Source organism: Roseburia inulinivorans DSM 16841, from assembly GCF_000174195.1.
Lineage (GTDB): Bacteria > Bacillota > Clostridia > Lachnospirales > Lachnospiraceae > Roseburia > Roseburia inulinivorans.
The window spans coordinates 1-57,312 of record NZ_ACFY01000144.1 but is presented as its reverse complement, the minus strand read 5'-3'; the positions used below and the strand labels follow the sequence as shown (position 1 = coordinate 57,312).

At 41.7% G+C, this 57,312-nt stretch carries 45 protein-coding genes and 2 pseudogenes; 42 read left to right on the top strand and 5 right to left on the bottom strand.

Features of this window, described 5'->3' with window-relative positions:
* Positions 1 to 213 precede the first annotated feature (213 nt).
* The 14 genes from ROSEINA2194_RS15040 to ROSEINA2194_RS14980 all read left to right on the top strand — a co-directional run bounded on the left by ROSEINA2194_RS15040 (position 214) and on the right by ROSEINA2194_RS14980 (position 20,999).
* Positions 214 to 1,956, top strand: a complete 1,743-nt coding sequence (locus tag ROSEINA2194_RS15040) for a phosphoadenosine phosphosulfate reductase domain-containing protein (RefSeq protein WP_007889339.1) — start codon at positions 214 to 216, stop codon at positions 1,954 to 1,956.
* A 14-nt stretch (positions 1,957 to 1,970) separates the two neighbouring features.
* Entirely contained in the window at positions 1,971 to 2,876 is a 906-nt protein-coding gene (locus ROSEINA2194_RS15035) for a DUF4007 family protein (protein WP_007889337.1), read from the top strand.
* A complete protein-coding gene (locus ROSEINA2194_RS15030) occupies positions 2,845 to 6,384 on the top strand; it encodes a DUF6079 family protein (RefSeq protein ID WP_172727138.1) in 3,540 nt (1,179 codons plus the stop codon). The genes ROSEINA2194_RS15035 and ROSEINA2194_RS15030 overlap by 32 nt, the downstream gene beginning before the upstream one ends.
* A 52-nt stretch (positions 6,385 to 6,436) precedes the next feature.
* Positions 6,437 to 7,609, top strand: coding sequence for an aminotransferase class V-fold PLP-dependent enzyme (locus ROSEINA2194_RS15025; RefSeq protein ID WP_044928373.1), 1,173 nt, complete (start codon positions 6,437 to 6,439; stop codon positions 7,607 to 7,609).
* A 14-nt stretch (positions 7,610 to 7,623) separates the two neighbouring features.
* Entirely contained in the window at positions 7,624 to 9,804 is a 2,181-nt protein-coding gene (locus tag ROSEINA2194_RS15020) for a DUF262 domain-containing protein (protein WP_007889327.1), read from the top strand.
* Positions 9,805 to 9,816: 12 nt separating this feature from the next.
* On the top strand, positions 9,817 to 9,966 hold the full coding sequence (locus ROSEINA2194_RS21310) for a hypothetical protein (protein WP_007889325.1): 150 nt from the start codon (positions 9,817 to 9,819) through the stop codon (positions 9,964 to 9,966).
* Between the two features lie 19 nt (positions 9,967 to 9,985).
* A complete protein-coding gene (locus tag ROSEINA2194_RS15015; protein ID WP_007889322.1) occupies positions 9,986 to 12,004 on the top strand; it encodes an AAA family ATPase in 2,019 nt (672 codons plus the stop codon).
* The gene (locus ROSEINA2194_RS15010) at positions 12,005 to 12,556 is read left to right on the top strand and encodes a hypothetical protein (RefSeq protein WP_007889317.1); all 552 of its coding nucleotides are present in this window, start codon (positions 12,005 to 12,007) and stop codon (positions 12,554 to 12,556) included.
* Positions 12,557 to 12,861: 305 nt separating this feature from the next.
* On the top strand, positions 12,862 to 16,284 hold the full coding sequence (cas9, locus tag ROSEINA2194_RS15005) for a type II CRISPR RNA-guided endonuclease Cas9 (protein WP_172727137.1): 3,423 nt from the start codon (positions 12,862 to 12,864) through the stop codon (positions 16,282 to 16,284).
* Positions 16,285 to 16,302: 18 nt separating this feature from the next.
* On the top strand, positions 16,303 to 17,208 hold the full coding sequence (gene cas1, locus ROSEINA2194_RS15000) for a type II CRISPR-associated endonuclease Cas1 (protein ID WP_007889304.1): 906 nt from the start codon (positions 16,303 to 16,305) through the stop codon (positions 17,206 to 17,208).
* Positions 17,201 to 17,521: a CRISPR-associated endonuclease Cas2 gene (gene cas2, locus ROSEINA2194_RS14995; RefSeq protein ID WP_007889302.1), complete on the top strand. Its 321-nt coding sequence runs from the start codon at positions 17,201 to 17,203 to the stop codon at positions 17,519 to 17,521. The genes cas1 and cas2 overlap by 8 nt, the downstream gene beginning before the upstream one ends.
* 183 nt (positions 17,522 to 17,704) lie before the next feature.
* The gene (locus tag ROSEINA2194_RS14990; RefSeq protein WP_007889298.1) at positions 17,705 to 18,703 is read left to right on the top strand and encodes a PDDEXK nuclease domain-containing protein; all 999 of its coding nucleotides are present in this window, start codon (positions 17,705 to 17,707) and stop codon (positions 18,701 to 18,703) included.
* A gap of 327 nt (positions 18,704 to 19,030) precedes the next feature.
* Positions 19,031 to 20,398 (top strand): MATE family efflux transporter, encoded by a 1,368-nt coding sequence (locus ROSEINA2194_RS14985; RefSeq protein WP_044928388.1) that lies wholly within the window; start codon positions 19,031 to 19,033, stop codon positions 20,396 to 20,398.
* 13 nt (positions 20,399 to 20,411) lie between these two features.
* A complete protein-coding gene (locus ROSEINA2194_RS14980; RefSeq protein ID WP_007889275.1) occupies positions 20,412 to 20,999 on the top strand; it encodes a cytidylate kinase-like family protein in 588 nt (195 codons plus the stop codon).
* Between the two features lie 90 nt (positions 21,000 to 21,089).
* On the opposite strand, the gene ROSEINA2194_RS14975 is transcribed toward ROSEINA2194_RS14980, so the two are convergent.
* A complete protein-coding gene (locus tag ROSEINA2194_RS14975; RefSeq protein WP_007889273.1) occupies positions 21,090 to 21,608 on the bottom strand; it encodes a peptidylprolyl isomerase in 519 nt (172 codons plus the stop codon).
* A gap of 100 nt (positions 21,609 to 21,708) precedes the next feature.
* Positions 21,709 to 22,932 carry an HD-GYP domain-containing protein gene (locus ROSEINA2194_RS14970; RefSeq protein WP_007889271.1) on the bottom strand — a complete coding sequence of 408 codons (1,224 nt, stop codon included), beginning with the start codon at positions 22,930 to 22,932 and terminating at the stop codon, positions 21,709 to 21,711.
* A 432-nt stretch (positions 22,933 to 23,364) separates the two neighbouring features.
* On the opposite strand from ROSEINA2194_RS14970, the gene ROSEINA2194_RS14965 reads away from it, so the two are divergent.
* The 19 genes and pseudogenes from ROSEINA2194_RS14965 to ROSEINA2194_RS19870 all read left to right on the top strand — a co-directional run bounded on the left by ROSEINA2194_RS14965 (position 23,365) and on the right by ROSEINA2194_RS19870 (position 43,215).
* Positions 23,365 to 24,849: an AAA family ATPase gene (locus tag ROSEINA2194_RS14965; RefSeq protein WP_007889269.1), complete on the top strand. Its 1,485-nt coding sequence runs from the start codon at positions 23,365 to 23,367 to the stop codon at positions 24,847 to 24,849.
* Between the two features lie 144 nt (positions 24,850 to 24,993).
* Complete coding sequence (locus ROSEINA2194_RS14960; protein WP_007889267.1) at positions 24,994 to 25,341, top strand: HAD family hydrolase; 348 nt, start codon at positions 24,994 to 24,996, stop codon at positions 25,339 to 25,341.
* Positions 25,322 to 25,510: a hypothetical protein gene (locus tag ROSEINA2194_RS14955; RefSeq protein ID WP_007889265.1), complete on the top strand. Its 189-nt coding sequence runs from the start codon at positions 25,322 to 25,324 to the stop codon at positions 25,508 to 25,510. The genes ROSEINA2194_RS14960 and ROSEINA2194_RS14955 overlap by 20 nt, the downstream gene beginning before the upstream one ends.
* 83 nt (positions 25,511 to 25,593) lie before the next feature.
* Entirely contained in the window at positions 25,594 to 25,989 is a 396-nt protein-coding gene (gene tnpA / locus ROSEINA2194_RS14950) for an IS200/IS605 family transposase (protein ID WP_007889263.1), read from the top strand.
* A 17-nt stretch (positions 25,990 to 26,006) separates the two neighbouring features.
* Positions 26,007 to 27,110 (top strand): annotated as a pseudogene (gene tnpB / locus ROSEINA2194_RS14945) (IS200/IS605 family element RNA-guided endonuclease TnpB).
* Between the two features lie 292 nt (positions 27,111 to 27,402).
* A pseudogene (locus ROSEINA2194_RS14935) lies at positions 27,403 to 29,193 on the top strand (N-acetylglucosaminidase); the annotation flags it as partial.
* Between the two features lie 325 nt (positions 29,194 to 29,518).
* The gene (locus ROSEINA2194_RS23650) at positions 29,519 to 29,728 is read left to right on the top strand and encodes a dockerin type I repeat-containing protein (protein ID WP_334292517.1); all 210 of its coding nucleotides are present in this window, start codon (positions 29,519 to 29,521) and stop codon (positions 29,726 to 29,728) included.
* Positions 29,729 to 29,800: 72 nt separating this feature from the next.
* Positions 29,801 to 31,696: a cadherin-like beta sandwich domain-containing protein gene (locus ROSEINA2194_RS14930; protein WP_044928370.1), complete on the top strand. Its 1,896-nt coding sequence runs from the start codon at positions 29,801 to 29,803 to the stop codon at positions 31,694 to 31,696.
* Positions 31,693 to 31,818, top strand: a complete 126-nt coding sequence (locus ROSEINA2194_RS22555) for a hypothetical protein (RefSeq protein ID WP_007889252.1) — start codon at positions 31,693 to 31,695, stop codon at positions 31,816 to 31,818. Before ROSEINA2194_RS14930 ends, ROSEINA2194_RS22555 begins: the two co-directional genes overlap by 4 nt.
* Positions 31,819 to 32,077: 259 nt before the next feature.
* A complete protein-coding gene (locus ROSEINA2194_RS14925; protein WP_007889251.1) occupies positions 32,078 to 34,534 on the top strand; it encodes an ATP-dependent Clp protease ATP-binding subunit in 2,457 nt (818 codons plus the stop codon).
* 127 nt (positions 34,535 to 34,661) lie between these two features.
* Positions 34,662 to 35,072, top strand: coding sequence for a hypothetical protein (locus ROSEINA2194_RS14920; protein WP_007889250.1), 411 nt, complete (start codon positions 34,662 to 34,664; stop codon positions 35,070 to 35,072).
* A 158-nt stretch (positions 35,073 to 35,230) separates the two neighbouring features.
* The gene (gene radA / locus ROSEINA2194_RS14915) at positions 35,231 to 36,538 is read left to right on the top strand and encodes a DNA repair protein RadA (protein WP_007889246.1); all 1,308 of its coding nucleotides are present in this window, start codon (positions 35,231 to 35,233) and stop codon (positions 36,536 to 36,538) included.
* Between the two features lie 137 nt (positions 36,539 to 36,675).
* The gene (locus tag ROSEINA2194_RS14910; protein WP_044928382.1) at positions 36,676 to 37,689 is read left to right on the top strand and encodes a deoxyguanosinetriphosphate triphosphohydrolase; all 1,014 of its coding nucleotides are present in this window, start codon (positions 36,676 to 36,678) and stop codon (positions 37,687 to 37,689) included.
* Between the two features lie 297 nt (positions 37,690 to 37,986).
* Complete coding sequence (gene dnaG, locus ROSEINA2194_RS14905; RefSeq protein ID WP_007889244.1) at positions 37,987 to 39,789, top strand: DNA primase; 1,803 nt, start codon at positions 37,987 to 37,989, stop codon at positions 39,787 to 39,789.
* 37 nt (positions 39,790 to 39,826) lie between these two features.
* Positions 39,827 to 41,107, top strand: a complete 1,281-nt coding sequence (rpoD, locus tag ROSEINA2194_RS14900; protein ID WP_007889243.1) for an RNA polymerase sigma factor RpoD — start codon at positions 39,827 to 39,829, stop codon at positions 41,105 to 41,107.
* Between the two features lies 1 nt (position 41,108).
* Complete coding sequence (locus ROSEINA2194_RS14895) at positions 41,109 to 41,822, top strand: tRNA (adenine(22)-N(1))-methyltransferase (RefSeq protein WP_007889242.1); 714 nt, start codon at positions 41,109 to 41,111, stop codon at positions 41,820 to 41,822.
* Between the two features lie 182 nt (positions 41,823 to 42,004).
* Positions 42,005 to 42,367, top strand: a complete 363-nt coding sequence (locus ROSEINA2194_RS14890; RefSeq protein ID WP_007889241.1) for a helix-turn-helix domain-containing protein — start codon at positions 42,005 to 42,007, stop codon at positions 42,365 to 42,367.
* Positions 42,368 to 42,596: 229 nt separating this feature from the next.
* On the top strand, positions 42,597 to 42,827 hold the full coding sequence (locus ROSEINA2194_RS22240) for a hypothetical protein (protein WP_007889240.1): 231 nt from the start codon (positions 42,597 to 42,599) through the stop codon (positions 42,825 to 42,827).
* On the top strand, positions 42,796 to 43,215 hold the full coding sequence (locus ROSEINA2194_RS19870) for a hypothetical protein (protein WP_007889237.1): 420 nt from the start codon (positions 42,796 to 42,798) through the stop codon (positions 43,213 to 43,215). Before ROSEINA2194_RS22240 ends, ROSEINA2194_RS19870 begins: the two co-directional genes overlap by 32 nt.
* Positions 43,216 to 43,233: 18 nt before the next feature.
* Here the strand turns inward: ROSEINA2194_RS19870 and ROSEINA2194_RS14880 are convergent, their stop codons facing one another.
* Positions 43,234 to 44,613: an aldehyde dehydrogenase gene (locus ROSEINA2194_RS14880; protein WP_007889235.1), complete on the bottom strand. Its 1,380-nt coding sequence runs from the start codon at positions 44,611 to 44,613 to the stop codon at positions 43,234 to 43,236.
* Between the two features lie 146 nt (positions 44,614 to 44,759).
* Here ROSEINA2194_RS14880 and ROSEINA2194_RS22550 point away from each other — a divergent pair, with 146 nt between their 5' ends.
* The 3 genes from ROSEINA2194_RS22550 to ROSEINA2194_RS14870 are packed head-to-tail and all read left to right on the top strand — an operon-like array spanning position 44,760 to position 46,687.
* Positions 44,760 to 44,891, top strand: coding sequence for a hypothetical protein (locus ROSEINA2194_RS22550; protein WP_007889231.1), 132 nt, complete (start codon positions 44,760 to 44,762; stop codon positions 44,889 to 44,891).
* Between the two features lies 1 nt (position 44,892).
* Positions 44,893 to 46,182: an O-acetylhomoserine aminocarboxypropyltransferase/cysteine synthase family protein gene (locus ROSEINA2194_RS14875; protein ID WP_044928379.1), complete on the top strand. Its 1,290-nt coding sequence runs from the start codon at positions 44,893 to 44,895 to the stop codon at positions 46,180 to 46,182.
* Between the two features lies 1 nt (position 46,183).
* The gene (locus tag ROSEINA2194_RS14870; RefSeq protein ID WP_007889226.1) at positions 46,184 to 46,687 is read left to right on the top strand and encodes a DUF3887 domain-containing protein; all 504 of its coding nucleotides are present in this window, start codon (positions 46,184 to 46,186) and stop codon (positions 46,685 to 46,687) included.
* A 4-nt stretch (positions 46,688 to 46,691) separates the two neighbouring features.
* Here the strand turns inward: ROSEINA2194_RS14870 and ROSEINA2194_RS14865 are convergent, their stop codons facing one another.
* Both ROSEINA2194_RS14865 and ROSEINA2194_RS14860 read right to left on the bottom strand, forming a co-directional pair.
* A complete protein-coding gene (locus ROSEINA2194_RS14865; protein ID WP_007889225.1) occupies positions 46,692 to 47,408 on the bottom strand; it encodes a LytR/AlgR family response regulator transcription factor in 717 nt (238 codons plus the stop codon).
* 15 nt (positions 47,409 to 47,423) lie between these two features.
* Positions 47,424 to 48,692 (bottom strand): sensor histidine kinase, encoded by a 1,269-nt coding sequence (locus tag ROSEINA2194_RS14860; protein ID WP_044928366.1) that lies wholly within the window; start codon positions 48,690 to 48,692, stop codon positions 47,424 to 47,426.
* A 203-nt stretch (positions 48,693 to 48,895) separates the two neighbouring features.
* On the opposite strand from ROSEINA2194_RS14860, the gene ROSEINA2194_RS14855 reads away from it, so the two are divergent.
* The 6 genes from ROSEINA2194_RS14855 to ROSEINA2194_RS14830 all read left to right on the top strand — a co-directional run bounded on the left by ROSEINA2194_RS14855 (position 48,896) and on the right by ROSEINA2194_RS14830 (position 57,199).
* On the top strand, positions 48,896 to 49,795 hold the full coding sequence (locus tag ROSEINA2194_RS14855; protein ID WP_007889220.1) for a hypothetical protein: 900 nt from the start codon (positions 48,896 to 48,898) through the stop codon (positions 49,793 to 49,795).
* Between the two features lie 22 nt (positions 49,796 to 49,817).
* Entirely contained in the window at positions 49,818 to 50,552 is a 735-nt protein-coding gene (locus ROSEINA2194_RS21540; protein WP_007889212.1) for a hypothetical protein, read from the top strand.
* 74 nt (positions 50,553 to 50,626) lie between these two features.
* Complete coding sequence (locus ROSEINA2194_RS14845) at positions 50,627 to 52,795, top strand: DUF8696 domain-containing protein (RefSeq protein WP_007889210.1); 2,169 nt, start codon at positions 50,627 to 50,629, stop codon at positions 52,793 to 52,795.
* Between the two features lie 77 nt (positions 52,796 to 52,872).
* Positions 52,873 to 54,594 (top strand): DUF6273 domain-containing protein, encoded by a 1,722-nt coding sequence (locus tag ROSEINA2194_RS21535; RefSeq protein WP_217284423.1) that lies wholly within the window; start codon positions 52,873 to 52,875, stop codon positions 54,592 to 54,594.
* Positions 54,595 to 54,717: 123 nt separating this feature from the next.
* A complete protein-coding gene (locus ROSEINA2194_RS14835) occupies positions 54,718 to 55,329 on the top strand; it encodes a hypothetical protein (RefSeq protein ID WP_007889208.1) in 612 nt (203 codons plus the stop codon).
* Between the two features lie 193 nt (positions 55,330 to 55,522).
* A complete protein-coding gene (locus ROSEINA2194_RS14830) occupies positions 55,523 to 57,199 on the top strand; it encodes an AAA family ATPase (protein WP_007889204.1) in 1,677 nt (558 codons plus the stop codon).
* Positions 57,200 to 57,312: the final 113 nt, after the last annotated feature.

Sequence of the window (57,312 nt, the reverse complement as noted above, 5' to 3'; positions counted from 1 at the left end):
CAGTTCTATTTTTTTATGTTTATAAATACTTTAGGCATGCAATACAACATAACCTGCAAAAAACCCGTAACACCACCCGAAGCGGCAGTTCATAATCCAAAAAGTCTTTGAAACAAAGAATAACGTATTGAATTTCTTTGAAGCTAAGACTATAATGAACATATATTCTTATTTTATAAGAATAAGTCTTGAAAGTTAGGAAAAAGTGCAATTATGATCACATATATTTGCCACAATAAAAATGACAAAACAGGTGAGAATCTGCCATGTACAAATAATCGATGTGAGACAAGTATATGTCCTAGTTGTGGCGGACGGGCAGATGCCATTTCAGAGATTTTCTGGTGTCCAGAATGTCAGGTGCCAATTTATGAGAAGACTTGTCCGGTTTGTGGACAGGAAGGAAAAAAGCTGACCAGTGATGTAAGACCGGTGTTTCCAGAAGAACGTCTGCTGTTAGAAATCATTTTGGAAAAGCCGTTTGCATTTGAAAAAGATTCTGTCTGGAACGGCAACGGAAATAATTATTTTGTAAATGGAAAAAAAATTAAATTTTCTGTCAAAGACCTGAAAAATAAGGATACAGATGCGATTCGGAAGCAATACGAAGAATTAAAAGCGCAGAATACTTATCAGTACTTTGAAGAACAGATGGAACGTTTTATTTTGTGCAATAAAGAACGATATAACCGGATTGTGGAAGAGGCGAAGGGATATATCAGAAGCGTGACAGAGAATTTTAATATTACAGATATGTTTGTTTCCTTCAGTGGGGGAAAGGATTCGACTGTCACAGCAGATCTGGTGACACGTGCTTTAAGCAATCCGCAGATCATGCATATTTTTGGAGATACGACGCTGGAATTTCCGTATACCTATGAATATGTTCAGAGATTCAAGATGAATCATCCGAAGACACCTCTTATTTCTGCAAGAAATAAAGAAAAAGATTTTGAAGAATTATGTAAATTGGTTGGACCGCCAAGCCGTGTGATGCGGTGGTGCTGTACCATTTTTAAAACGGGAACGATTCAAAAAAGAATCAAATCTTTATATAGGGATAAAAATCAGATTTTAACTTTTTATGGAATCCGGCGCAGTGAATCGTTGAGCCGGAGCAAATACGAGCGGGAGTCTGACAGCCCTAAAATCACGAAACAGCGCATTGTTTCCCCGATCATTGACTGGATGGATTTTGATATCTGGCTGTACATCCTGACATCCGGGATTGATTTTAATGACGCATACCGTCTGGGTTATGCAAGGGTTGGATGCTGGTGCTGCCCGAACAACAGCGGCTGGTCGGAATTTTTGTCAAAAATCCATATGCATGAGCAGTCAGAGCGGTTTCGTACACTGCTGATCGATTTTGCCAGAAGTATCGGAAAAGAAGATGCAGAAGTATATGTGGATGACGGATTCTGGAAGGCAAGGCAGGGCGGTAACGGGGTAGCGTATGCACAGAAATCGGTGATCTCTTTTAAACCATGTGCCACAGAAGAGAATGCCTTCAATTACGAACTTCAGAAACCTGTCACAGAAGAATTATACGAACTTTTCCGTCCATTTGGATATCTGAATTTTGACATGGGCAATGCAAGACTTGGAGAAGTTTTTATTTTGAATAGAGCCGGAAAGATTCTGTTGAAATTGCAGGGAAGAGTTGGAAGCAGGAATCTGAAAGTGACGATCCTGGATCATAAGATCGCCGGTGCATCCGACATGAAAACGGCGGAGGAACGTGTCAAATGTCAGCTTACAAAGTATCAGATGTGCATGGGATGCCTGGCATGCGAAAGTGTATGCCGTTTCAATGCACTTTCTGTGAAAGAAGAGAAAGATGGAAAAATCGACTACCGCATTTCAGATGAAAAATGCATGCGCTGTGGAGAGTGTGTGAACCACTTTATCGCAGGCTGTTATATGCGGAAAGTATTATCAATAAAAAGAGAGTAGGAAGGTGACGATCCTTGACAGAGAAAAATAAATACCGTTTTAAGGGGCATGAAAGCTTTATTCTCCGTGAGGGATGGCTGAACAAAGGATTATTTGAAATAGAGAAAAATGCAAAAGTTTTTTCTGAAAATTATGGAGCGGATGAACTGGGAGTTGGACCTAATATGGCAAAATCGATCCGCTACTGGCTTAAGACGATGAACCTGACGGAGGATAAGCCGAAGGAGGGAACAAAGCTCACAGAGCTTGGAAGAATCATTTTGACAGGAGATCCTTATCTTGAGGATATTTTTACGATATGGCTTTTACACTGTCAGATCGTAAAAAATTATGCACTGGCAACTGCGTGGGGACTGTTTTTTGATTCTTTTTCTTATGAGGAGTTTTCACGAAAACAGATGAACGATGAGATGACAGAACTTGCAGCGGATTATACAGATGGAGAAAAGTTTTCAGAAAAATCCGTGGAAGACGATTGTGATGCCATTCTCCGAATGTATGTAAAGAGAAAAGAGAAGCAGATGAATCCGGAGGAAAAGAACAAGAGCCCCTTCTGGAAATTAAATCTGCTCAAAGTTTCAGGTGACCTGTTTGAAAAATGCCAGCCGGATCTGAATAAAGTACCTGAGGATATTATTTATTATCTGCTGAACGATCTTTTACAGGAGCATGATTCGGTCCAGATCGACGAACTTCTGACCATGAAGGGCGGACCGGGAAAGATCATGAACTTAAAGAGAACCATGCTCATCGAATTGTTGGAGCGTCTGGAAAATCAGGACAAAATCATTATCAACCACACCGCAGGACTGAATATGGTGTATTTAAATGAGAAAACAGATGGCAATTCTGTTGTAAGAAACTACTACGAAAAACATGGAGTACATTATGAACCGTTTGATGAAACTGATACAAATTAATCATTCCTTTCAGAAGTCTGTAAATTTACAGCTTGATCTGGATAATTATGAACGCATTGGAAGTTATATTCCAACGCGTTCTTCTATTGCAATTTTAAAACGTTATTGGAATATCGTATCAGGAAAATCAGGGGAGAGTGCCTCTGTTTTAATAGGACCTTATGGAAAAGGAAAATCACATCTGTTATTGGTGCTTTTAGCATTACTTCACGGAAGTATGAATCAAAATCAGGTGATTTTAGAAAAAATAGAAAAAATTGATCCACAGTTAACAGATGAAATCAGACAGTGGATCAAACAGGAAAATAAATATCTGCCGGTATTAGTGAATTCTGTTCCGGGCACAGATTTAAATCAGAGTTTTATTTATGCACTTCAGGAAGCATTAAACCGCGAAGAATTACGGGATCTCGCACCTGCGGATTATTATTCAGAGGCAGTTAAGGTTATTGAAAAATGGAAGAAAGAATATCCGGAAACATATGTGGCGTTTGAAAAGATGGCAGAGCAGGCAGGATATGTGATGGATGATTTCTGTATGCAGCTTGAAAAGCAGGAACAGGGAAGTCTGGACTTTTTTACGGAAACCTATCCAAAACTGACGGCAGGAAGTCAATTCCAGCCGATGATGCAACTGGATACTGTCCGCATTTATCAGCAGATCAACAGAATTTTGGTGGAAGAAAAAGGTTATGCCGGCATGTTCCTGGTTTTTGATGAATTCAGTAAATATTTAGAGGGACATGGGGCAGAGCATTTTTCAAATGATATGAAAACGTTACAGGATATGTGCGAACTGGTGAATGCTTCGAAAGGTCAGATGATTTTTACACTGGTTGCACATAAAAGTATTCATGATTATAGAAAAACGATTGATAAATCGGTCAAAAATTCTTTCCGCGGTGTGGAGGGAAGAATTAAGGAAATTGATTTTATTGTATCAGCACAAAATAATTATGAATTGATCGCAGATACCATTGAGAAAAAAGAACCGGACTTTTCAGAAGCATACAAAGAGTGGAAAAATCAGTCCGTTTATGGAGATATTGTGGAGAAAACATATTATCTGCCATGTTTCCAAAAGCTGTTTGAACAGAGCGAATATCAGGAAATCCTTGGAAAAGGATGTTATCCGTTATTGCCGTTGACGGCTTATGCACTGCTTTGCATTTCGGAAAAAGTGGCGCAGAACGAGCGGACAATTTTTACATTTCTGGCGGAAGAGGAACAGGGCAGTTTAAGTTGGCTCTTGCAAAAAGGAAAAGAGGACTTTATCGGGATCAATAAAATTTATGATTATTTTAAAAATCTGTTTCGGGACAATACGGATCTTCCGCAGATCCATAATGAATGGATGAAAGCAGAATATGCGATTTCACAAGTGTCAGAGGATCTGGAAATCCGGATACTAAAGACGATTGCGATTATCCGGATGATCCATAAAGAGGAAGAACTGCCTGCAAAAGAGGAGATATTCAGACTTTCACTGGGATGTGAAGAAAAAGAATTTCAACATGCAATGCAGCAGTTAGTGGAGAAAGATCTGATTATATATAGAAAAAGCCTTGGGGTGTATGCGTTCCGTTCTAACGTTGGGGTTGACATAGAAAAAGCAATCGAAAGCCGCATGGGAGAACTGGAAAGCAGATTTGATCTGTGCAGAAGCCTTATGGATAGCGCAGAGATGGACTACGAACTGCCGAAGCGGTATAACCAGAAATTTGCAATCACCAGATATTTTCAGTATGAGATCATGCTGCTTTCGGATTTCCTAAAACTGGAAAACAGTGCATATTTATTTGAAGAAAAATTTGCAGATGGAAAAATCTTACTCCTCATTTATGAAGATGAGACAGATGTGATTGAGGTACAAAAACATCTGCAGAAATTAGCGGATGACAGACTGATCGCACTGGTATCAGACCATAAACTGTCAGTCAGAAATCTTGCTTTAAAATATGAGGCAGTCAGAAGCCTGAAAAAAGATGAAAAATTTATTGAAGATAATGTGGTACTGCTTCAGGAATTAAATTTATATGAGGATGATATTGTTTTTGAGATAAATACAGTGTTAGAACAGGATTTTTCACCGGAAAGCCGGAACACAGCTGTATTTGGAGGAAATGGAGAAACAGTGGTCTGCACAAATCCAGCGGACTGGAACGATTATTTAAGCAGTGTATGTGAAAAATATTATGGGCATTCTCCTAAGGTAAATCATGAGCTTTTGAATATCGAGTGTGTTGGTGCCCAATATAAAAAGGCAAGAAATCAGGTGATTAAAAATCTTTTGAATGAAAATGACTGCGCAGGATATAGGAAAGGTACCAGTCCGGAAGCGATGGTATATCGTGCAGCATTTGTCCACACAAAAAATGATGAAGGATGCAATCGTGTCTGCAATGAGATCGAGAGATTTTTTGAACAATGTGCAGGAGAAAAACATTCTTTTGAAACATTATATAAATGTCTGCAGGGAAAAGATTATGGTGCAAGAAAAGGGATCATACCTTTATTTCTGGCAAAAAAGCTGGCGGATACAGAAGGAACGGCCGTTATATATCTGAAAAATAAAGAATTAGAAGTTTCTTTTGATACGTTAAATAACGTGAATGAGTTCCCGGATAAATATGAATTGTACATTGAACCGGAGACAGCTGCAAAAGACTGGTATTTAAGAGAATTAGAGCAGATTTTCTGCGAGAGGGGAGACTTTACACTCTCAAAACAAAGCCGGATCAATGGAATCGCGGCATGTATGCAGAAATGGTATCGTTCATTGCCGCAATATACGGTAGTTACAGATCATTATTCAAGTGAGAACATTTTAATTGTAAAAGTACTCAGAAGTTTATTAAAGCGTGCAGAGATAAATCCGAGGGAATTGATTTTTGACAGAATTCCAGATGGGATGGAAACAGATGATTATGAACAGGCAATTGTGGGGGTAAAAAATGCTGTCTCGGAGATGAATGGAAAGCTGGATGAACTTTTAACACAGATCAATATCCAGATAAAAAAAGAATTTCATGTGGAAAAAGATACGAATCTGAAGGCATGCCTCATCGAATGGTACGAGAGACAGAGTCAGGCTTCAAAACAGTATATATTAAGTACTGGAATCAGTAAATTCATGTCTTATTTAGATCAATTAGCGACAAATGATGAAGAAGAAATTGTGCGGAAACTGAGCCGGATCGTTACAGATATGTATGTGGAAGACTGGAACGATACTTCTATTGTGCAATTTCAGGAAGAACTGCATCAGATACGTATTGAAATTGAGAATATCCAGGATGCCTCTGCTGCCACTGACAGTAAGAGCAGGTTTATTCTGCAGGATGCAGAGGGAAATGAGGTTATGAAGTATTTTGATGCAGAAATTACAGATTCTACCAGCATTTATCTGCAAAATATGATCGAGGAAGCACTGGATGATTTTGGTGATACGCTGGAGATGAACCAGAAAGTAGCAGTTCTGGTTCAGGCGATCAGGAAGTTATTGTAGAAGGTGGGCAGAAAGAGACCGGATCATTACGAAAAAGATGTGGAGTACAGATATGGAAAAAGTATATTACTTTGATAATGCGGCAACGACATTTCCAAAACATGAAAATGTATATAAGGCAATGGATGAGGCAAACCGGGATTACGCTGTCAATGCCGGAAGGGGCGCCTATGCGCTTGCTAGGAAAGCTTCTGAAGTTATTAGTGAAACAAGACAGCAGATCATGGAATTGACGGAGACAGAGAATGTAGCAGAGGTTGTATTTACAGCCTCTGCTACGCTTGCATGTAACGAGATTTTTGGTGGAATAGACTGGAAAAAAAAACGGACTGTGTATGTTTCGCCATTTGAACATAACGCAACTATGCGGAGTTTATTTTTATACCAGAAGAGGTATGGTTTTTTGATCACAGAACTTGCTCTCGATGAAAAAGGAATGGAACTGGATCAGGAGAAAATCAGATTTCAGTTCATGAGAGAAAAACCGGATCTGGTAGTGATGTCTCATGTGAGTAATGTTACAGGTTATATTCTTCCGGTGGAAGAAATAGCAGCGTCAGCCAAAGAATATGAAGCAATTGTAGTTGTGGATGGTGCACAGGCATTAGGATTGGTTCCTATTTCGCTTAAAAATAGTCCGATTGATTTTTATGTGTTTGCAGGGCATAAAACTTTGTATGGTCCATTTGGAATCGGAGGTTTTATCTATCATTCCAAATATAGATTAAAACATATGATTGCCGGGGGAACCGGAAGTGATTCACTGAATCTGGAAATGCCGGAGGAAGGAACGGTTGGCTATGAACCCGGAAGTCCGAATATTGTGGCAATTGCAGGATTGCATGCATCCCTGGAAGAGAGAATGACATATTTGAAAGAAAATGCAGATTACTTTTTGGACAGAGAAAAAGAAATGACGGAGTATCTGATACGACAGTTGAAGAAGATTTTCGGAGTGACTCTGTATTTACCAGAACATCTGGAAAATCACGCCGGAATCGTGTCTTTCAATGTGGAAGGCTATCAGGCAGGGGAAGTGGGAATGATCCTGGATCAGGACTATCATGTGGCAGTCCGGACTGGTTACCAGTGTGCACCGCTCATTCATAAATATCTTGGAAGTGTGAGTTATCTTGGAGTGGTGAGAGCGAGTGTGGGACGGTTTACGACGAAAGAAGAGATTGATGTGCTTGTGGATGCAGTCAGGGAAATTGCGGAAGGATAAGGAGAGGGAAAGTTATGAAAAATGATACAAAAACAAATTTGAAAGAAATGATTGAATTAATACAAAAACAGGAGTTGTTATTACCGGATTTTCAGAGAGGTTTTGTATGGGATATAGAAATGCAGCAAAGACTGGTTGCATCTGTATTAACTAAAATGCCAATAGGAAGCATTCTTGTTTTGGAAGCAGATACAGAGGATTTTGGATGTAGGATTTTAGGCAGAAAAGATGAAGTGGATACATCTGGTGGAAACAGAAATGTAAATGTGCTATTAGATGGACAACAGAGAATGACAGCATTAGCGAATGTATTTTCGAACCAGCTCTTCTATGATTATTCCGGTAGTGGAAAGCTAATGACCGATTATAGGAGACTAATTTCGGTTGATCTGCAAAATCGTTTCTTTCTGCGGATACCATCGGTAGAGAACCTGGATGAAAAAGAAGACTGGTTTCATTTGAAAGAATTACAGTTTGCGATGACCAGTCCGGAAAGTGATGTTCCAGAGTTTTTGACAGGGGATATCAGAGAAGATATTGTATATTTTTCTTATGATGAAAAAACACAGGAAGTCTATGCGCCACATGCTGAAAAACCACAGAATATAGGAAATTTTTGTTTAAAAGAAGATTATTATTATATTCCTTTGTTTTTATTGATTAATAACAGAAAAGGGGATTCAAGTAATGAAACCCGTTTGAAAAATATTTTAAAGGACATCGTAACAAGAGTGGTGCGTTACCGTATAGAGAAAGAATTTGATATTTTAACAACGGAAAGTCAGAAGCAGGAATTTGTAAATAAATATATTGAAGATGACTATAAGGGAGAAATTATCAAGGCAGAGAAAGTGGATCGAAGTGAACTTGAAGAAAGCTGGATCAGTATGGGAGAAACCCATTGGGCTGATAAGATGAAGCAATATCTGACATGTTGTATATCGAATTTGGATCTTCACCAAATTGTAGTGTCAAAATCAGATAGAAACAGAGCTATTGATATTTATGAAAACTTAAATATAGGTGGCATATCGTTAAGCACATTTGAATTAGTTTTAGCTAAAGCTGCAAAAAAGAAGCTTGCAAGTAATAAGAATCTTTTTGATTTAATCGTTGATGATATACAGCGGACGAAAAAATACGATGAAAAAATTGTCCCAGACAGGATGAAGAAATATTACAAATGTTTTATAGATACAATTGGAATGTACTCGGCATCGGATAGACTCGGATGTTTTGATGAAAAAAAGAATCAATTGAATAAAAAATATACAGATATTTTTTTGAATGTATTGTCTCTGATTTGTTATGTTCCTGATTATCAGAAAAATAGAGTGGAGTTATCTTATATTAAGAGAGACAAAATATTGTCGTTAACATCGGATGAAATCTGTAACAATTATGGGAAAGCATGTAAAGGAATAGATAGAGCATGTTTCTTTTTGCAAGTGAGATGTGGAATTAGAAAAATACAGGAAATAAACTATAATCTCATGCTTGTTTTATTAGGATACATATTATCAAATGACAGTTTCTATGAGAACGAAAATATAATAAATATATTAGAAGCGTGGTATTGGTGTTCCATATTTTCAGGAAGATACGATAAAGACCAAAGCGAAAATATTATCGAAGACATCAATCATGTCTTAAGTATAATTAAGAATCCGGAAGATAAGAACTGGATTCAGGATATGAAAAAAAATGTGTTTCATATGCAGGGCTTTTCTGATAAAGAGACATTGCTAATGAAAACAAGTGTAATTCCAAAAGCAGTTGTAAGAAAGACATTATGTCAGTTTTATCTGGCAGAAACATACACGGATTTAATGACGGATGCAGAGATACAGGTGTTTTCAGATGTGTGTGACAAATTAGAGGAGCATCATATTGTTCCTGTAGGTACATTAGACAGTACATATAAGGGAATGGAAAAGAAACGCAGGGATGATAAAAAGAATGTCTTTAATTCTCCATTAAATTTTATTTATATTACAAAAGATTCAAATCAAAAAATTTCAAATCATCAAGTAGAGTATTACGTTAAGTATTGTAATGATAATTCAGTTTATGATTTGCACATCGACATTAATGGAAAAAAGGAAATTAATGAACCCAATTTAGCTGAGATACTTGAAAAAAGATTTGGAAGCGTAAAAGCGGATGTGGAAAAACGTGTGAATATGTATTTATAGGAGACAGTCAAGATGAAAGAAATAGATGAAAGATTATTGAATACATTAACCTTCGAAGTCCTTAGCGCAGAACGCAGAAACCTCAGAAGCAAAGCATTGACAGACCAGAAAATGTCGGAGGAGATACAAAAAATAATTATTGATAACTTAAGAACAAGGTAGAGACAAAGGAGAGAGCAGCATGAAGTTTAAAAGCATCACAATGGAAAATTTTATGCGTTACAAAGGGGTAAACACGATTGAATTCAGCTGTGATCCGGGCAAAAACGTGACAGTAGTATTGGGGGATAATACTGTTGGAAAAACAACGATTGCACAGGCTTTCCGCTTCGGGTTATACGGAGCTGTAAATATGGAGAAATGGAAAAATGCAGATGACTACCAGCTTTTAAATAATGATGTTCTGGCGTTCATGGATGCAGACAGTAAGGCAGCGGTATCCGTTACGATTGTGGCTGCCGATGAGGAAAAGCAGTATACGATCTGCCGGAAAACAATTTACAGCAGAAATTATCCACAGATGACATGCAGGGAATTTCAGAAAAAAGTATCCATGAAGATAGCAGATCTTCAAGCACCGGATGTGGTGACAGAAGTAGATGAGAGGCAGGTGGAATATGTTATAAATGAACTATTTCCAAGAAATTTATCTCATTACTTTCTGTTTGATGGTGAGCGTTGGAGTGATGTCACGGTCAACGGTGTCAGAGAAAATATCAAAGAATCCGTACATAGTCTCACTGGATTATCCTCCTATCAGGCAGCACTTTTACATCTGAAAGATATGGGATCTAACTCTGTCACCCGAAAATTCAAAAGTAAAATCACCGGTGATGGAATGATGTATGATTCGTTGGAAAATGACCGGATGCGGATAGAGCACATGATTGAAAAAGAACAGGAGCATGTTAAGAATATTGATATTAATATAAAAAATTATCAAAAGAAATGTGATGAGATCGAACAATATCTGGAAGAAAATAAGAGTACAGAAATGCTGCAGGGCAAGTTAAAAAATCTGCAGATTGTGAGGGAAGAACAAAGGAAAAGGGCAAATAATCATTATAAAACTTTAGTGTCACAGATCAGTGACAAAGCCTATATGATGTTCTCACAGCCGCTCATTGAAGCGTGTGTGAAAATGGTGAAAGCTGTTGCCGGGGAGAGACGGGATATTCCGCATATGCGGCAGGGAACGATCGATTACATTATTAAGACAGGCAGATGTATCTGTGGCACGCCACTTACGGAAGGCTCCCATGAGCTGGAATGTCTTTTAGAACAGAGAAATTATCTTCCGCCTGCCGATATCGGATCGCTGTTAGGAGAATTTGAGAGAACCGGAAATCGCTGGAAAAACCGTACCGATGGAAGTTATGAAGAATTAATTGAAATGGCGCAGAATGTGGATGACAGTGTCCACGATTACGAAGAAACCTGTAATCAGCTTGAAATTTTGAACCGGCGGATGGATGCGTCATTTGATTTCGCAGAAAAAAGAAGATTGTTAAGACATTACCGCTCCGAAATGGAAAAAACGAGTGTGGAAAAAGGGGAGTGTACAGGAAAAATTTCGAACTACAAAAAAGAGATTGAAAATATTGAAAACAACATGCGCAGGAGGGAAGCTGCAAACGAAGAGAACCGCAAGTGGAGGGCACGTCTGGAAGTTGCAGAAGCGCTTTATGCCAAGATGAAAAAAGAATTTGAACAGAAAGAGCGGAAAACATTTCTGGAACTCAATAAAAATGTGCAGCTTAATTTTGAAAAGATGTTCAATGCGAAAGATAAAAAGATCCAGCTGACCGAACAGTATGAAATACAAATGCTTTATCAGACGGAGCGTGGCTACCGGGAAGAAAAAAATCTTTCCGAGGGAGAGAAGATCGCCCGTAATTTTGCATTTATTGTGACTGTTATGGAGTACAGCAGACAGAAAAAGGCGGAAAAGCTTGGAGTCAGTGAACTTGAAGGAGATACGCTGCCTATCGTGTTGGATGGTCCTTTTTCAAAACTGGGAGATGAAAATATCAAACTGATCGCAGGTGTATTACCGGAAGTCTCGGAGCAGGTGATCCTTTTTATGCTGAAAAAAGACTGGAAATATACAGGTTTAGATTCTTATGTAGGTGCGGCTTACTGTATTGATAAAAAAGCTGAGGAAGCTTTCGCATTGATCAGAAAAATGGAGGAACTTTAAATGGCTGATTTTGAGTTTTTTAAGAAAGAGTTTGAATTTAAAGGAAAGCATGCAAAGATGGCACAGGAATTGTGGGTGAGAGATGACACAGAACGTACTTATTTTAAGCGACTGATCGATCTGTATGTGGCGGCAGCTATTGTTGGGTTTCGTGTAGACAGAAAGGCAGAGGAAGATTATTCGCCATTTGAGACAAGCAGTATTTTCCCGGAACAGATGTTGAAAGAAAAGGAAAATCTGGATTTTATATTACAGATGATGATCATGCTGAATTACAGAGGAACACTGACAGATGAAGAGTGTGTGAAAAAAGCTTTTCAGGGGGCACAGACGAAGGAAGAATTTGAGCAGTATAAAAAGATGTTCAATGATTATGTCCGCGGCGGGGTGGAAGAGCTATACGAACAGCTTATCATACGAAAGGCAGATCCGGATGACAAGTTTCGTGATAACAGAACAGCAAATCTGATGGCACTGATGGAAAGATATGGTGCAGGGAAAATGAACGTTATTCCGGAAAATGAAGATGAAACCGTGAGAATTCAGATTTAAAATGAAAAATATTGTCAAAAAACAGAAAAAAGTATTTACAAATGTCGGAAAAAGGATTAGTATAAAAGGGAATTACAACATACCAAATAATAACCGGTTACTACAATAAGGTAGTAAACCTAAAAGCTCTAATCCCATTCTTCGGAATGGGATTATCTTTTACCCGTATTTATTCAAGCGTATGAAATAAATGGCATTGTCCCGAAAGAGGTTCAATGTAGAACGGAAGTGCAAAAACATTTTTACATGTAACGTTATGTCTGTAGTTGATGAATGCAGAACATGGAAAGGAAGGGTTACTTATTATGGAGGAAAATTTTCAGTACAGAATCGGATTAGACATCGGAATCACATCGGTGGGATGGGCAGTTTTACAGAATAACAGTCAGGATGAACCGGTACGGATCACAGATCTCGGGGTAAGAATTTTTGATGTGGCAGAGAATCCGAAAAATGGTGATGCGTTAGCAGCTCCCAGACGGGATGCAAGGACAACCCGCAGAAGATTGAGACGGAGAAGACACAGATTAGAGCGGATTAAGTTTTTATTACAGGAAAATGGATTGATCGAGATGGATTCCTTTATGGAGCGTTATTATAAAGGAAATCTTCCGGATGTCTATCAGTTGCGATATGAGGGATTAGATCGTAAGTTGAAAGACGAAGAACTGGCACAGGTGCTGATCCATATTGCAAAGCACCGCGGTTTCCGCTCGACCAGAAAGGCTGAGACGAAGGAAAAAGAGGGCGGAGCAGTATTAAAGGCAACGACAGAGAATCAGAAGATTATGCAGGAAAAAGGCTATCGCACGGTTGGGGAGATGCTGTATCTGGATGAAGCTTTTCATACGGAGTGCCTCTGGAATGAAAAAGGATATGTGCTGACACCAAGGAATCGTCCGGATGATTACAAGCACACCATTTTGCGGTCAATGCTGGTAGAGGAAGTGCATGCTATTTTTGCTGCACAGCGGGCTCACGGAAATCAGAAAGCAACCGAAGGATTAGAAGAAGCTTATGTGGAGATTATGACGAGCCAGCGTTCCTTTGATATGGGACCGGGACTACAGCCTGACGGAAAGCCAAGCCCATATGCAATGGAAGGATTTGGCGACCGTGTTGGAAAATGTACGTTTGAAAAAGACGAATATCGGGCACCGAAGGCGACTTATACAGCGGAATTGTTTGTCGCTTTGCAGAAAATAAATCATACGAAGCTGATCGATGAGTTTGGAACTGGCAGATTTTTTTCAGAAGAGGAAAGAAAGACTATAATTGGTCTTTTGCTTTCAAGCAAAGAGTTGAAATATGGAACGATAAGAAAAAAATTAAACATAGATCCATCTTTAAAATTCAACAGCTTAAATTACAGTGCAAAGAAAGAGGGAGAGACGGAAGAAGAGAGAGTCCTTGATACCGAGAAAGCAAAATTTGCAAGTATGTTTTGGACTTATGAGTATTCTAAATGCCTGAAAGACAGGACTGAGGAAATGCCTGTTGGAGAGAAGGCAGACTTATTTGACCGGATCGGTGAGATACTGACTGCTTATAAGAATGATGACAGCAGAAGCAGCCGCCTGAAAGAATTGGGCTTATCAGGAGAAGAAATCGATGGATTGCTGGATCTTTCCCCTGCAAAGTATCAGAGAGTATCGCTCAAGGCAATGAGAAAGATGCAGCCATATTTAGAAGATGGTTTGATTTATGATAAAGCCTGTGAAGCAGCAGGTTATGATTTCCGTGCGTTGAATGATGGCAACAAAAAGCACTTATTAAAAGGGGAAGAAATCAATGCTATCGTAAATGACATCACAAACCCGGTTGTAAAACGTTCTGTATCGCAGACGATCAAAGTCATCAATGCGATCATCCAGAAATATGGAAGTCCGCAGGCGGTCAACATTGAGCTGGCAAGAGAGATGTCAAAGAACTTTCAGGATCGCACGAATCTGGAAAAAGAGATGAAAAAGCGGCAGCAGGAGAATGAGCGTGCAAAGCAGCAGATCATCGAATTAGGAAAACAGAACCCGACCGGACAGGATATTTTAAAATATCGTTTGTGGAATGATCAGGGAGGTTACTGTCTGTATTCCGGCAAGAAAATCCCATTGGAGGAATTATTTGATGGAGGGTATGATATTGACCATATTCTTCCGTACAGTATCACATTTGACGACAGTTACCGGAATAAGGTGCTTGTGACTGCACAGGAAAACCGGCAGAAAGGAAATCGTACCCCATATGAATACTTCGGAGCGGATGAAAAACGCTGGGAAGATTACGAAGCGAGCGTCCGGTTACTTGTCCGGGATTATAAGAAACAGCAGAAATTACTGAAGAAGAATTTTACAGAGGAAGAACGCAAAGAGTTTAAGGAGAGAAACTTAAACGATACCAAGTATATTACAAGAGTAGTTTATAATATGATCCGCCAGAATCTGGAATTGGAACCATTCAATCATCCGGAAAAGAAAAAGCAGGTGTGGGCAGTCAATGGAGCAGTGACATCTTACCTCAGAAAACGCTGGGGACTGATGCAGAAAGACCGTTCGACTGACAGACATCATGCAATGGATGCGGTTGTGATCGCATGCTGCACAGATGGGATGATTCATAAAATCTCAAGATATATGCAGGGCAGGGAACTTGCCTATAGCAGAAATTTCAAATTTCCAGATGAGGAAACAGGAGAAATCCTGAATCGGGACAATTTTACAAGAGAGCAGTGGGATGAAAAGTTTGGCGTGAAAGTACCACTTCCATGGAATTCTTTCCGGGATGAATTAGATATTCGGTTGCTGAATGAAGATCCAAAAAATTTCCTGCTGACACATGCGGATGTTCAGAGAGAGCTTGATTATCCGGGCTGGATGTACGGAGAAGAGGAAAGCCCAATCGAAGAAGGCAGGTATATCAATTATATACGACCACTTTTTGTATCCAGAATGCCAAACCATAAGGTGACAGGTTCGGCACATGATGCAACCATAAGAAGTGCGAGAGATTATGAAACGCGTGGTGTGGTGATAACAAAAGTTCCGTTGACGGATCTGAAACTGAATAAAGACAATGAGATTGAAGGATATTATGATAAAGACAGCGACAGGCTTCTTTATCAGGCATTGGTAAGGCAACTGTTATTGCATGGAAATGATGGAAAGAAAGCATTCGCGGAAGATTTTCATAAGCCGAAAGCTGACGGTACAGAAGGTCCGGTTGTACGCAAGGTGAAGATTGAGAAGAAACAGACTTCCGGTGTTATGGTTCGTGGTGGGACAGGAATTGCTGCGAATGGTGAGATGGTGCGGATTGATGTGTTCCGGGAAAATGGAAAATACTATTTCGTGCCTGTGTATACAGCGGATGTGGTACGGAAGGTGCTGCCGAACAGGGCGGCAACACACACAAAACCATATTCAGAGTGGAGAGTCATGGATGATGCCAATTTTGTTTTTAGTCTGTATTCCAGGGATTTAATCCATGTGAAGAGCAAAAAGGATATAAAAACAAATCTGGTAAATGGTGGATTATTGCTGCAGAAAGAAATATTTGCGTATTACACCGGGGCAGATATTGCAACGGCAAGTATTGCCGGTTTTGCGAATGACAGTAATTTTAAATTTAGAGGACTTGGAATTCAGAGTCTGGAAATTTTTGAAAAATGCCAGGTAGACATCCTCGGAAATATTTCCGTTGTCCGCCACGAGAACCGCCAGGAATTTCATTAGAAAAATTGAGGGAAACATATGGGATTTCGAAATATTATGATCAGCAGTAATATGAAACTCCGCATTCAGGATCAGCAGTTAGTTGTGACTGCCGGGGATGAGGTGCATATTCCACTGGAAGATATTAACTGTATTTTAATTGAAAATCAGTCGGTCACATTATCTGCCTATCTGTTACAGAAAGTTGCGGATAGCGGTATTGCGCTTTATGTCTGTGATGAAAAACATTTGCCAAATGCAGTGTTATTGCCAATGGTGCGACACAGCCGTCATTTTAAAATTTTAAAATATCAGATGGAGACGGGAAAGCCATTGCAAAAGCGTTTGTGGCAGCAGGTTGTGATCCAGAAGATACGAAATCAGGCACTGTGCCTGCAATTACTGGAGCTGGATGGACATGAGGAACTTCTCAGAATGTGTAAGGAAGTACAGTCCGGCGACAGGACACATGTGGAAGCCAAAGCGGCAGCATACTATTTCCGATGTATGTACGGACTTGGGTTTTCGAGAGGAAATGATCATATTATTAACTCGGCATTGAATTATGGATATGCAATCATCCGTGGAATGATCGCACGTTCCATCATATGTTACGGGTTAGAACCATCGATTGGTATCTTTCATCACAGCGAGCTGAATAATTATAATCTGGCAGATGACATGATTGAGCCATTCCGGCCATTGGTGGATCTATATGTTTCCAGTCATTTTGATATTTCAGAAATAGACAGTACATTGACACCGGAAATGAAAAAGGGATTGTTTGGAATTATAAATTTTGATATGTCAGTGAAAGGAGATATGCGTATTGTAAGTAACTGTATTGATATGTTGATTGCAAGTTACAGCAGTGCATTACAGGGAAACCGGACAGAGCTTGATCTGCCGGAACTGATACAGCTACAGGTACACAGTTATGAATAAATTTATGAGAATTGTTGTCTTTTTTGATCTTCCGGTCGTCACTGCAAAAGAGAAAAAAGCAGCCGCAAAATTCCGGAAATTTTTGATAAAAGATGGGTACAATATGATGCAGTGGTCCGTGTATTCAAGAATTTGTAATGGAACAGATTCTGTTGCAATGCACAGACAGAGGCTGAAACAGAATCTCCCGGAAAATGGCTCTGTCCGGGCACTTACGCTGACAGAAAAGCAGTTTGAATCCATTGATGTTTTATTGGGAGAAAAAACATTTGCGGATTCACCGGAATCTACGGAACTGATCAATATTTTTTAACTAACACACAGGCTTGCCATCTATCGGTAGCTCCTTTACTATTTTGATAGAAACGAGACATATGCATATAATTATAAAAAGCGAAAAAGGATAGCAAGTAATTGAGATGGAAGAACAGACGATGAGTGCAAGAGAGAAAAATAATGTTAAGAATTATGTGAAAGTGAGGTGAGGTGTGTGCTAATGAATACATCTGAGTATCTTTCTATTATTGAAAATATTAAGAGTGAAATCAAGGCTGCGCAATACCGTGCAGCAGTTCATGCGAACGTAGACATGCTGCTCCTTTATCATGATATAGGCTGTGTAATCAATGAGCATAAATCATGGGGCAACAAGTTTATTGACAATCTTGCCACTGATATTAGGATCGCATTCCCGGAGAGTAAAGGATATTCTGTTCGTAATCTAAAATACATGGCAAAATTTGCCGAGACATATCCAGATCGGAAATTTGTGCAGACGGTGTCTGCACAAATTCCGTGGTCTCATAATATTGCAATTTTGGAAAAAGTCAAAGACCCGCAACAGCGTATATGGTACATTGAAAAAACGGCTGAAAACGGATGGTCACACAATGTTTTGATTCATCAAATCGAAAGTAGTTTGTATGAACGTCAGGTTCTGGCGGATAAGGTTACAAATTTTGAACACCGTCTACCGTCTCCACAAAGTGAGTTGGCAGTACAGACTATGAAAGACCCATATGTATTTGATTTCATTCCTTTTCGGGAAAATATGCTTGAACGGGACATTGAGCAGGCACTGGTTCGGGATGTCACAAAGCTTCTTTTAGAGCTTGGAACGGGATTTGCATTTTTGGGAAATCAGTATCCCCTGAATGTAGGTGGTGATGATTTTTACATTGATTTACTGTTCTATAATCTGAATCTTCGTTGCTATGTGGTTATAGAACTGAAAACGGGTGACTTCAAGCCGGAATATGCCGGTCAGCTAAATTTTTATCTGTCGGCCGTAGATGGTATTTTGAAGAAAGAACAGGACAATCCGTCGATTGGTTTGCTTCTGTGTAAAAGCAAAAACAATGTGGTCGCAGAATATTCGCTCAAGGATATTTCAAAGCCGATTGGTGTAAGCGAATACAAAATAACTAGCAGTTTGCCGGATGATCTGGAAAAGCAGCTGCCGTCTGTTGAAGATATTCAGAAACGGATTAAATAAGAAAATTGTAACAAAATTTCTGTTTGACTTTTTTCAAATCAATCAATATAATAATTCCTGAACGAGTAGCAGACTAGCGTAAATCCAGTTATGTTACTCGTTTTTTTATTTTAAAGTTAATAGAAAGACATGAAAAAAGTGTGTAGCCTATCAGCGTAAGTCCAGCTTATTGTGATAGAAACACACTTTTTTTGTGCCACAAAACAAGGAGGTCAAATCCTCTGCTCCTGCAAGGGCAGTCGCATTTGCTTCGCAAACAAGGAGGATAAATCCTCTCCTCACTCAATGGAGTTCGGATTTTTCCTTCGGAAAAACAAGGAGGATTGTATGTCAGAAAGTAACAAAATGAAGGAGATGCCGGTCAATAGGCTTATGGTGCAGATGGGAATACCGATGATCTTATCGATGGCATTGCAGGCGGTCTACAACATTGTGGACAGTGCCTTTGTTGGAAACATGAAGGTAGGAAGTGAAGCGGCGCTTAACGCACTGACACTGGTGTTCCCGGTACAGATGCTTATGGTGGCAGTAGGAATTGGAACAGGTGTCGGAACCAATGCGCTTCTCGCAAGGACACTCGGACAGGGAAATGCCAAAAAAGCTGCAAAAGTGGCGGGCAACAGTTTATTTCTCGGAGTAATTATTTATGTGGTATGTTTCTTATTTGGAATTTTTGGAGTAAGAGCATACATTTCATCACAGACCATTGATCCGGGAGTGATTTCAATGGGAATGAGTTATTTAAGAATATGCTGTGTGGTTTCATTTGGAATCATTTTCTTCTCATTATTTGAAAAATTATTACAGGCGACCGGACGTTCCCTTTATTCTACGATCGGTCAGGTGGTAGGTGCGGTCGTAAATATAATTCTAGATCCGATCATGATTTACGGTATCGGACCAGTTCCTGAAATGGGCGTGGAGGGCGCAGCCTATGCTACTGTAATTGGTCAGGTCGCATCGGCAGCATTATTATTTATTTTTCATATGAAATTAAATAAAGAGTTTGAGCATGGTGTGGAATACATGAAGCCTGATACCGGAATTATAAAAGAAATCTATGCGATCGGACTTCCAGCGATCATTGCACAGGCATTGATGTCTATCATGGTTTATGTGATGAATCTGATCTTAAAATTCAGTCCGTCAGCACAGACCGCATATGGATTGTTCTATAAAGTGCAGCAGTTTGTATTGTTCCTCGCATTTGGACTTAGGGATGCAATCACACCGATTATTGCGTTTGCCTACGGAATGCACAGCAAAAAGAGGATTCAGGACGGAATCAGGTATGGACTGATTTATACGATCGTACTTATGGTCGTTGGTGTGGCGATCACAGAAATTTTCCCAGGTGCTTTTGCGACGTTATTTAATGCGGGGCAATCCAGAGAGTATTTCATCGGAGCGATGAGAATCATCTCCATCAGCTTTATTTTTGCGGGAATCAATGTGGCATATCAGGGAATTTATCAGGCACTGGACGGTGGTATGGAATCACTTGTGATCTCGCTGCTCAGACAGCTTATAATTATATTACCGCTGGCCGGCATTTTCTCTGTTTTTGTCAGAAACGGTCAGATGGGAGTTTCGTTGATCTGGTGGGCATTTCCGATCACCGAGCTTACCGCATGTCTGGTGGGATATGTATTGTTGAAGAGGATCAGAAAAAACAAGGTAGAAAGTTTAAGTTAAGGAGGAGTCAGTTATGGAAAAGAGAATCATAACGATCAGCAGAGAGTTTGGAAGCGGCGGCCGCTTTATTGGTGAAGAAGTGGCAAAGAAACTTGGGATTTCCTATTATGACAAGGATATCATCGGACAGATTGCAGAGCAGTCAGGATTTTCACCGGAATATATCCGGGAAAATGCGGAATTGTCTCCGAAGAAAGGCTTATTTGCCTATGCATTTTCCGGACGTGATATCACAGGGAAATCAGTGGAAGATATGGTGTATGAAGCACAGAGAAACGTGATCCTAAAAATTGCGGAAAAAGAAAGCTGTGTGATCATAGGAAGAAATGCGGATTTTATCTTAAAAGACCGGGAGGATGTGCTGAATGTTTTTATACACGGGGATATGCCGGAAAAAGTGCAGCGTATCTGTAAACTATACAATGTCGCAGAAGCTGATGCTGCAAAAATGATAACCGAAACAGATAAAAGGCGTAGAACAAACTATAATTTTTACACAGACCAGAAATGGGGAATGGCAAAAAATTATACATTATCTTTGAACAGCTCGCAGCTTGGATATGAAAGGTGTGGGGAAATCATTATGGAGTGCGTAAAATAGAGAATAGTATGGATCAATAAAAAAAAACTGGTTTTTGAGGTGTCCCCTCAAAAACCAGTCCTTTTTTATGATGTCTGAAATTCTGTTAAATTAACACTTCTCAGGTTCCGGATAATCAACCCCGAAAGTTTCAACTGTCACGGTTTTCATTACCTGTGGCTGTAATGGACGGTCAGAGTAATCAGTTGCTGTTTCTGCAATTTTATTGACAACATCCATACCATCGATCACTTTACCGAATGCAGCATAAGCGCCGTCTAAGTGTGGAGAGTTCTTGTGCATGATGAAGAACTGGGAACCGGCAGAATCCGGGATCATAGTTCTTGCCATGGATAAAACACCTTCAGAATGTTTTAAGTCATTTTTGAAACCGTTCTGGGAAAATTCTCCTTTGATTTCATAGCCCGGGCCACCCATTCCGGTTCCGTCCGGATCGCCGCCCTGGATCATAAAACCGTTGATGACACGGTGGAAGATGACACCGTCATAAAACCCTTTTTTTACTAAACTGATAAAGTTGTTTACAGTATTTGGTGCGATTTCAGGATAAAGCTCTGCTTTCATGATATCGCCGTTTTCCATCTCGATTGTAACAATTGGATTTGACATAATAATTGATTCCTTTCATTGAATATGATATCGTGATTTTTCATATACACACCATATTGTAACGAAAAAATATGTTTTCGTAAAGATAAAACGCAAAAAATCAGATCGTTGTATTCTGAAAGCAGACTCTGATCTTTTGTGCAATGCCGGCATCAATAAAGCCTTTGTCTGCCATATCATCGAGAATATCGCAGGTTTTTTCATGCGAAAAACCCTGTTTATAAGGGCGGCTTTCGGTGAGTGCCTGATAAATGTCTATACACGCCATAATGCGTTCCGGCTCGTTTAATTCGGCGGCAGTTTTGCCGAAAGGATAGCCTTTTCCGTTCAGTTTTTCGTGGTGGAATGCTGCCCAGTCACGGATGTCTTCAAAATCGTTGATATTGGACAGAATCAGATAAGTATATCCTGCATGGTTTTTCATTTTTGAAAATTCTTCATCGGTCAGCTTATCCGGTTTTTCCAGAATATCATTGTCGATTGCCATTTTGCCGATATCATGAAGTGCGCCGGCCAGATACATTTTCTGGACCTGTGTGGGATCGTAGCCGTTGTACGCTGCAAATGCGGCGGCTTTCTCTGCGACACCGATGGAGTGTCTGCTTGTAAAAGAAGATTTATAGTCGACAATCTGTGCAAAAAAGTTGGCAATATTTTTGCATGTTTCCCAGTCAAAGGTCTGTTTTTCCCTCGGAACGATCTCCCAGAGTTTATCTTCAAAGGCGTCATCTTTGAAATCTGCAAATTCGTTTTCTGAAAATGCATGGAAAAAAGCGTCCACGCATGCGGCATCAAAAATTTTATCCGTGTGTCTGATTAAGTACTGCTTTACGGCATCCCATCTCTGTGTTTCAAATGCACCGCTGTGCCCGATGATATCCACCACATCGGCAAGGTGGATAATGCGCGCAGACAGAGGAACTTCATTCCATTTTTTGTGAAATGGCCCGGTGCCGTCCGCGTGCTCATGATGGTATAGGATTGCATTGGTAACGTCAGTTTTAAAAGGGATTTTTGCAAGATTCTGTTCGCCGTAGATGCAATGCAGGTTCGTAGTGTTTGCCACAAGGTCAGCGGTCAGGTCTGCCGCGGAATGCTCCTGCAATTCCTCGGAAATATATTGTGTGAGGGCGTTGTCGTGCAACAGAGCGCAGATTGCGAGATCCTGCAGGGCATCCTCCGGGAGATCAAAATACTGCCCCATGCGCACACTGATATAGGCCACTCGTTTTCCGTGTTTATTTTTAATGTTTACCAGTTCTGCCTCGATGCAGTCGAGAGCATAGGAGCAGGCACTGATCAAACCGATAATATCTATCTCCATGATTTATTTTAATGAAATCAGACCGCTTATAAAGCGATATATCCAGATTTCATCAACCTCCTTAAAATAGTAATGATTCCTATTATTGGATTATAAAATCAGTTTTCCATATTGTCAATATGTTACAGTTCACAGGTTACCCTGCGAACTGTAACTTCGCAGCCCCATATAAAGTTTTGCTTCGCAAAAGGGGGCTGCTCACACCCGCATCACGTTCATACGCACCTGAACAGCATGGTGTTCAGGTGCTGAGTGAACAGTAACGTCAATATTCGTTACAGTATTCATATGACCATGATTAGTTTTAGCAGGAATAGCAGAAGTTTCATATTTTTATATGAAGTGTCTCAAAAAACTTCCTTGTAAATTTTTTCGTTTTATGGTTTGATAAGTACAGAAAAAGAGTATCGGAGAACAAAGGAGAGAAAAAGTATGCCAGTTTTTGATTTCAGCAGCGCTTCAGAGGAAAAAGAAGCGTTTGTATGTACATATACCGCATTTACATCAGACAGTTCCGAAAAAACACCGGATGATCCGATCCTGGTGTTAGACAATCAGCAAAAACAGTGGAGCCATCATTCCACCGGAGTATTTTGCAACCAGAGCCAGTGGACAGCATTTGAGTTTAAGGAGGAGGACGAGACATTTCGTTCCAATATCCTGCGGATCGATGCACGTTTTGTGAATTTGATCAAATGGCTTGGGGAGAACCGTATCAACGTTCTTTTGTCTGGGGAAAACAGGGCAGACGGCTATGCCGTGTACAAGATCAGGGAAAATGCTTTTCATGGCGGCACGAAACTTTCCGCAGCGGATGGATTTTTGCAGTATGTGATGGAACGCCTTTTATCGAGCAGCGCACCGGAGCAGGAGGATGAGGACGAAGAGTTAGACGAGAGCGGCGACAGCATGAAGCTTACCAGTATCCAGAGTATTTCGGATTTCTTAAACTGCGCAGGAAGAACCATGCCGGACAATATCAGACTGTGGGCGAGAAGAAATTTAGCAGTTGCACGTTCCAGCGAAGTGTCTGCCGAGGAACGCCGCCACGCGCAGCGTGCACTTTCCATTATGACGAATATCCAATGGAAAAATAATTATTTTGAAGCAATCGATCCGGTGGAGGCGCGCAGGATTTTAGATGAAGAACTATACGGAATGGAAAAAGTAAAACAGCGTATCATGGAGACCATCATCCAGATCAACCGCACGCACACACTTCCAGCGTATGGACTTCTGCTTGTCGGACCGGCAGGAACCGGAAAATCGCAGATTGCCTATGCGGTGGCAAGAATTTTAAAACTGCCGTGGACGACACTCGATATGAGTTCCATCAATGACCCGGAGCAGTTGACCGGAAGCTCCCGTATCTACGGAAATGCGAAGCCTGGTATTATTATGGATGCATTTTCCATGGCTGGCGAGTCGAACCTTGTATTCATCATCAACGAGCTTGATAAGGCTGCATCCGGAAAAGGAAACGGCAATCCGGCGGACGTACTTCTTACCTTATTAGATAATCTTGGATTTACAGACAACTATATGGAATGTATGATTCCGACCGGCGGTGTCTATCCGATTGCAACTGCCAATGTAAAAGAAGATATCAGCGCCCCGCTGATGTCACGTTTTGCAGTGATCGATATCCCGGATTATACGCAGGAAGAGAAAAAAATCATTTTCTCCAAATTTGCACTGCCAAAAGTATTAAAGAGAATCGGATTGCTGCAGGGCGAGATCGTTCTGACCGGGGAGGGACTGGATGAACTGATCGAGCAGTATAAGAATACATCGGGAATCCGTGATCTGGAGCAGGCGGCAGAGCACCTAGCAGCCAATGCACTGTATCAGATTGAAGTAGACCATGTAAAACAGGTTGTGTTTGATGCGGAAATGGTAAAAAAATTATTTGCGTAAAAAACAAAATATAAGAAAGGTAAAAAGACCACTTCATGAAATTTTTCGTGAGGTGGTCTTTTACTGTCCGAATTAATGGACAGAAAATATGGATAATGGGAAGCAGCAAGAGGGCAAAATGACGGAAAGTGAGGAGCATGGCAGATGAAAACGGAATATCAGATTATTGCGGTAGACTTTGATGGAACACTTTGTACGGACTGCTTCCCAAAGATCGGACAGCCGAATACAGCACTGATTGAACTGCTGAAAGGATTGAGAAGGCAGGGACGCCAGATTATTTTGTGGACGTGCCGCTGTGGAAATCAGTTAGAGGAAGCAGTGGAATGGTGCAGGAAGTGGGAACTGGAATTTGATGCAGTGAATGAGAATCTGCCGGAGATTATCGAAAGGTACGGATCAGACGGAAGAAAGATTTATGCGGATGTTTATATTGATGACAAAAGCTGTTTTCCATGGGAGGTAAAAAAGGATGAGAAAGTTGGATTATGAATTTATTTTTACATGCGGTATTGTTGCATTTATCGCAGCGCTTGGAATGGTAGCTGGCATTGTTGTGCTGGCTGGGGCAAAGATTTATGTTTATAACCTGCCTTTGATCGTGGGAAGCTTTCTGGCTATCGGAGGACTTTTGTGGGGATTATTGTTAGTTTTGAAATAGGGCTACCGCAATCCCACTGGCTTTAGACGGTGGGTTAAGGTAGCCGGAAGCGGAGGTTTGTGCTATACTCGCGTTATGGGAACGTGGAAATCAAAAACAGACACAAATATTTGTTACAGTATCATATTATTTTCGTATGCAAGTATAGAAAGAAATTGCTGATGTCAAAACAAATATCAGATGATATAAAGCAGTTTTCTTATGAGATATGTCAAAAGCATAAAGTCATTATCAGATATATGGAGACAGATAAAGATCATATTCATTACATGATAGCAACAGAACCAACAATGTCTATCAGTAAAATAGTAAATCTGATGAAGAGTTATACAACATATCATATTTGGAAAAGATATTCGGATTATCTACGAAAACATTTCTGGAAAGAACATACTTTTTGGACGGACGGATATTTTGTCTGCAGTGCAGGAAATGTATCAGAAGAGATGTTGAGAAAATATATAGAAAATCAAGGGTAGGAAGGTGGCGACAGTGGGTGTTAAAAGCATATAAATACAGGATATATCCTAATAGCGAACAAAGAATTCAGATTGCAAAAACATTTGGCTGTTGCCGTTTTGTTTACAATCAGACATTGGCATATCGGAAAGAAATATACGAGAAAGAGAAAAAGTCAGTTAGTAAAACGGATTGTAATAATTACTGTAACAGAGAATTAAAGAAAGACTATGAATGGTTAAAAGAAATAGATAAATTTGCTCTGACCAACGCAATCTATAACATGGACGTTGCATATCAAAAATTCTTTAAGGAGCATGCAGGATATCCGAAATTCAAGAGCAAACACGATAACTATAAATCATACACAACAAACTTCACAAATGGAAATATTGCGGTAGATTTTGAGACAGGGAAGATAAAACTGCCAAAATTAAAAGCAGTAAAAGCAAGGTTACACAGGGAATACAGTGGGCAGATTAAGTCAGCGACCGTTTCGCAGGTTTCCAGTGGAAAATACTATGTATCCATACTTGTAGAAACGGAGCATAAGGAACTGGCACATACAAATCATAACATAGGAATTGATTTAGGAATTAAAGATTTATGCATTACTTCTGATGGGAAGGCATATGAGAATCTAAAAATCATAAAAAAATACGAGAAACAGCTTGTAAAGCTGCAAAGGTAGCTGTCACATAAAGGAAAGAGAAGTAAGAACTATTATAAAACAAAGAAAAAGATAGCATTATGCCATGAGAAAATAAGGAATATAAGAAAAGATTATCTACATAAAGTTTCACATGAGATTATCAGCGAAAACCAAGTGATAGTTTCAGAAAATTTACAGATAAAAAACATGGTAAAAAATCATCATCTGGCAAAAGCCATAAGTGATGTATCATGGTATGAGCTGACAAGACAGTTAGAGTATAAGGCAAAATGGAATGGCAGGAAATACATCAAGATAGATACATTTTATGCCAGCAGTCAATTATGTTCTGTTTGCGGGTATCAGAATCCAGATACAAAAGATTTGTCAGTGAGGACATGGATATGTCCGAAATGCGGAGCGGAACATGACAGGGATATCAATGCCGCAAAAAATATACTGACAGAGGGATTAAGACAAATAGCATAAAGAAATATATAGGGCAGGGACTGCCCGAATTAACGCCTGTGGAGATAGTAGGTTACGAGGTCGATGAAGCAGGAAGCCCATTGGCTTAAGACAATGGGTAGTTCACCAATGATAAGGTGGAAAAAAGGACAAAACATCGTTACTGCTCAGGCAGTATCTGAGTACTTTGCTGTATCATACATATCAGTTACCATATTTACCAGATTAAGGTTGACGCTCTATCGTGAATTACATATAATAAGCTTGATTTACTGTGCCTTTTGGGGAAGTACCGAAGGCATTTGGAGGAAAAATGAGAAGAAACCTTAATATAAAACAGAGAAAATGGCGGAGCTTTATCTTTGCAACGATTTTTGGTGTGACAGCAGCGACTGCGGTCATTACGGTAAAACCGTTGGAAAGTTATGCCTACACAGAGACGGCAGGAGTATTGAACGATGGCCCGGTGCAGATGCGGAAATCGCCTGTGAATGGCGAAAAAATCACATCTCTGGCGGCTGGAACAGCCGTCCGCGTGATCGATGAAGCGGATGGTTCGGATGGAATGAAGTGGTATAAAGTACAGATTTCCTATAATGGAATGTCATCGACAGGTTATATCAGATCCGATTTTATCACACTGTCATCCGAGGATACTTCTGCGGGAAGTACGATCACAGATAATTCAGCGCAGGGTGCAGCCGGAGTTGTCACCAACACGAACGGCAATGTCTATGTGAGGACAGGTGCGAGCACGGCATATTCTCCGGTCACGACGGTAAAAAGAGATCAGACAGTCAATGTACTCGGACAGACAACTACAAATGGAACTGTGTGGTACAATGTGACATTTAATAAGAATGGTGTGGATTATGCAGGCTGGATCTGTGGAACCTATCTGGCAGTAACCGGACAGACTTCTGCGGATGGATCGCAGGGAGACACCACAACGGTGACGGATGATGAGTATGTTGCATCGTTAAAAGCAGCGGGATTTCCGGACAGCTACTGCAATTCGCTTCTGGCATTGCACCAGAAGTATCCAGACTGGCAGTTCGTTCCGGTACAGACAGGACTAGACTGGAATACCGTCATTGCAAATGAGAGTGTTGTCGGAAGGAATCTGGTGCAGAGTTCTTCCAATGATGCGAGAAAGTCAACGGAGACGGGTGCTTATGACTGGGCGACCAACAAATGGTATGGTTATGACGGAGCAGGCTGGGTAAGTGCCTCCTCCAATTACATAGCATATTGCATGGATCCGAGAAATTACCTGAATGACACGTATATTTTTCAGTTTGAAACGTTAGAATATGCGCCATATCAGAACGTGACAGGAGTTGGAAATATTCTGTCAGGCAGTTTTATGAGTGGAAACTATAGCGATACAGACGGAGCATCGCGAAGCTATGCAGATACTTTCATGGAAGTGGGACAGAACATGAGTGTCAGTCCTTATCATCTGGCTGCAAGATGTAAGCAGGAGCAGGGAAATAAGGGGACAAGTCCTTTGATCTCTGGCAATTACTCTGGCTATAATGGATATTACAATTACTTTAATATCGGAGCATATACGACATCGTCTGCGTCTGCGACGGTCAACGGATTGATTTATGCGAAAAATAACGACTGGAATTCTATTTATAAATCAATTAATGGTGGAGCTGGTATCGTTGGAAATAATTATGTGAAAAAAGGGCAGAACACCTTATATTTCCAGAAATTTAATGTGGTGAATATGAACAGCATATACTCACATCAGTACATGACAAATGTGCAGGCGGCAATGTCAGAAGGAAAAACAATGAGCACCGCTTATGCGGATAAATCACAGGGATTTATATTCCGTATTCCGGTGTATAGCAATATGCCGGAGTCAGCAGTGACGTTTTCAGACAGTGGTAATCCGAATAACTGGCTCTCTTCTCTCAGCGTAAGCGGATATGGACTGACACCATCTTTCCAGGCAGCAGTAACCGATTATTCCGTGATCGTTGGAACCGAGGTAAGCTCGATCAATGTAGGTGCTTCGGCAGTTGCACCGAAAGCGGGAGTTTCCGGGGCGGGAACTTATGCATTGAATTATGGAAATAATGCGATCAACGTAACTTGTGTGTCACAGAGCGGTTCGGCAAAAACCTACACGATCAATGTGGTAAGACAGCAGCCGGCAGCAGACAATACCCAGACACCGGAAAGTGGTGGAACAACGGTTGCGGACGGCGTATCCGTTTCTACCTCCTATAAACTGGGAGATACCGTGATCACAGGTATTACACCGGGAACAGGCGCTTCTTCTGTACTTGCCAATATCTCAGCGGGAAGCGGCACGGTCAAAGTGCTGAAAGCAGATGGCACAGAAAATACCGGTGCAGTCGGAACAGGTAATAAAATTGCAGTATATGCAAATGGAACACTGGTGAAGCAGTATGACGTTGTCATTTACGGTGACATCAATGGAGATGGAAAAAATCTCTGTGGTCGATCTGGTCATGATGCAGAAACAGATTCTTGGAACATCACAGCTTTCTGGTGCGTATGCAGCGGCTGCGGATATAAGCAGAGATGGAAAAGTTTCCGTAAAAGACCTTGTGCTTTTGCAGAAACATATTATAAATGCAGCACAGATTGAACAGTAATAGGGCTGTGTGGATAGAAAGAGTTATTTTAGTGAGAAAATACAATTTTCACACATAAGAATGGAGAGTAAAATGAAAAAGAAATTAGGTGTGATCATTACACTGTTAACATTATGCATCTGCCTTATGACACCGCAGATGCATGCCAAGGCGGCTTCCGGAAAAACAACGATCGCTGTGTCTGCCAGTTCCCTGAATATCGGACAGACTGTGACGGTAACGGCAAAAGCATTAAGTGCATCCGGGGACAGTGCATATGCCAATATGGTTTTGACCTATGATGCCGGCATTCTGGAGTTTGTGAGCTGTAATGCAACTTATGGCGGTGGCGGCGGAAGTATTTCGGTAGCGAGTGACAGCTTCAGTGTGACATTAAAAGCAATTGCTGCAGGGAAAGCATCCATATCCCTTTCTGCTACAGATGGAGTTATTTTCAGCACCGCGGAAGAATTGGATTCCATGGCAGGCAGCAGCACTTCTGTGACGGTCAAAAACGAAGCAGCAGGCAGCAACACAGGAAATAACAGCAGTGCCGGTAACAACGGAAGCTCCGGCAGCAATGGAAATGCGGGAAATGGAAGCAGTTCTGGCACAGGAAGTAACAACAATACTGGAAGTAATACGAATACGGCAGCTTTATCCGCAGATAATTCCTTAAAAGCACTGACAATCTCACCGGGAACATTGTCTCCGGCTTTTAAGGGAAGTACAACAAAGTATACGGCAGCTGTGGATAATTCTGTGACAAGCATTGCGGTCAGTGCAACGCCTGTAAATGAAAAGGCAACCGTTGAATCGGTTACCGGAAACACGAATCTTGCCGTCGGAGCGAATGTTGTGAAGATTGTTGTAAAGGCAGAAAACGGAACAACAGCCACTTATAAAATCACTGTGACAAGACAGGCAGCAGGAACCACCGGAAGTGAGACGACAACTACAGGCGGTGAAAACGGAGACGACGGAAATGGTGACAGCGAGACTCCAGAAGATACTGAGGAAGTGGACACAACGGAAACTCCGGTATCAGCGGCAGATGTTGTGATCAGTAACACGACCTACCATATCGCAGACAATTTTACAGAGGAACAGATTCCGGCTGATTTTACAGAAGCAACAGTTAATTTCCGTGGAACGGAATGCAGAGGTCTGACGTTTGACAAAGGAACAATTTCTCTGATCTATCTGGAAACAGACAATGTGGACGCAACGACCGGCAGATTCTTTATTTATGATGAGACTAGGGATGTTGTCTATGATTTTATGAAGTTTACTGCAGGTGAGAGCAGTTATGTGATTCCACTTTTGGCACCGCTTGATTCGGTACTGCCGGAGAGTTATGTGCAGGTGTCCCTGCAAATGCCGGAAAATACCGTGATGACCGCTTACCAGCTTCCGATAGAGGATGGAGAGGAAGCATCTGATTTCTATATCTTTTATGGAGTGAACCAGGATGGAACCGAAGGCTGGTATCAGTATGATGCAGCAGAAGGCACTTACCAGCGTGTCAATGGAAATATCACCGAGACAGCGGATTCTTCTTCGGATGATCTTGCAGCATTGCAGAGCGAGTATGATGAACTCTCAAAGAAATATAAAGATGCAAAATCCTTTTCCAGAAACATGATCGCTGTGCTTATTTTTGTATTGGCAATCGCAGTTGTGATCATGCTGAATATCATGCTCTTTGGCAGAAAGAAAAAAGGAAAAGACGAACTCTCAGAGGACAACGATCCGGAGCTTGACGAGCCAGAGAACGAGGACGACGAAGCAAACGAAGAGACAGAAACCGAGAAAAAACCTTTCTTGGGAAAATTCCATGGATTCCGAAAAAAAGAAAAAATGAGGATGAGGACGATTATTTCGATGACGAGGAAGAGTACATCGAGGAAGAACATCCAATCAACAGGGCTTACCGCGAATGGAATGATTATGAGGATGAAATTCCATCCCAGTCTAAGAAACCAGTGACAGAAGAAACATCTGAGAAAGAATCATCCACAGAAAATGTGAAAATGGATGAACAACAAAAAAATGAAACTTCTATAAAAAATGAAAAAAGATTGGAAGTTTTCGACTTAAATGATTTATAATATAAAGTAAAATGTAGATAATTGCAAAACTCATAAAAACCTAAATTGAATTGTGAAAAATTGACAAAAGACATGAAAGACACTGGGGAACCGCCGGTACTTAGAAGGCAGGTGCGACATCAGTCGTGCCTGGCTTCTTAGTACCGCTGCGAGTGACACGTAGCGGAAGCGTGTTTTCGAAAATTTTGTTGATTTTGAACAATTTGAGATAGATTAAGGAGAGTTTGCAATCACCTAATAAATAATGTGAGGAGACAACATGCAATTACCATACACTGTAAAAGCCAAAAAAGCGATTGATATCGCCGGCAAAATGTCAAAATCATTACATCATAATTATATCGGAACCGAGCACTTACTGATTGGGCTATTGAAGGAAAATTCAGGAGTAGCGGCAAAAATTCTGAATGAGAATGGTGTAGAGTTAGATAAAATTGTAGATCTGATTAAAGAATTGATCGCTCCGGCAGAGGGAACAGCAGTAGCAGAATCAGATGGTTATTCACCGAGAGCAGCAAAAGTTCTTGAGAATGCAGAGAAGGAGGCAGTCAGATTCCATGCAGATGCCATTGGAACAGAACATATTCTGATTGCCATGATCAAAGAGACAGACTGTGTTGCATCCAGATTACTGACAACGCTGTCCGTCAATATGCAGAAAGTCTTTGTGGACACTCTCATTGCGATGGGGGAAGATGCAAATCTTTACCGCGAAGAATTTCAGAATGGCCGTCCGGGAAAAAAGAAAAATAATGAGGGAACCCCGACGCTGGATCAGTATTCCAGAGATCTGACACAGCTTGCAACGGAAGGAACACTGGATCCGGTGGTTGGACGTGAGGAAGAAATCCAGAGAGTGATTCAGATTCTAAGCAGAAGAACGAAGAACAATCCATGTCTGATCGGAGAACCGGGAGTTGGTAAAACGGCTATCGTGGAAGGAATCGCAGAGCGTATCGTATCCGGCCTTGTACCGGACTCTGTTCAGGGAAAAAGAGTGGTATCTTTAGACCTATCCGGTATTGTGGCTGGTTCAAAATACCGCGGTGAATTTGAAGAGCGTATCAAAAAAGTGATTCAGGAAGTGACAAAAGCAGGAAATGTTTTGCTGTTTATCGATGAGCTTCACACAATCATCGGTGCCGGTGGCGCAGAGGGCGCGATCGATGCCTCTAATATTTTAAAACCTGCACTTGCCCGTGGTGAGATTCAGATCATGGGAGCAACGACAATCACAGAATACCGCAAATATGTAGAAAAAGATGCTGCACTAGAGCGAAGATTCCAGCCTGTGACGGTGGAGGAACCGGGCGAGGAACAGACAGTTACAATTTTGAAAGGGCTTCGCGGTAAATACGAAGCACATCATCATGTAAAGATCACGGATGAGGCAGTCGAGGCGGCAGTCCGCCTGTCAGCGCGCTATATCAATGACCGTTTTTTGCCGGATAAGGCAATTGATCTGATGGATGAAGCAGCAGCAAGAGTGCGGTTTGGCGTGCCTAACCATACAGAGAAACTTGCGGAATTGAGAAATCAGATCACAGAAAAAGAATTACAGTTAGAGGATGCTCTGAGCAATTCCGATATTGCGCTTGCAAAACAGTGCAAGGAAGAAAAAGAAGCATTGGAAGCAGAGCTTGAGAAGCAGACAAAAAAAGCGCAGCGTGAGATCCGCAGAAAGAATCTGTCTGTCACAGAGGATGATGTGGCAGATGTTGTTTCCGGCTGGACAAAAATTCCGGTGAAGAAACTGGCAGAAGGCGAGGCAGCCCGTCTGAAAAAATTAGAGGCAACGCTGCACAAACGTGTCGTTGGTCAGGAAGAAGCTGTGACGGCTGTGGCAAAAGCGGTGAGACGTGGACGTGTCGGTTTAAAAGATCCGAGAAGACCAATCGGTTCGTTCCTGTTCTTAGGACCTACAGGCGTAGGTAAAACGGAGATTTCCAAGGCACTGGCGGAGGCTGTTTTCGGCAATGAACAGGCGATGATACGTGTTGATATGTCGGAGTACATGGAGAAACACAGTGTTTCCAAAATGATCGGTTCCCCTCCGGGATATGTCGGACATGAGGATGGCGGTCAGCTCAGCGAGAAAGTGCGCAGGAATCCATATTCCGTGATTTTGTTTGACGAGATCGAAAAAGCGCATCCGGATGTATTCAATATTTTACTTCAGGTGTTAGATGATGGACACATCACGGATTCCCAGGGACGCAGGGTGGACTTTAAAAATACGATCATTATCATGACATCAAATGCCGGAGCACAGTCCATAGTGGAGCCGAAAAAACTGGGTTTTGCATCTTCGGATGATGAAAAGCAGAATTACGAGCGCATGAAAAACAGTGTGATGGAGGAAGTGCGCAGGATTTTCAAGCCGGAGTTTTTAAACCGTATCGATGAGACCATCGTATTCCGTTCACTGAACAAAAATGATATGAAACAGATCGTCACATTAATGTTGAAAGATCTGACAGACCGCTGTAAGAGCCAGATGGATATCACACTTCATGTGCGTGACAGCGTGAAAAATTATATTGTGGAAAAAGCATACGAACCGAAATATGGAGCAAGACCACTCCGCCGCAAAATCCAGAATGAGATCGAGGATCAGCTTGCAGAAGAAATCTTAGACGGCAAGGTGAAAAAGGGTGATGAAGTGATCGTCACTACGAAAAAGAATGCAGTTGTTTTTGAAGTAAAGGAACAGTAACACAAAAATAAAAAAATCCTTAAAAATGATGAAAATGCTGGCAATCGAAATGTAGTTGAGCTATAATGATTTTACAAAATTTTTACGGTGCAGCAGGCAGAGAAGGACTGTACCACAGGAGGAAAAGATGAGCGCTATTAGTGAATTAATTCGTTCAGAAGCAGATGGAACGATCAGTTTTGGAGATTACACTCTGGATGCAAAGGCAAAGCTTGATAACTTCGGGCATCAGGGAGATCTTTATAAGGTAAAAACTTACAAAGACATCACCAAGCTGGAGCGTAATGGTATGTTTGTTTATGAATCCGTACCGGGAACAGCGGCATATCATTTGAATGCAACGGACACAGGAATTTCTTTTTCCGTGGAAGGACCGGAAGATGCTCAGATCACACTGGAGTTAGAAGAAGAGACTGAGTATGAAATTACAGTGGACGGAGCAAGCGCAGGTAAGATGAAAACAAATCTCGGTGGCAAGTTGACCGTCAGTGTGGAACTTGGAGAGAAACCGGTAGAAGTTCAGATTCAGAAATGCTAAGAAATGATAAGGGGTTGTCAGAAACGGCAACTCCTTTTAATGTCAATCGGAACTATTTGCAGAGTTTCCGGTTATTTTTTTGATAGGGAAGGTTTTATGGCAAAAGGAAAAACAAGTATTTTTTCTGCCAGTCCTGCGGATACGAATCGTCCAAATGGATGGGGCAGTGTCCGGGATGTAAGGAATGGAATACATTTGTAGAAGAAGTGGTGGACAAAAAGAGTGCGGGCACACTGGCAAAGCAGAAAGCAACAGCGTCAGAGGCAAAGGTACTGCCACTGTCCCAGATCGAGATGACCTATGACAAACGTGTGTCGACCGATATGAAAGAATTAGACCGTGTACTTGGCGGAGGTATTGTGCAGGGTTCCATGGTGTTAGTGGGAGGCGATCCCGGAATCGGAAAATCTACATTGCTGCTTCAGGTGTGCAGGAATCTGTCGGAGCATAACATAAAAGTGCTCTATATTTCCGGGGAGGAATCTTTGCAGCAGATCAAGATCCGTGCAGAGCGTATCGGAAATTTCGGGGACAGTCTGAAACTGCTGTGTGAGACAAATCTTGACACCATAAAGGCAGTCATTGACCGGGAAAAACCGCAGATCGTTGTAATCGATTCCATCCAGACGATGTTTAACGAAGAGGTTTCCTCGGCACCGGGCAGTGTATCACAGGTGCGCGAGTCCACAGGTGTTTTGATGCAGATCGCAAAGGGAATGGGAATCTCCATTTTCATTGTGGGACATGTGACGAAAGAGGGAGTGGTGGCAGGACCGAGGGTGTTAGAACACATGGTAGACACCGTGCTTTATTTTGAGGGAGACAGGCATGCGGCTTACCGTATTTTAAGAGGTGTAAAAAACCGTTTTGGCTCCACAAATGAGATCGGTGTATTTGAGATGCGGCAGGACGGACTTGTGGAAGTGGAAAATCCGTCTGAATACATGTTGAGCGGTAAACCGGAGGGAGCGTCCGGCTCTGTTGTGGCATGTTCCATGGAAGGGACTAGACCAATCCTTTTGGAGGTGCAGGCACTTGTATGTCACAGTAATTTTGGGATTCCGCGAAGGACAGCGGCAGGAACGGATTTTAACCGCGTCAATCTTCTGATGGCGGTTCTGGAAAAAAGACTGGGCTTAAAGCTGGGTGACTGTGATGCCTATGTGAATATCGCAGGAGGAATCAAAATGAATGAGCCGGCAATCGACCTTGGCATTGTTCTTGCATTGATCTCAAGTTACAAGGACAAACCGATCGATGAGAAAACCATCTGTTTTGGCGAGGTCGGATTAAGCGGTGAGGTCCGCGCGGTAAATATGGCAGAACAGCGGGTGCAGGAGGCAAAAAAACTTGGCTTTGAGGTCTGTATTCTACCGGAGGTCTGCAGAAAATCCATGACAGAAGTAAAAGGTATCAGGCTGGTCGGTGTGAGCAATCTTTTAGATGCCATGAATTATCTGAAATAAAAAAATTGTATGAATTTTATAAAAAATAAAGGAAATTGAAAAATCCTGCCGAATAATAAAAATATGGAGATTTTATTGAAACGATTTTTTATATGGTGCTTCGGGAGAGACTGTCAGATATCAGAGAGGTGATACATATGACAATACGGGAAGAACTTGAAAAAATGGAGCGGGAAACATTAAGTCCTTATGCAACGCTCAGTGTGAACACGAAAGGCAGGGAACGCGAGGAAGAACAGTGCGATGTCCGGCCTGTTTTTCAGCGAGACAGGGACAGAATCCTGCATTGTAAGGCATTCCGGCGGTTGAAGAATAAGACACAGGTTTTTCTGACACCGAAGGGAGATCACTATAGGACAAGACTTTCCCATACCTTAGAGGTATCGCAGAATGCGAGAACAATTGCAAAAGCACTGCGTCTGAATGAAGATCTGGTGGAAGCAATTGCACTGGGACACGATATGGGGCATACGCCGTTTGGCCATGCCGGAGAGTATGTGTTAAACGAAATCTGTGAAGACGGATTCCGGCACAACGAGCAGAGTGTCCGTATCGTGGAAAAACTTGAGAAAAACGGCATGGGCTTAAACCTGACATGGGAAGTGCGGGATGGCATTTTAAATCATCAGTCTAAGTCAATGCCCCATACTTTAGAGGGAAAAGTTGTCCGCTTATCAGATAAAATCGCCTATGTTTACCATGACGTGGATGATGCGATCCGTGCAGAGATTCTGACGGAGGATGATATTCCGTTAGAGATCCGGAAAACATTAGGTTTTACCACAAAACAGCGCTTAAATACACTCATACATAACGTGATCATGAACAGCATGGATCAGGATGACATCCGGATGTCAGCAGATATTCAGGAAGCCATGTTTGAGCTGCGCCATTTTATGTTCGATCATGTATACACAAATCCAATTGCCAAGGGTGAGGAAGTGAAGGCTAAGGCAATGATCCGGCAGCTCTTTGGATTCTACAAAGACCACATTGAGTTTCTGCCGGAAAAATACCTCGCCATGCTTGATGAAGGGGAAAAGACGGAGCGCGTGATCTGCGATTACATTGCGGGTATGACCGACCAGTACGCCATCACCAAATTCAGCGAATACTTCCTGCCGCAGGCCTGGCAGGTGGATGGATACTAAGCCAATATAGCCTGCGGCGTGGGAAGGTTGATGGGTATTATAGACAATTGCGAAACTCATAACGACCTAAATTGAATTGTGAGAAATTGACAAAAGACATGAAAGACATTGGGGAGCCGCCGGCACTTAGAAGGCAGATACAACGGTAAGTTGTGTCTGGCTTCTTAGTACCGTTGCGAGCGACACATAGCGAAAGCGTGTCTTGAATGTTTTTGTTAATTTTGAACAATTTAAAGAAGACTATGAGGAGTTTCGCAATTGGCTAATAGATATTAAAACGAAAGGAGGACACGCAGTATGCCATATTTTTCGGATGATATAATTGAAGAAGTGCGTTCCAGAAATGATATCGTGGATGTAATCGGACAGTATGTGCATCTGACGAAAAAGGGAAGCACCTATTTTGGACTGTGTCCTTTTCATAATGAGAAAACAGGATCGTTTTCTGTTTCTCCGAATAAACAAATGTACTACTGCTTCGGCTGTGGAGCCGGAGGGAATGTTTTCACGTTTATGATGCAGTATGAAAACTTTACCTTCGGGGAGGCAATGGAAGCCTTGGCGGACCGGGCGGGTGTTGCCCTGCCAAAGCAGGAATATTCTGCCGCACAGAAGAGAGAGGCAGATAAAAAACAGCGGCTGTTGGAGATCAACAAAGAGGCAGCCAGATATTTTTATACATTATTGCGGAATGACCGTGGAAAACATGCACTCGCTTATTTCCAGAAAAGAGAATTGTCTGAGGAGACCATGAAAAAGTTTGGTCTGGGATATTCGGATCAGTACAGTGATGACTTATACCGGTATCTCCGTTCCAAAGGGTATGAGGATGAGATCTTAAAAGAGTCGGGGCTTGTGACAATCGATGAGAGACGCGGCGGCTATGACAAATTCTGGAACCGTGCCATGTTTCCGATTATGGATGTCCACAACAAAGTCATCGGTTTCGGTGGCAGGGTGATGGGCGATGGAGAGCCGAAGTATTTAAACTCACCGGAAACCCCGATTTTTGATAAGAGCCGGAATCTGTATGGACTTAATTTTGCAAGGACAACAAAGAAACCACAGTTTTTACTGTGTGAGGGATATATGGATGTGATCGCACTGCATCAGGCAGGATTTGACAATGCGGTGGCATCGCTTGGAACTGCGCTGACGGCAGGGCATGCGAACCTGCTGAAAAGGTACACCAAGGAAGTGTATTTAACCTATGACAGTGACGGCGCAGGGGTGAAAGCAGCGCTCCGGGCAATTCCAATCTTAAAGGAAGTAGGGATTACGACAAAAGTGATCAACATGCGCCCGCACAAGGATCCCGATGAATTTATCAAGGCTCTGGGCGCAGAGGCGTATCAGGATCGTATCGATCATGCGGAGAACAGCTTTATGTTTGAGATACGCATTTTAGAACAGCAGTATGACATGAAAGATCCGGAGAGCAAGTCAGCCTTTTATCATGAAGTGGCAAAGAAATTATGCTCCTTCACGGAAAAAATCGAGCGTGATATTTACGTTCAGGCAGTCGCGGAAAAATATATGCTGCCAACGCAGGATTTACAGCGGCTTGTCGGTAAATACGGAATGCAGATGGAAGGCATCCGAAAACAACCAACCCAGTTAAAAACCGGTATCAATGAGAAAAACGCCTCCGCCAGAGGAATCAAAAAAGAAGATGGGATGAAGCAATCCCAGAAACTTCTTTTGACATGGCTCATAGAGAATACCGGATTATATCATAAGATAAAAAAATATATCGCGCCGAAGGATTTTACGGAGGAGATATATCATAAGGTAGCTGAAGTATTATTTCAGCAGTTTGAGGAGAGCGGAGAAGCAAACCCAGCGAAGATCGTCAGCATGTTTCCAGATGAGGAGGCACAGAAAGAGATTGCGGCGCTTTTCAATGCAAGAATCCATGAGATCGAGTCAAAAGAAGACCGGGAGAAGGCATTGAAAGAGACCATTATCCGCATCAAACAAAACAGTATCAAGTATCGGTCCGGGCATTTGGCACCGACAGATATGGCTGGTCTGATGCAGCTTGTAACAGATAAACGTGACCTGGAAGAATTGGAGAAATTGCATATTTCCATTGATTAGGGACAAAATAGTAGAAAACTTGAGAGGATGAAACAAAATGGCAAAAAAGACAGAAAACGAGGTAAAGGAAACCAAAAAAGAAGCAGCAGTGATGGATGAAGCTGCAAAAGAAAAGTTTCAGCAGAAGTTAAAAGATCTGTTAGCCTTGGCCAAAAAGAAAAAGAACATGTTGGAATACCAGGAGATCAGCGACTTCTTTGCGGACATGCAGTTAGAGGCAGAGCAGTTTGATAAAATTCTTGATTTTCTGGAAGCAAACAATATCGATGTACTTCGGATCACAGATGATGATTCTGATGATGAAATTTTACTCGATGTAGATGATGAAGACGAGATTGAAGTGGAAAAAATCGACCTTTCCGTGCCGGATGGCGTATCCATTGAAGATCCGGTCCGTATGTATTTGAAGGAGATCGGTAAAGTACCTCTTTTAAGTGCAGAGGAAGAAATCGAGCTGGCAAAGAACATGGAAGCCGGTGCTGTGGCAAAGGAAAAAATCGCAATCTTAAAGAGCAGAGAAGAGAAAGCAACGGAAGAAGAACTTGCAGAGATCAAAGAAGAAATTAAGAATTTGCAGAAAGATCTTGATGCAGGGGATGAGGCAAAGAAACGTCTTGCAGAAGCAAACTTACGTCTGGTTGTTTCCATTGCAAAAAGATATGTGGGACGTGGAATGCTTTTCCTTGATCTGATCCAGGAAGGTAACCTTGGTCTGATCAAAGCTGTGGAAAAATTTGACTACCGCAAGGGATATAAATTTTCTACCTATGCAACATGGTGGATTCGTCAGGCTATCACAAGAGCTATCGCAGACCAGGCGAGAACGATCCGTATTCCGGTTCATATGGTTGAGACGATCAATAAACTGATCCGTGTTTCCAGACAGTTACTTCAGGAGTTAGGACGTGAGCCAAGTCCGGAAGAGATTGCAGCAGAGATGAATATGCCGGTAGAGCGTGTGCGTGAGATCTTAAAGATTTCCCAGGAGCCGGTTTCTCTGGAAACTCCGATCGGTGAGGAGGAGGACAGCCACTTAGGTGACTTCATTCAGGATGATAATGTGCCTGTTCCGGCCGATGCAGCCGCATTTACCCTTTTGAAAGAGCAGTTGGAGGAAGTACTTGGAACACTGACCGAGAGAGAGCAGAAAGTTTTGACACTCCGTTTTGGTCTGGAGGACGGCCGTGCAAGAACACTGGAAGAAGTTGGAAAAGAGTTCAATGTAACACGTGAGCGTATCCGTCAGATCGAAGCAAAAGCGCTCCGCAAACTTCGTCATCCAAGCAGAAGCCGCAAATTAAAGGATTACTTAGAGTAAAATGGTAAAGATTTCAAATCGTTTAATGACAGCCGCAGCTCTTGTCACACAGGGATATACACTGGCAGATGTTGGAACAGATCACGGATATATTCCAATCTATCTGTTACAGCAGAAGAAAATTCCAGCTGCAATTGCCATGGATATCAATGAAGGACCGTTAGAGCGGGCAAAAGAACATATTGCTTTATATGGATTGCAGGCATACATACAGACACGTCTCTCAGACGGTGTGGCAGCTTTGAAACCCGGCGAGGTGGAAGCTGTCCTCATCGCCGGCATGGGAGGCGGACTGGTCATGCATATCTTAAAAAACGGGGAAAAAGTCTGCCAGTCTGCGAAAGAACTCATCCTGCAGCCACAGTCCGAGATAGAGAATGTCCGTGAATTTTTACGGGAAGAAGGATATGCCATTCTCGCAGAGGACATGGTGTTGGAAGATGGAAAATTCTATCCGATGATGAAAGTGCAGTATCAGGGTGAAAATGCACAGAAAGCTTCGGAAGTGTTGAAACTTTCAGACCTTTATGGTGGATTACTCCTGCAAAACCGCCATCCCGTGTTGAAAACTTTCCTTGAAAAAGAAAAGCTCATATACACAGGCATCAAGGAGAATCTTGAAAAACAGCCGGCGTCAGAAAAAATCCGGACACGGCTTGCAGAAGTGGAAGACATACTGCATTATAATGAACTTGCATTACAGTTTTATGTATAAAAATTGGAGTGTATAATGTGAATATAGAGTTTGGAAAAGAAGAATCGAGAAATCGGTTCTTTTTTCTATCTAAAAGAGAAAATATAAAATTGTTTTCATATTGAGTACAAGAATATAATGTGATAAGATATATCCATAGATATGAAATTTATATATATGAATAAAAACGAGAGGAAAATAAAATGACGATCAGCGAGAGAATATTAAAAGTATTGAAAGACAGAAATATGACACAGGCTGAATTTGCAAAACAGGTTGGGATTGCGACCAGTACCATCAGCGAATGGAAAAAAAGAAAGACAAATCCTACTGCGGATAAGATCATGGATATTTGTAATGTATTGCAGATAACACCAGAACAACTTCTTACTGGAAAAGGTATCGAGGATGAAGAAAACATTAATGTTACAAGTCGTGAGAGTTGTTTTACGCCTTATGATATTCAATTGGTTCAAGATTATCATGGACTTAAGGAAGAACAGCAGAAGCGTCTGATGGCTTATATGGAGGCTTTAAAGAAGATACAAAGTCTTGAAGAAATATAAAATGAATTTGTATATTGTGATTCGGATTTGAGGTTTTGGAACTTCAAAATAACCAGAGAGGAAATTTGATGAACGAAATTACCAATATAGTTGAGAAACCAACATTACTGAAGCAGGATATTGAACTATCAAAATTAATATATACGATTCGCGGTCGAAATTTCCGACCGCAAATATAAATCCCAAAAGCAGATATTTACCCCATGTTTTTACCGAACAGGGAATTTATATGTTGGCGACAGTGTTAAGTGGTGAAATTGCAGAAAAACAAAGTATTTTTATAATGCGTGCATTTCGCGAAATGCGGCATTTTATTTCAAGCAATGCTCTTTTGTTTGAAAGGATTAATGCTGTTGAACTGAAACAACTGGAATTACAAAAAGATGCGGAGGAAAATTTTACAAAAATATTTGAATATATATCCAATCATGAAGAGGAATGTCAGAAGATTTTTTTTTGACGGACAGATATTTGATGCTTTCAGTTTACTCACAAATATTATTACTCATGCCCAAAAGGAGATAATTCTTATTGACGGATATATTGATATTATTACTTTGAACATTTTGGCTAAGAAGAATATAGGGGTGAATGTTTATACATACACGTTGCCTAATACAAAGTTATCGGCTCAGGATATAGCAAATTTTAATGCACAGTATCCAACACTTACCGTAAAAAAAACAGCATCTTTTCATGATAGGTTTCTGATTATAGATGGTAAAGAAGGATATCATATTGGAGCTTCTCTAAAGGATGCCGGTAAGAAATGTTTTGGCATAAACAGAATAGAAGGAGTCGAGGACATTAAAGATATAATAACTAAAGCACAGCAGACAGGGAAATAAAAGGGGAGTATAATCCCCTTATTTCAAAAACATCCGCATCATCTTTTCTTTCAATCTGGTATATTTCTGATACCGGATCGGCAGATCCATCCACGTTTTCTTATCGACAATACTGCGGTAATGGCTGAAGGTTTCAAAACCAACCCTGCCGTGGTAGCTGCCCATGCCGCTCTCACCGACACCGCCGAATGGCATATCGCTCGTTGCAAGATGAATGATCGTGTCATTGATACAGCCGCCGCCAAAACGGCAGGTATCTAAGACCTTCTTCTGTGCAGCCTTGTCCTCACTGAAAAAATAAAGCGCAAGCGGATGAGGGTGGGATTCCACGGTATCAAGCGCCTCGTTTAATGTGTCGAAGGTGAGGATCGGAAGCAGAGGACCGAAGATCTCTTCGCCCATCACAGCGTCGTCCCACGTAATATTATTCAGAACGGTAGGCGCAATGCGGAGCGATTCAGGCTCTGACTGTCCTCCGTATACAAGCTTTTCCCCATTGATCAGCCCGAGAATGCGTTCAAAATGCTTTTCGTTGATGATCTTTCCATAATTCGGATTTTTCAGAGGTTCTTTCCCAAACTGCTTTTCAATCTCAGCTAAAATCGCAGTGATAAGCTCATCGCGGATGCGCTTGTCACAGAGAATATAATCCGGCGCAACACAGGTCTGTCCGCAGTTTAAATACTTGCCGAAGACAATACGCTTTGCGGCAAGCCGGATCTTAGCGGTGGAGTCAACGATACATGGGCTCTTTCCGCCAAGCTCTAATGTGACAGGAGTTAAATATTCAGCCGCATGGCGGAGTACCTCCCGTCCGACAGTCTTTCCGCCGGTGAAAAAGATCATGTCAAAACGCTGCTGTAACAATGCCTGATTTTCTGCGCGGCCGCCATCGACCACTGCAACATAATGTGCCGGAAAACATTCTTCGATCATGGTTTTCATGACATCGAACGTGCAAGGGGCGTAGGCGCTTGGTTTTACGACCGCAGTATTCCCGGCTGCTATGGCATCAATCAGCGGATCGAGTGTCAGTAACACCGGGTAATTCCATGGACTCATGATCAGCACGGTTCCGTAAGGGGAAGGGGAGCGGAAGCTCTTTGCTGCAAACTGGGCGGCCGGGGTGGAAACACGTTTGCTGCGCATAAGGCTGCGGAGATGCTTCTGCATCCAGGTAAGCTCTGACAGCGTCAGCCCGGTCTCACACATATAGCTCTCCATCCGGCTCTTTCCAAGATCCGCCTTCAATGCCGCAGCGAGGTCGGCTTCATGGCGGATCATAGCCTCTTTCAAACTTTCTAACTGTTTCAGACGGAATTCCGCCTGAATCGTTTTGCCACTGGAAAAAAAGTGGTTCTGTTGTTGTAAAATATCCTTGATCTCCTGTTCGGTCATGAGGATGCCTCCTTTTATCTTCAGGATCGATCAGACAACTACCTGTTCTGACTCAACCTGTATCCGTACATCTGATACTTATATACTATCGAAAATAACATACTTCTGCAAGTGTTTTACTTCCGGGCAGACAGGAAAAACAATTCTTGAAAAACGGCGCTTATAATGCTACAGTAATAATACTGATGATCTGCAGCAGAGGTCATGGCGCAGGTCAGTTTGATAATAATGTGACTGCCGGATACGAAGGGCAGATTGCGGAAAGGCATGGAAAATGAAATGAACGATTATAAAATAGGCACAAAATGTGTACAGGCAGGATATACCCCGGAGAATGGACAGCCGCGGCAGATTCCGATCATCCAGTCTACCACTTTCAAATACAGCACCAGTGAGGACATGGGAAAACTGTTTGATCTTGAGGCATCCGGATATTTCTATACACGGCTGCAGAATCCGACGAATGATCATGTCGCAGCCAAGATCGCAGCAATGGAAGGCGGCACAGCCGCAATGCTGACCTCAAGCGGACAGGCAGCGAACTTTTTTGCCATATTCAACATATGTGAGAGTGGAGACCATATCGTGGCATCATCCTCGATCTACGGCGGAACCTTCAACCTCATTGCAGTTACGCTTGCCAAAATGGGGATCACGGCAACCTTCGTGTCTCCTGACGCATCGGAGGAGGAGTTAAACGCTGCGTTCCGTCCGAACACAAAGCTGATGTTTGGCGAGACAATCGCCAATCCGGCATTGACCGTATTAGATATTGAGCTCTTTGCAAAAACAGCACATGCGCACGGCGTACCTCTTATCATAGACAACACATTTCCAACTCCGGTCAACTGCAGACCATTTGAGTGGGGCGCGGATATTGTGACACACTCCACCACCAAATACATGGATGGACATGGTGCGGCAGTGGGCGGTGCGATCGTTGACAGCGGAAAATTCGACTGGATGGCACACGCAGACAAATATCCGGGACTTTGTACACCGGATGAGAGTTACCATGGCGTGACCTATGCAGAAAAATTTGGCAATGAGGGCGCATTCATCACAAAATGTACAACACAGCTTATGCGTGATCTCGGATGCATCCAGTCGCCACAGAACGCATTCCTGTTAAACCTTGGACTGGAGTCGCTGCACGTGCGTATGCCTAAGCATGTGGAAAACGGACAGGCAGTTGCAGAATTTCTGGAAAAACATCCAAAGGTAGCCTATGTGAACTATCCGGGTCTGCCTTCCAGCAAATACTATGAACGTGCCAGAAAATACCTGCCACATGGCGGATGCGGTGTCGTTTCATTCGGATTAAAGGGCGGCAGGGAGGCTGCGTCTGCTTTTATGCAGAACTTAAAGCTTGGAGCGATCGAGACACATGTGGCAGATGCAAGAACCTGCTGTCTGAATCCGGCGACCTCCACGCACAGACAGATGACAGATGAACAGCTGAAAGAGGCAGGTGTTCCGGCAGAGCTGATCCGGATAAGTCTCGGTTTAGAGGATAAGGAAGATCTGATCGCAGATATTTCGAATGCGTTGGATGCGATCAGGGACTAATATGCAGAAAAAAGAAAGTGCAGAGAGAAAAATGAGTAAGATAAAAACAAAAAAAGTGCTGACACCGGAGCAGAAGAAAAAGCGCATCCGCAACATCATCATTGTCGCAGTGATCCTTGTGGCAGCATCCGTTGCAACTTACTGGATGCAGCCGCAGAACAAAGCGCTGGCAGAGAGTGAAGTGTTCAGCGAAGAGGAAGTGAAGGCACAGGCGGAAAAAATCATAGGGCTTTTAAATGCAGAGGATTTTGACAGCCTGCAAAGCCTTGTTGTCCCGGACATGCAGGAGATCATGAACAAAGAGCGCATGGACGAGGGCAAGGCGCGGATCTCGGAAGACTGGGGAGATTTTGTTTCCATTGAAACAATGCAGGATGCGGAGATCATACAGAGAGGTGCGCATATCGCAGCCGTTTACGTGACCGCAGAATATGAAAACATCGAGGTGCATTACACACTGGCGTTCAACGAGGACATGAAACTGGCGTCCTTTGGGATCCAATAGCGGATCATTCCTGCGGAAACATATAGGAAAAATAAACATCCTTAAAATTAGCGTAATTGTCTCTTGAAATCGGAATCTGTGCGCCGGATTTTGTGAAGAGAGAGGTTTTACCGAACTTTTCCACGCAGCTTAACGCTGCAATATAGCTGCGGTGGCATTTATAAAACCCTTTTTCCACTGTGAAAATTGTTTCACACTGGTGAAAGGGTTCTTTTATGGAGATCACCGAGCCGTCTTTCAATGTGACTAACACATTCTTATTCTGCGCTTCCAGATATTCGACATCCTGAAAATAAATCGACTGGTAGCCGGAATCTGTTCTTGCCGCGAAATGAGCCATGGAAGCCTTGTGGACTTCGTACCAGCTGTCAAGGACCGCATGGAAACGCACTTCGTCAAGAGGTTTCAACAGATACCAGAAAGTGCGGACTTCATAAGATTCCAGCGCAAATTCCGGTGAGGAAGTCAGAAAAATGATCGGAACGTGCGGGTCATGCTGGCGCAGTTCGCGTGCGGTATCCATGCCGCTCAAAAGGGGCATGATCATATCAAGCAGGATCAGATCCATACCATAAGCCCTGTGTGCGGAGATCAGTTCGTCACCGTTTGTGAACCGGTAGAGCTGCAGTGTCAGCTGATGCGCCCGGCACCAGGAAGAAAGACTTTCCGAAAGTATATCTAAAAATTCAGTTTCATCATCACAAATCGCAATCTTTACCATAATAAATTTCCTCGCTTAAAGAATAATGCGGACTACAAAGTCCTCACCTTCCATGTAAAACTGGTACTGTCCGTGTTCCTTCTCTACATAATAAATGACGCTTTGGACACCGATACCGTGATTCTTTGCCGTTGTAACCGGGATGCCGTTTGAAAAAACAGGTGTCTCTGAAGCCGGATTCTTCTGCAGGATCAGAAGGTGGTTTCCCTTTTCAAAAATGCTCAGATGCACGATACGTTTTTCCTCAGGGAGCTTCGTGACCGCATGCATGGCATTTTCCAGAAGATTGGAAAGAATCGCACAGAAAGTCATCTCAGAGCAGCAGAGTGTCTGCGAAGTCTGGATCTGTACGTCAAAAACGATCTGATTTTCCGCAAACCGTGTCTGGTAAATGGAAAGAACCGAATTCAGCAGCTCATTTCTGCAGAAAGAGTGGATGACAGTGTCGTCATATTGCTTATTGATCTCCTGAATATAATCAAGCGCGCGCTCCGGTTCCTGCTGGGAGATAAAAGTCTGGATGGCGGCAAGATGATGGCGCATGTCGTGCCGCAGGATCTTCATGCGGTGTTCGCTGCTGCGGACCTGCTCGATCTCCGAGTGCAGGGAGTTCAACTGCATATTGGTAAGCTGACCATATTGTTCAGCGCTGTTTTTCAACTCATATTCCTGAAAATAGACGAACAGGAAAATGACATAGGAAATACACATGGCAAATGCGAGAAATTCCACGACTACCTTATTTCCGGAGTAGAGAAGCATGGAGAACTTTGTGGTAGAGTAATCAAACACATAATAGACAAATGGCATTGCCCCGAGGATATACAGCTCCCGGTCAGATTTTGCAAAAAGCAGTGCGGTAGTCTGGCACAGATACCGGCTTAAGAAAGCGAAAACGGTAACAGTCACGATAATCCTTACCAGATAATAAACCCAGTCCAATCCGCTCAGGGATAAGGCAAAAATACCTGCCCAGTTGCTGAACTGGCAACACAGATAGGCGGTCATAATAGAGATTATGGAAGGCAGCCAGCGGAAACGGTAATAAAACACCAGCAACAGAAAAAGCGGCAGATGCACGAAAATCGGGTAGACGGCTTCCGTGAACAACGAACCGAATAGCGTATTGCAGATCAGAAAGAAAAGTCCGGATACTGCTCCACCGCCAAGAAGAATGCAGACATTTTTCTTATTCTGTTTTACCCCGAGAAAAAAGGCGGACAGAAAAATGCCAAACAGCATTGTCGTTAAGTGGTGTGTATAAGTTAAAATCTGAAGCAGCATGTGGCAGTCCTCCTTGTTTCACAGTTATGATACATCCATTATAAAAAATTCGGAAAACCAAAGCAAGCCTGCATCTTACAATTCACGCCATATAATTACAACTCACGCCGAAATCCGGGTTTTGGATGAACGCTGTGATAAAATGAAAAAAAATGGTAATGCGACATATTGTGAAAAAATAAACAAATGCAGGAGGAACACTTATGAAAACAAAAATATTGAGAAAAAAACTGATTGTGTTTTTACTTAGTTGCATGATGGTTGTCGGATTTATTCCTGTTACATCATTGGCGGCAGATCAGGAAACAGTAACAATTACAATTCCAAGTACAATGCATGTTCAGTCAGGTAAGTTGACTGTCGCAAAGGGTGAAAAGATGGAAGATGTTATTCTGACAATAGATGAAGATTATCATGAAAATAGAGAAATTACAGCAAAAATCAATCAGAATTGGGGAACGTATGGAATTAGTCTTAATATGGATCCACATTATCCACCAAAATTTAAAATTTCTGGTTGGCCAAAATGTGATATTGACTTAAGCGAATGGGCAATTAAGAAGAAACCACAACCGATTATCCATACAGTGTCTGGCAATGAACCAAGATCAGAAGGTGGAAAAGGATATATTGTAGCTATTGAAAATAATATGGAGTATCGTTTGAAAGGAACCGAAACATGGACAACTAGTAAGGGGGATGATACGAATCACTATAGCGAAGAGGTTGAAGCAGGGCAAACCTATGAAGTGCGTTATAAGACCAACTGGACACAGCTTCCTTCTGAAATAATGGAAGTATATGTGCCGAGATATGGTCAGACCGTAAGGGCGTATGGTTTTTTAAAGACAGAATCCTATCTGTATGATGGAACTGCACATACTTGTGAAGCAAATGAAGACTATACAATTGTTGGTGGTATTACTACAGCAATTGATGCAGGGACTTATGAGATATCTGTTATACCAGCAGGAGATAAAACATGGAGAGATGGAACTAGAGGTGCCAAAACACCAACGTGGGAAATTAAAAAAGCTAATCAGGATAAACCTTCTGCCTTTATTTGCGATAAAACCGTCTTCACTTGGAGCAGCAGATGGTAAGATTGTAGGCGTAAGTGAAGCGATGGAATATTGTAAATCCGGGGATGATTCATGGATTTCCTGTACCGGAACAGAGATTATAGGATTGATAGCAGGAGAATATGATGTAAGATTAAAAGAAGATACAAATCATAATGCAAGTAGTATTGCTGCGATAACTGTTCCTGATGGTGATACTTCGGTATCTAATCCAACACCAACACCAACACCGACTCCAAATCCTACACCGGAAACAACAACCCCAACCCCAACACCGGCTCCAAATCCTACACCGGAAGCAACAACCACGACACCGGATTCAGCACCGACGACATCAACACCGGCTGCATCAACCACAACAGCACCGGCACAGGTAACATATGATATTTTAGATGGAGCGGGCAGCTCATGGACACAGAATACAGATGGAAGCCTTGCAATCAGAGGAAGTGGTGAGATTTCAAAATTCCGTGAGGTCAAGGTGGACGGAGTTACGGTTGATCCGGTCAACTATACGGTCACAGAAGGATCTACCATCATTACCTTCAAACCGGAATACCTCAAGAGTCTGTCAGCAGGAAATCATTCCTTTGAACTTGTCTGGACAGACGGAACAGCGGCAACAAACTTTACGGTAGCCGAAAACGCTGACCAAAGTGCAAAATCTCCAAAGACAGGCGAAGATTTCAGCATGGCTCTTTGTACAGCACTTCTGATGGTTTCATGTGTGGGACTTGCAGGAATGTTTATAAGAAGAAAAAAGAGCAGCTTAAGATAAGCATTTGATATTAGACCTGTGGATGGAATGCCACATGAAATCTTGGATTTTGTAATTACAGCAGGAGAGTACACATGATAAGAAAAAAGAGAATGGGCAAAGGAATTGCAAAAATACTTTCTGGTTTACTGGTATTCGGAATGGTGGCAGGACTTGTACCGGCAGTACCGGGTGGAACAGTGCATGCGAAGGCTGAAGGGGAAAGTGAGCAGAACGTGACAGCTGCGGAGAATCCTGAGCATAAGCATTGCGTATGCGGCACAAATGATCTGGAAGCTGGTGATCATACCACGCATAGTGAAATTGAATGGAAAGGACTTTCTGATCTTAGTAAGATACAAGGAAGTGGCTATTACTATCTGGAGAAAGATGTGACAATCTATAGTGCATGGAATTGCCAAAATGACGTAACATTATGCCTGAATGGACACAGCATTACTTGTAATGCCAGTGAAGATGTTATTGTCATAGATTATGGCAAAACGTTTACTCTTACAGATTGTCAGAAAACTGCCGGAAAAATTACTCATGGCGTGAGTAAAACAGGCAGAGGTATATTTAATTATTGTGGAACCTTTCAAATGTATGAGGGAACAATCTCTGGGAATACTTATATGTACGGCGGAGGTGTTAATAGTACTTGGGGTAAATTCAACATGTACGGTGGCACAATTACTGGTAATATAGGATCCACTGCAGATTATTGCTACAATTGTGGTGGCGGAGGTGTGTATAATAATGGTAGCGAATTCAACATGTATGGTGGAGTTATTTCTGGCAACAATTCCGAAGATTGTGGTGGTGGAGTTTTTTGCCATAATGGTGGCAGTTTTAATATGTTCGGAGGTAAAATAACCGATAATAAAGCAAATACGCATGGTGGAGGCGTATATTTTGCATCGACAAAATCTTTTAATATGAAAGGTACGGTAAATATTACTAAAAATAAAGTTGGAGAAATAGATAATAATCTGTATCTTGAGAAAGACAAAACAGTGTCCGCAAGTGGACTGACAAGCGAAGCTAGGATAGGCGTGACTACAGCGATTGCACCAACAGATACTTCTGCGGTTCCGATTACAAGTGATTCCGTAAGTGTAAACTGTTTTTCTTCTGATAATAGTGATTACGAAACAGCTATTGATGAAAATAGCAAAGTTGTATTGAAAAAAAAGGCAGCAGCAACTTATACAATTCAAGCTACAGTATCAGGAGGAAACGGAACAATTTCACCAAGCGGTTCAGTAAGTGTTAACAAGGATAAGGATAAGGAATTCACAATTACACCAAATAAAGGATACGTGATAGCTTCTTTAAAAGTGGACGGCACAGAAGTAGAAAATCCTTCCAATACCTATACTTTTACCAATGTAACAAATAATCACACAATAGTAGTTTCCTTCAAAGCAAAGGATGTTGTGCCACCGGTTGTTGAAAAACCGAAGATCATAACCCAACCACAGCCTGCATCCGTGAAAGCCGGGGAAACGGCAACGTTTACAGTAAATGCAACAGGTACAGATTTAAAGTATCAGTGGCAGGTTAATAAAAATGATAATGCAGGATTTGTTAATATTGATGGAGCAACTAGTGAAAGTTACAAGTTTAATGTAGCTAGTGCAGAATTTAATGGATATCAATATCAGTGTGTGGTAAGCAATCAAAGCGGTTCAGATACATCAGATCCAGTTACACTGACTGTGACAGAGAATAGCACCCCAGAACCGAATCCAAATCCGACACCGGAAGCAACAACACCAACACCGGATCCGGCACCGGCGACATCAACACCGGCTGCATTAACTACAACAACACCGGCAGCTGCGGCACCGGCTCAGGTAACGTATGATATTTTAGATGGAGCGGGCAGCTCATGGACACAGAATACAGATGGAAGCCTTGCAATCAGAGGAAGCGGTGAGATTTCAAAATTCCGCGAGGTCAAGGTGGACGGAGTAACGGTTGATCCGGTCAACTATACGGTCACAGAAGGATCTACCATCATTACCTTCAAACCGGAATACCTTAAGAGCCTGTCAGCAGGAAATTATTCTTTTGAACTTGTCTGGACAGATGGAACAGCGTCAACAAACTTTACGGTAGCCGAAAACACTGACCAGAGTGCAAAATCTCCAAAGACAGGCGAAGATTTCAGCATGGCACTTTGTACAGCACTTCTGATGGTTTCATGCGCAGGACTTGCAGGAATGTTTGTAAGAAGAAAAAAGAGCAGCTTAAGATAAGCATTTGATATTAGACCTGTGGATGGAATGCCACATGGAATCTTGGATTTTGTAACTACAGCAGGAGGAGAGTACACGTGATAAGAAGAAAGAGAATGGGCAAAGGCATTGCAAAAATACTTTCCGGTTTACTGGTGTTCGGAATGGTGGCAGGACTTGTTCCGGCAATACCGGGCGGAACAGTGCATGCGAAGGCTGCGGATGTAAGTGAGCCGGGTGTGGCAGTATATGCGACAAAAGAGCAGTTAATGACAGCGTTTACGCCGGATGAAAATGGAACGAATGCAAATGTAGGAAAACTTTTATTTGGTAAAAATGCGTCTGGTACAGCACAGGGCTGGTATATCTTAGGAAAAGACAATGGCGTACAGGGAGATAATACTATTATTTTTGCAGCAAGCCCGATAGCAACAGGAATAAATTTTAGTGAGAATCCTGATAAAGAAAAGAATTATCAGAATGAAATTGTCTATTCAAATCATTATGGGGCAAGCAACTTGAGAAATGAATTGCAGAAGATGACAATCGACACAGGTTATTTCTCAGATGCAGAGAAAGCACTTATGCAGGAAACGGAAATTAAAACATGGGATTCCAAAAATGATACGACATATACAAATTCTGATAAATTATATGCATTAAATAGTAATTACAGTGACAATAAATATGTATTGGCAGGAAGTGCAGACCAAATTAAAATATCAATAAAAAAATATTGTTCAAATGTAAAGAGTATGTGGTTGCGTACACCTTTCCGTACTTCATATTGTCATGTAAATGTAGCAGAAGAGAGTCGAAGTTATACTGGTTTTGCAGGAATTAATGTCACTGATAAAAATCAGGAAGTAAGACCAGCCGCTAATCTGGACTTGTCAAATGTCCTTTTTGCATCGGCAGTAAACTATAATAGTAGTGGCACAACCCAGTATGAGGGGATGGTTCTTCGCTTGGACGGTAAAGACAGGAACATAGGTACTGTAACATACGATGCTAAAACCCAAAAAGTTAATGTTAACAGAGGAACTACACAGGATGATGTGTATATTATAATTCAATATAAGACTGATGAGGTGGAAGGTTGTTTTATTGAAAAAATTGACAAAAACATTGAATTTGATGGAACATATTTTGGCATTGCTGACTTATCCAAATGCAAAATCTGGCTTGAGACGATAGCTTCAGATGGAATGATTTATGCAGTTAAGGAGACAGGAGATACAGCCCAGAATCCGGAGCCAACACCGAATCCAGAGCCAAATCCGGAACCAACCCCGGCTCCAAATCCGACACCGGAAGCAACAACCCCGACACCGGATCCGACACCGGCGACGACAACACCGGCAGCATCAACCGCAACAGCACCGGCAGCTTCGGCAGCTGCGGCACCGGTTCAGGTAATGTATGATATTTTAGATGGAGCGGGCAGTTCATGGACACAAAATACAGATGGAAGCCTTGCAATCAGAGGAAGCGGTGAGATTTCAAAATTCCGTGAGGTCAAGGTGGATGGAGTTACGGTTGATCCGGTCAACTATACGGTCACAGAAGGATCTACCATCATTACCTTCAAACCGGAATACCTTAAGAGTCTGTCAGCAGGAAACCATTCCTTTGAACTTGTCTGGACAGATGGAACGGCGGCAACAAACTTTACGGTAGCCGAAAACACTGACCAGAGTGTAAAATCTCCAAAGACAGGCGAAGATTTCAGCATGGCACTTTGCACAGCACTTCTGATGGTTTCATGCGCAGGACTTGCAGGAATTTTTGCGAAAAGAAAAAGAAACCTTGTCAGATAAGGCATTGCATAAATAATTTTTAAAATGAAAAAATAAGCTGATTACAGAGATAAAAGTGGGCAGGAAATTTACAAAAAATTCTATTTTTATCAAAAAAATGAATAATAGAAAGAGGAGATTCAAATGAAGAAAAAGTTATTAACAGCATTACTTGTTGGAGCAATGGCTCTTAATATTACAGCATGTGGTGGTTCATCAGATGCAGCAGCACCAGCTGACAATGACCAGCAGACAACTACAACAGACACAGCAGCTGATGATGCAGCAGATACAGAAGAGGATGCAGTGGATGTGGAAGATGCAGCAGAAGCAGCAGACACAACAGAGGAAGAAGGCTTTTCCCTTCTTGATGTAACAGCAGATCTTGTTGATGCAGCATTATATGCAGTGGATGATGATAATACAGAGTATGTGATCACACTCTTTAGAGATCCGGATGGATATAGCTATGTTTCATTAATGATCGTTCCACAGGATGGACAGGGAGATGTCCTTTGTGGAGCATATGATGATTCTAATGTAACAAATGTTACAGATGAAGATAACATTGACTGGACTGAGATCAGCACAACAGATGTTTATACAGGTGATGATTTCTCAGCAGTATTTGTAGAAGCAGACGACGGTTCCGTTGCAATTGCAAATTCAGATTTTTCCCTTGTTATGGAAGGTCAGTATCTGACAGCTGATGAAGCAATCGATTATATGGGAGCAGCAGCTAACTACATCAACTAGTTTTTTTCAGATATGCGGAGTAATGGAAGAACGGCTGCTTCGCATATCTTTACATAATGTAATTCAAAAATCCTGCACACTTTTATCTCTGTAATCAGCACTCATTTATATAGAAGCTGTAAAATTCACATTGAGTTTTACAGCTTTTTGCGTATAATGAAAATATCAGATTACGGATGATCGGAGGTACAATATGACTGGAAAAAAGAATGTTTCACTTCCCTGTGCCGTTGGAAGCACATCATACATTGATACGGTAAAAAACAGCTATTATGTAGATAAAACTCTTTTGATCAGGGATTTAATAGATGATCATGCAGCTGTCACATTGTTTACCAGACCAAGAAGATTTGGAAAAACATTGGCAGTTGATATGCTGAAGGTCTTTTTTGAAAAAACGGATGAGGACAATTCTGTATATTTTCGGGATAAAAAGATATGGGATTGCGGTGAGTTTTATCGAAAACAGCAGGGAGCATATCCGGTTATATATATCACGTTCAAAGATGTAAAATTCGATAACTGGAAAGATTCTCTGGAAGCTATAAGACTCGTGATACGGGATGAATATATGCGCCATGCTGAAATTCTCTCATGGGATGGATTAGATGTAGTTGAGAAGGATTATCTCGACAGGATGCAGAAAGGAACTTTGAGCAATGTTGAATATACAAGGGCGTTGCTTAATTTAAGCCGGATGCTGGAAAAATATCACAACAAAAAGATTGTGGTTTTGATTGATGAATATGATACACCTATCCAGCAGGGACACTCAAAAGGGTTTTATAATGAAGTGATCACTTTTATGAGAAATTTTATGTCGGGCGGATTGAAGGATAATCTGGCACTGGCATTTGGAGTCCTTACAGGCATACTGCGTGTTTCAAAAGAGAATCTGTTCAGTGGATTGAATAATCTGGTTGTAAATTCTGTTTTGGATGAAAAATACAGTGAGTATTTTGGGTTTACATCAGACGAAGTAACAACTATGGCTGCTTACTATGGACGCGAGGATAAATTGAATGAATTGCAGGAGTGGTATGACGGATATTTGTTTGGAAATCGTGAAATATATAATCCGTGGTCAGTAGCAAATTATTTTAATAATGAGTGTAAACCGAGGCCTTTTTGGACGAACACCAGTGATAATGAGATCATTCGTGAGATCATGAGAACATTGACACCGGAAATTGCGGATGACCTGATCTTATTGATGCAGGGGAAACATGTGCAGACTTCATTGAATATGGATGTCATTTACCCAAGAATAACGGATGGCGCAGATAGCATATTTAGCTTTTTGCTCATGGCGGGATATTTGAAGCCGGTAAAGGAAGCAATAGAAACTGAAATAGGCACATTTATGGAATTAGCGCTTCCAAACAAAGAAATCAGAAGAGTCTACAATTCAGAAATCTTGTTCTGGCTTAAAAATACTTTGGATGGAAATGTAATGGCAGATTTGGAGAAGGCATTATATCTGAATGATGGAGACAGATTAAAAGCTACACTTAGAAAGTATATGCTGACATGTGTAAGCTGTTTTGATGGTGCATCAGAAGGGTTTTATCATGGAATGATGTTAGGATTGTCAGCAGGAGCGTCTGATCGATATTATATTAGATCAAACCGTGAATCAGGGGATGGACGGTTTGATTTGACACTGGAGCCGAAAACAGCATCAATGCCGGCAATTATAATGGAATTTAAGGCAGTGAAGGAAGAAAAAATGCTTACATCGTCGGCATGCGAGGCATTAAAGCAGATAGAAGATAAACATTACGATACCGATCTGAAAGACAGAGGCATAAAAGAGATATCAAAATATGGAATAGCTTTTTGCGGCAAAAAGGTTGAGATAGCGATGTAAAGCATTACAGCTGTAGTCCACGTGGGGGACTTAATGATTTCCACGTCGTTATGGGTATCTTAACTGAATACCGAGGCTGACAACCAGCAGAAAAACTCTTTTTTATAAAGAAA

What these genes read in the sequence shown, in the direction of transcription:
- ROSEINA2194_RS14965 (WP_007889269.1), top strand. Translation starts at nt 23,365, where the DNA reads ATGCCAGTTTTTGATTTCAGCAGCGCTTCAGAGGAAAAAGAAGCGTTT.
- cas1 (WP_007889304.1), top strand. Translation starts at nt 16,303, where the DNA reads ATGGGATTTCGAAATATTATGATCAGCAGTAATATGAAACTCCGCATT.
- ROSEINA2194_RS14865 (WP_007889225.1), bottom strand. Translation starts at nt 47,408, where the DNA reads ATGGTAAAGATTGCGATTTGTGATGATGAAACTGAATTTTTAGATATA.
- ROSEINA2194_RS14980 (WP_007889275.1), top strand. Translation starts at nt 20,412, where the DNA reads ATGGAAAAGAGAATCATAACGATCAGCAGAGAGTTTGGAAGCGGCGGC.
- ROSEINA2194_RS14890 (WP_007889241.1), top strand. Translation starts at nt 42,005, where the DNA reads ATGACGATCAGCGAGAGAATATTAAAAGTATTGAAAGACAGAAATATG.
- ROSEINA2194_RS19870 (WP_007889237.1), top strand. Translation starts at nt 42,796, where the DNA reads ATGAAGAGGAATGTCAGAAGATTTTTTTTTGACGGACAGATATTTGAT.
- ROSEINA2194_RS14920 (WP_007889250.1), top strand. Translation starts at nt 34,662, where the DNA reads ATGAGCGCTATTAGTGAATTAATTCGTTCAGAAGCAGATGGAACGATC.
- rpoD (WP_007889243.1), top strand. Translation starts at nt 39,827, where the DNA reads ATGGCAAAAAAGACAGAAAACGAGGTAAAGGAAACCAAAAAAGAAGCA.
- ROSEINA2194_RS14985 (WP_044928388.1), top strand. Translation starts at nt 19,031, where the DNA reads ATGTCAGAAAGTAACAAAATGAAGGAGATGCCGGTCAATAGGCTTATG.
- ROSEINA2194_RS14845 (WP_007889210.1), top strand. Translation starts at nt 50,627, where the DNA reads ATGATAAGAAAAAAGAGAATGGGCAAAGGAATTGCAAAAATACTTTCT.
- ROSEINA2194_RS23650 (WP_334292517.1), top strand. Translation starts at nt 29,519, where the DNA reads ATGACGTTGTCATTTACGGTGACATCAATGGAGATGGAAAAAATCTCT.
- ROSEINA2194_RS14830 (WP_007889204.1), top strand. Translation starts at nt 55,523, where the DNA reads ATGACTGGAAAAAAGAATGTTTCACTTCCCTGTGCCGTTGGAAGCACA.
- ROSEINA2194_RS15030 (WP_172727138.1), top strand. Translation starts at nt 2,845, where the DNA reads ATGAACCGTTTGATGAAACTGATACAAATTAATCATTCCTTTCAGAAG.
- ROSEINA2194_RS14835 (WP_007889208.1), top strand. Translation starts at nt 54,718, where the DNA reads ATGAAGAAAAAGTTATTAACAGCATTACTTGTTGGAGCAATGGCTCTT.
- ROSEINA2194_RS22240 (WP_007889240.1), top strand. Translation starts at nt 42,597, where the DNA reads ATGTTGGCGACAGTGTTAAGTGGTGAAATTGCAGAAAAACAAAGTATT.
- ROSEINA2194_RS14975 (WP_007889273.1), bottom strand. Translation starts at nt 21,608, where the DNA reads ATGTCAAATCCAATTGTTACAATCGAGATGGAAAACGGCGATATCATG.
- ROSEINA2194_RS14870 (WP_007889226.1), top strand. Translation starts at nt 46,184, where the DNA reads ATGCAGAAAAAAGAAAGTGCAGAGAGAAAAATGAGTAAGATAAAAACA.
- ROSEINA2194_RS14955 (WP_007889265.1), top strand. Translation starts at nt 25,322, where the DNA reads ATGAGAAAGTTGGATTATGAATTTATTTTTACATGCGGTATTGTTGCA.
- ROSEINA2194_RS14895 (WP_007889242.1), top strand. Translation starts at nt 41,109, where the DNA reads ATGGTAAAGATTTCAAATCGTTTAATGACAGCCGCAGCTCTTGTCACA.
- ROSEINA2194_RS21540 (WP_007889212.1), top strand. Translation starts at nt 49,818, where the DNA reads ATGGAATATTGTAAATCCGGGGATGATTCATGGATTTCCTGTACCGGA.
- ROSEINA2194_RS14990 (WP_007889298.1), top strand. Translation starts at nt 17,705, where the DNA reads ATGAATACATCTGAGTATCTTTCTATTATTGAAAATATTAAGAGTGAA.
- ROSEINA2194_RS15020 (WP_007889327.1), top strand. Translation starts at nt 7,624, where the DNA reads ATGAAAAATGATACAAAAACAAATTTGAAAGAAATGATTGAATTAATA.
- ROSEINA2194_RS15015 (WP_007889322.1), top strand. Translation starts at nt 9,986, where the DNA reads ATGAAGTTTAAAAGCATCACAATGGAAAATTTTATGCGTTACAAAGGG.
- ROSEINA2194_RS15040 (WP_007889339.1), top strand. Translation starts at nt 214, where the DNA reads ATGATCACATATATTTGCCACAATAAAAATGACAAAACAGGTGAGAAT.
- radA (WP_007889246.1), top strand. Translation starts at nt 35,231, where the DNA reads ATGGGGCAGTGTCCGGGATGTAAGGAATGGAATACATTTGTAGAAGAA.
- ROSEINA2194_RS14855 (WP_007889220.1), top strand. Translation starts at nt 48,896, where the DNA reads ATGAAAACAAAAATATTGAGAAAAAAACTGATTGTGTTTTTACTTAGT.
- ROSEINA2194_RS15010 (WP_007889317.1), top strand. Translation starts at nt 12,005, where the DNA reads ATGGCTGATTTTGAGTTTTTTAAGAAAGAGTTTGAATTTAAAGGAAAG.
- ROSEINA2194_RS21310 (WP_007889325.1), top strand. Translation starts at nt 9,817, where the DNA reads ATGAAAGAAATAGATGAAAGATTATTGAATACATTAACCTTCGAAGTC.
- ROSEINA2194_RS14880 (WP_007889235.1), bottom strand. Translation starts at nt 44,613, where the DNA reads ATGACCGAACAGGAGATCAAGGATATTTTACAACAACAGAACCACTTT.
- ROSEINA2194_RS14910 (WP_044928382.1), top strand. Translation starts at nt 36,676, where the DNA reads ATGACAATACGGGAAGAACTTGAAAAAATGGAGCGGGAAACATTAAGT.
- ROSEINA2194_RS14960 (WP_007889267.1), top strand. Translation starts at nt 24,994, where the DNA reads ATGAAAACGGAATATCAGATTATTGCGGTAGACTTTGATGGAACACTT.
- ROSEINA2194_RS15025 (WP_044928373.1), top strand. Translation starts at nt 6,437, where the DNA reads ATGGAAAAAGTATATTACTTTGATAATGCGGCAACGACATTTCCAAAA.
- ROSEINA2194_RS14860 (WP_044928366.1), bottom strand. Translation starts at nt 48,692, where the DNA reads ATGCTGCTTCAGATTTTAACTTATACACACCACTTAACGACAATGCTG.
- ROSEINA2194_RS14930 (WP_044928370.1), top strand. Translation starts at nt 29,801, where the DNA reads ATGAAAAAGAAATTAGGTGTGATCATTACACTGTTAACATTATGCATC.
- ROSEINA2194_RS14970 (WP_007889271.1), bottom strand. Translation starts at nt 22,932, where the DNA reads ATGGAGATAGATATTATCGGTTTGATCAGTGCCTGCTCCTATGCTCTC.
- cas9 (WP_172727137.1), top strand. Translation starts at nt 12,862, where the DNA reads ATGGAGGAAAATTTTCAGTACAGAATCGGATTAGACATCGGAATCACA.
- ROSEINA2194_RS14925 (WP_007889251.1), top strand. Translation starts at nt 32,078, where the DNA reads ATGCAATTACCATACACTGTAAAAGCCAAAAAAGCGATTGATATCGCC.
- cas2 (WP_007889302.1), top strand. Translation starts at nt 17,201, where the DNA reads ATGAATAAATTTATGAGAATTGTTGTCTTTTTTGATCTTCCGGTCGTC.
- ROSEINA2194_RS14875 (WP_044928379.1), top strand. Translation starts at nt 44,893, where the DNA reads ATGAACGATTATAAAATAGGCACAAAATGTGTACAGGCAGGATATACC.
- dnaG (WP_007889244.1), top strand. Translation starts at nt 37,987, where the DNA reads ATGCCATATTTTTCGGATGATATAATTGAAGAAGTGCGTTCCAGAAAT.